56 protein-coding genes and 6 pseudogenes (2 of these 62 running past the window's edge) are annotated in these 54,722 nt (G+C 73.1%); 31 read left to right on the top strand and 31 right to left on the bottom strand.

Features of this window, described 5'->3' with window-relative positions; genetic code table 11:
- Nucleotides 1–714, top strand: partial view of a putative Ig domain-containing protein gene (locus tag ABEB13_RS07685; protein ID WP_345704845.1) — the 3' end only. 1,197 nt of this gene lie to the left of the window's left edge; only the last 714 of its 1,911 coding nucleotides appear in the window; its start codon lies off the left edge, out of view; it ends in the stop codon at nucleotides 712–714.
- A gap of 344 nt (nucleotides 715–1,058) precedes the next feature.
- Here the strand turns inward: ABEB13_RS07685 and ABEB13_RS07680 are convergent, their stop codons facing one another.
- From ABEB13_RS07680 to ABEB13_RS07630, 11 genes are all read right to left on the bottom strand, one after another.
- Nucleotides 1,059–1,445, bottom strand: coding sequence for an avidin/streptavidin family protein (locus ABEB13_RS07680; RefSeq protein WP_345704844.1), 387 nt, complete (start codon nucleotides 1,443–1,445; stop codon nucleotides 1,059–1,061).
- A 483-nt stretch (nucleotides 1,446–1,928) separates the two neighbouring features.
- Entirely contained in the window at nucleotides 1,929–2,462 is a 534-nt protein-coding gene (locus ABEB13_RS07675) for a flavodoxin family protein (RefSeq protein ID WP_345704843.1), read from the bottom strand.
- Nucleotides 2,463–3,284: 822 nt separating this feature from the next.
- Nucleotides 3,285–4,001 carry a hypothetical protein gene (locus tag ABEB13_RS07670; RefSeq protein ID WP_345704842.1) on the bottom strand — a complete coding sequence of 239 codons (717 nt, stop codon included), beginning with the start codon at nucleotides 3,999–4,001 and terminating at the stop codon, nucleotides 3,285–3,287.
- A 112-nt stretch (nucleotides 4,002–4,113) separates the two neighbouring features.
- Entirely contained in the window at nucleotides 4,114–4,341 is a 228-nt protein-coding gene (locus ABEB13_RS07665) for a ferredoxin (RefSeq protein WP_345704841.1), read from the bottom strand.
- Complete coding sequence (locus tag ABEB13_RS07660) at nucleotides 4,338–5,678, bottom strand: NADH-ubiquinone oxidoreductase-F iron-sulfur binding region domain-containing protein (protein ID WP_345704840.1); 1,341 nt, start codon at nucleotides 5,676–5,678, stop codon at nucleotides 4,338–4,340. Before ABEB13_RS07660 ends, ABEB13_RS07665 begins: the two co-directional genes overlap by 4 nt.
- Nucleotides 5,675–6,427 (bottom strand): ferric reductase-like transmembrane domain-containing protein, encoded by a 753-nt coding sequence (locus ABEB13_RS07655; RefSeq protein ID WP_345704839.1) that lies wholly within the window; start codon nucleotides 6,425–6,427, stop codon nucleotides 5,675–5,677. The genes ABEB13_RS07660 and ABEB13_RS07655 overlap by 4 nt, the downstream gene beginning before the upstream one ends.
- Nucleotides 6,424–7,386: an FAD:protein FMN transferase gene (locus ABEB13_RS07650; RefSeq protein WP_345704838.1), complete on the bottom strand. Its 963-nt coding sequence runs from the start codon at nucleotides 7,384–7,386 to the stop codon at nucleotides 6,424–6,426. Before ABEB13_RS07650 ends, ABEB13_RS07655 begins: the two co-directional genes overlap by 4 nt.
- Nucleotides 7,383–7,691, bottom strand: a complete 309-nt coding sequence (locus ABEB13_RS07645; RefSeq protein ID WP_345704837.1) for a hypothetical protein — start codon at nucleotides 7,689–7,691, stop codon at nucleotides 7,383–7,385. Before ABEB13_RS07645 ends, ABEB13_RS07650 begins: the two co-directional genes overlap by 4 nt.
- A 219-nt stretch (nucleotides 7,692–7,910) precedes the next feature.
- On the bottom strand, nucleotides 7,911–8,711 hold the full coding sequence (locus tag ABEB13_RS07640; RefSeq protein WP_345709586.1) for a sensor histidine kinase: 801 nt from the start codon (nucleotides 8,709–8,711) through the stop codon (nucleotides 7,911–7,913).
- Nucleotides 8,597–9,307, bottom strand: coding sequence for a hypothetical protein (locus ABEB13_RS07635; protein WP_345704836.1), 711 nt, complete (start codon nucleotides 9,305–9,307; stop codon nucleotides 8,597–8,599). Before ABEB13_RS07635 ends, ABEB13_RS07640 begins: the two co-directional genes overlap by 115 nt.
- 6 nt (nucleotides 9,308–9,313) lie before the next feature.
- Complete coding sequence (locus tag ABEB13_RS07630; RefSeq protein ID WP_345704835.1) at nucleotides 9,314–10,000, bottom strand: response regulator transcription factor; 687 nt, start codon at nucleotides 9,998–10,000, stop codon at nucleotides 9,314–9,316.
- Between the two features lie 241 nt (nucleotides 10,001–10,241).
- On the opposite strand from ABEB13_RS07630, the pseudogene ABEB13_RS07625 reads away from it, so the two are divergent.
- Nucleotides 10,242–10,466, top strand: a pseudogene (locus ABEB13_RS07625) (IS630 family transposase); the annotation flags it as partial.
- Here ABEB13_RS07625 and ABEB13_RS07620 read toward each other — a convergent pair.
- Nucleotides 10,464–10,541: pseudogene (locus tag ABEB13_RS07620) on the bottom strand (transposase); the annotation flags it as partial. The pseudogenes ABEB13_RS07625 and ABEB13_RS07620 sit on opposite strands and share 3 nt — an antisense overlap.
- A 383-nt stretch (nucleotides 10,542–10,924) precedes the next feature.
- On the opposite strand from ABEB13_RS07620, the gene ABEB13_RS07615 reads away from it, so the two are divergent.
- From ABEB13_RS07615 to ABEB13_RS07605, 3 genes are all read left to right on the top strand, one after another.
- Nucleotides 10,925–12,052, top strand: coding sequence for an ABC transporter permease (locus tag ABEB13_RS07615; RefSeq protein WP_345704834.1), 1,128 nt, complete (start codon nucleotides 10,925–10,927; stop codon nucleotides 12,050–12,052).
- Nucleotides 12,049–12,765 carry an ABC transporter ATP-binding protein gene (locus ABEB13_RS07610; RefSeq protein ID WP_345704833.1) on the top strand — a complete coding sequence of 239 codons (717 nt, stop codon included), beginning with the start codon at nucleotides 12,049–12,051 and terminating at the stop codon, nucleotides 12,763–12,765. Before ABEB13_RS07615 ends, ABEB13_RS07610 begins: the two co-directional genes overlap by 4 nt.
- Before the next feature lie 61 nt (nucleotides 12,766–12,826).
- Complete coding sequence (locus ABEB13_RS07605) at nucleotides 12,827–13,438, top strand: TetR/AcrR family transcriptional regulator (protein WP_345704832.1); 612 nt, start codon at nucleotides 12,827–12,829, stop codon at nucleotides 13,436–13,438.
- A gap of 532 nt (nucleotides 13,439–13,970) precedes the next feature.
- Here the strand turns inward: ABEB13_RS07605 and gad are convergent.
- Nucleotides 13,971–15,287, bottom strand: coding sequence for a glutamate decarboxylase (gene gad, locus ABEB13_RS07600; protein ID WP_425559956.1), 1,317 nt, complete (start codon nucleotides 15,285–15,287; stop codon nucleotides 13,971–13,973).
- A gap of 279 nt (nucleotides 15,288–15,566) precedes the next feature.
- On the bottom strand, nucleotides 15,567–15,740 hold the full coding sequence (locus tag ABEB13_RS07595; protein ID WP_345709502.1) for a CsbD family protein: 174 nt from the start codon (nucleotides 15,738–15,740) through the stop codon (nucleotides 15,567–15,569).
- Between the two features lie 127 nt (nucleotides 15,741–15,867).
- Here ABEB13_RS07595 and ABEB13_RS07590 point away from each other — a divergent pair, with 127 nt between their 5' ends.
- The 4 genes from ABEB13_RS07590 (at nucleotide 15,868) to ABEB13_RS07575 (ending at nucleotide 19,576) form a co-directional block, all read left to right on the top strand.
- On the top strand, nucleotides 15,868–16,038 hold the full coding sequence (locus tag ABEB13_RS07590) for a hydrophobic protein (RefSeq protein WP_345703941.1): 171 nt from the start codon (nucleotides 15,868–15,870) through the stop codon (nucleotides 16,036–16,038).
- A gap of 260 nt (nucleotides 16,039–16,298) precedes the next feature.
- Nucleotides 16,299–17,429: an AI-2E family transporter gene (locus ABEB13_RS07585; protein ID WP_345704831.1), complete on the top strand. Its 1,131-nt coding sequence runs from the start codon at nucleotides 16,299–16,301 to the stop codon at nucleotides 17,427–17,429.
- Between the two features lie 1,273 nt (nucleotides 17,430–18,702).
- Nucleotides 18,703–19,026: a MerR family transcriptional regulator gene (locus ABEB13_RS07580; protein WP_380233228.1), complete on the top strand. Its 324-nt coding sequence runs from the start codon at nucleotides 18,703–18,705 to the stop codon at nucleotides 19,024–19,026.
- 133 nt (nucleotides 19,027–19,159) lie between these two features.
- A complete protein-coding gene (locus ABEB13_RS07575; RefSeq protein WP_345704830.1) occupies nucleotides 19,160–19,576 on the top strand; it encodes an STAS domain-containing protein in 417 nt (138 codons plus the stop codon).
- Between the two features lie 76 nt (nucleotides 19,577–19,652).
- On the opposite strand, the gene ABEB13_RS07570 is transcribed toward ABEB13_RS07575, so the two are convergent.
- Both ABEB13_RS07570 and ABEB13_RS07565 read right to left on the bottom strand, forming a co-directional pair.
- Nucleotides 19,653–20,051, bottom strand: coding sequence for a hypothetical protein (locus tag ABEB13_RS07570; RefSeq protein WP_345704829.1), 399 nt, complete (start codon nucleotides 20,049–20,051; stop codon nucleotides 19,653–19,655).
- Nucleotides 20,026–20,711, bottom strand: a pseudogene (locus tag ABEB13_RS07565) (type III effector protein). The gene ABEB13_RS07570 and the pseudogene ABEB13_RS07565 overlap by 26 nt, the downstream one beginning before the upstream one ends.
- Before the next feature lie 109 nt (nucleotides 20,712–20,820).
- Between ABEB13_RS07565 and ABEB13_RS07560 the strand changes: the two are divergent.
- From ABEB13_RS07560 to ABEB13_RS07530, 7 genes and pseudogenes are all read left to right on the top strand, one after another.
- Nucleotides 20,821–21,255, top strand: a complete 435-nt coding sequence (locus ABEB13_RS07560; protein WP_345704828.1) for an Hsp20/alpha crystallin family protein — start codon at nucleotides 20,821–20,823, stop codon at nucleotides 21,253–21,255.
- Nucleotides 21,256–21,714: 459 nt separating this feature from the next.
- Nucleotides 21,715–22,119, top strand: coding sequence for a DUF2267 domain-containing protein (locus tag ABEB13_RS07555; protein ID WP_345704827.1), 405 nt, complete (start codon nucleotides 21,715–21,717; stop codon nucleotides 22,117–22,119).
- A gap of 55 nt (nucleotides 22,120–22,174) precedes the next feature.
- Entirely contained in the window at nucleotides 22,175–22,573 is a 399-nt protein-coding gene (locus tag ABEB13_RS07550) for a DUF2267 domain-containing protein (RefSeq protein WP_345704826.1), read from the top strand.
- Nucleotides 22,574–23,508: 935 nt separating this feature from the next.
- Entirely contained in the window at nucleotides 23,509–23,817 is a 309-nt protein-coding gene (locus tag ABEB13_RS07545) for a hypothetical protein (RefSeq protein WP_345704825.1), read from the top strand.
- Between the two features lie 38 nt (nucleotides 23,818–23,855).
- Entirely contained in the window at nucleotides 23,856–24,395 is a 540-nt protein-coding gene (locus ABEB13_RS07540) for a CPBP family intramembrane glutamic endopeptidase (RefSeq protein WP_345704824.1), read from the top strand.
- A gap of 28 nt (nucleotides 24,396–24,423) precedes the next feature.
- Entirely contained in the window at nucleotides 24,424–25,638 is a 1,215-nt protein-coding gene (locus tag ABEB13_RS07535; protein WP_380233173.1) for a sensor histidine kinase, read from the top strand.
- 4 nt (nucleotides 25,639–25,642) lie between these two features.
- A pseudogene (locus tag ABEB13_RS07530) lies at nucleotides 25,643–26,334 on the top strand (response regulator).
- A 289-nt stretch (nucleotides 26,335–26,623) separates the two neighbouring features.
- On the opposite strand, the gene ABEB13_RS07525 reads toward ABEB13_RS07530, so the two are convergent.
- The 6 genes and pseudogenes from ABEB13_RS07525 to ABEB13_RS07500 all read right to left on the bottom strand — a co-directional run bounded on the left by ABEB13_RS07525 (nucleotide 26,624) and on the right by ABEB13_RS07500 (nucleotide 33,537).
- Nucleotides 26,624–26,863 (bottom strand): hypothetical protein, encoded by a 240-nt coding sequence (locus tag ABEB13_RS07525; protein ID WP_345704822.1) that lies wholly within the window; start codon nucleotides 26,861–26,863, stop codon nucleotides 26,624–26,626.
- A 70-nt stretch (nucleotides 26,864–26,933) separates the two neighbouring features.
- Nucleotides 26,934–27,891 (bottom strand): annotated as a pseudogene (locus ABEB13_RS07520) (pirin family protein).
- On the bottom strand, nucleotides 27,884–28,426 hold the full coding sequence (locus ABEB13_RS07515) for an OsmC family protein (RefSeq protein WP_345704821.1): 543 nt from the start codon (nucleotides 28,424–28,426) through the stop codon (nucleotides 27,884–27,886). Before ABEB13_RS07515 ends, ABEB13_RS07520 begins: the two are co-directional and overlap by 8 nt.
- 20 nt (nucleotides 28,427–28,446) lie before the next feature.
- Nucleotides 28,447–28,752, bottom strand: coding sequence for a GNAT family N-acetyltransferase (locus tag ABEB13_RS07510; RefSeq protein ID WP_345704820.1), 306 nt, complete (start codon nucleotides 28,750–28,752; stop codon nucleotides 28,447–28,449).
- A 98-nt stretch (nucleotides 28,753–28,850) separates the two neighbouring features.
- Nucleotides 28,851–31,747: pseudogene (locus tag ABEB13_RS07505) on the bottom strand (poly(A) polymerase).
- A complete protein-coding gene (locus tag ABEB13_RS07500) occupies nucleotides 31,747–33,537 on the bottom strand; it encodes an RNA ligase family protein (protein WP_345704819.1) in 1,791 nt (596 codons plus the stop codon). The pseudogene ABEB13_RS07505 and the gene ABEB13_RS07500 overlap by 1 nt, the downstream one beginning before the upstream one ends.
- 343 nt (nucleotides 33,538–33,880) lie before the next feature.
- Here ABEB13_RS07500 and ABEB13_RS07495 point away from each other — a divergent pair, with 343 nt between their 5' ends.
- From ABEB13_RS07495 to ABEB13_RS07470, 6 genes are all read left to right on the top strand, one after another.
- Complete coding sequence (locus tag ABEB13_RS07495) at nucleotides 33,881–35,140, top strand: arginine deiminase (protein WP_345704818.1); 1,260 nt, start codon at nucleotides 33,881–33,883, stop codon at nucleotides 35,138–35,140.
- A gap of 29 nt (nucleotides 35,141–35,169) precedes the next feature.
- Nucleotides 35,170–36,618 carry a basic amino acid/polyamine antiporter gene (locus ABEB13_RS07490; RefSeq protein ID WP_345704817.1) on the top strand — a complete coding sequence of 483 codons (1,449 nt, stop codon included), beginning with the start codon at nucleotides 35,170–35,172 and terminating at the stop codon, nucleotides 36,616–36,618.
- 115 nt (nucleotides 36,619–36,733) lie between these two features.
- Nucleotides 36,734–37,021, top strand: coding sequence for a DUF4873 domain-containing protein (locus ABEB13_RS07485; protein WP_345704816.1), 288 nt, complete (start codon nucleotides 36,734–36,736; stop codon nucleotides 37,019–37,021).
- Nucleotides 37,022–37,186: 165 nt separating this feature from the next.
- Nucleotides 37,187–38,110, top strand: coding sequence for an NADP-dependent oxidoreductase (locus ABEB13_RS07480; protein ID WP_345709583.1), 924 nt, complete (start codon nucleotides 37,187–37,189; stop codon nucleotides 38,108–38,110).
- Nucleotides 38,111–38,430: 320 nt separating this feature from the next.
- Nucleotides 38,431–39,093 (top strand): fasciclin domain-containing protein, encoded by a 663-nt coding sequence (locus ABEB13_RS07475; RefSeq protein WP_345704815.1) that lies wholly within the window; start codon nucleotides 38,431–38,433, stop codon nucleotides 39,091–39,093.
- A gap of 267 nt (nucleotides 39,094–39,360) precedes the next feature.
- Nucleotides 39,361–40,008: an alpha/beta fold hydrolase gene (locus tag ABEB13_RS07470; RefSeq protein WP_345709582.1), complete on the top strand. Its 648-nt coding sequence runs from the start codon at nucleotides 39,361–39,363 to the stop codon at nucleotides 40,006–40,008.
- Between the two features lie 329 nt (nucleotides 40,009–40,337).
- On the opposite strand, the gene ABEB13_RS07465 is transcribed toward ABEB13_RS07470, so the two are convergent.
- Together ABEB13_RS07465 and ABEB13_RS07460 are read right to left on the bottom strand one after the other, a co-directional pair.
- A complete protein-coding gene (locus tag ABEB13_RS07465) occupies nucleotides 40,338–40,496 on the bottom strand; it encodes a hypothetical protein (protein ID WP_345704814.1) in 159 nt (52 codons plus the stop codon).
- A gap of 39 nt (nucleotides 40,497–40,535) precedes the next feature.
- Entirely contained in the window at nucleotides 40,536–41,354 is an 819-nt protein-coding gene (locus ABEB13_RS07460; RefSeq protein WP_345704813.1) for a Rossmann-fold NAD(P)-binding domain-containing protein, read from the bottom strand.
- An 86-nt stretch (nucleotides 41,355–41,440) separates the two neighbouring features.
- On the opposite strand from ABEB13_RS07460, the gene ABEB13_RS07455 reads away from it, so the two are divergent.
- The gene (locus ABEB13_RS07455; protein ID WP_345704812.1) at nucleotides 41,441–41,863 is read left to right on the top strand and encodes a winged helix-turn-helix transcriptional regulator; all 423 of its coding nucleotides are present in this window, start codon (nucleotides 41,441–41,443) and stop codon (nucleotides 41,861–41,863) included.
- Between the two features lie 460 nt (nucleotides 41,864–42,323).
- Here the strand turns inward: ABEB13_RS07455 and galE are convergent, their stop codons facing one another.
- Together galE and ABEB13_RS07445 are read right to left on the bottom strand one after the other, a co-directional pair.
- Complete coding sequence (gene galE, locus ABEB13_RS07450) at nucleotides 42,324–43,316, bottom strand: UDP-glucose 4-epimerase GalE (RefSeq protein ID WP_345704811.1); 993 nt, start codon at nucleotides 43,314–43,316, stop codon at nucleotides 42,324–42,326.
- A gap of 189 nt (nucleotides 43,317–43,505) precedes the next feature.
- A complete protein-coding gene (locus ABEB13_RS07445; RefSeq protein WP_345704810.1) occupies nucleotides 43,506–44,228 on the bottom strand; it encodes a GNAT family N-acetyltransferase in 723 nt (240 codons plus the stop codon).
- 112 nt (nucleotides 44,229–44,340) lie between these two features.
- On the opposite strand from ABEB13_RS07445, the gene ABEB13_RS07440 reads away from it, so the two are divergent.
- Nucleotides 44,341–45,179, top strand: a protein-coding gene (locus ABEB13_RS07440; RefSeq protein WP_345704809.1) for an IS5 family transposase whose coding sequence is annotated in 2 segments (ribosomal slippage) — nucleotides 44,341–44,719 and nucleotides 44,719–45,179 — 840 coding nt in all. Because the reading frame shifts where the segments join, the coding sequence is not laid out codon by codon here.
- Nucleotides 45,180–45,311: 132 nt separating this feature from the next.
- On the opposite strand, the gene ABEB13_RS07435 is transcribed toward ABEB13_RS07440, so the two are convergent.
- Together ABEB13_RS07435 and ABEB13_RS07430 are read right to left on the bottom strand one after the other, a co-directional pair.
- Nucleotides 45,312–45,827, bottom strand: coding sequence for a GNAT family N-acetyltransferase (locus ABEB13_RS07435; RefSeq protein WP_345704808.1), 516 nt, complete (start codon nucleotides 45,825–45,827; stop codon nucleotides 45,312–45,314).
- Nucleotides 45,828–45,944: 117 nt separating this feature from the next.
- Nucleotides 45,945–46,523, bottom strand: coding sequence for a chloramphenicol phosphotransferase CPT family protein (locus ABEB13_RS07430; RefSeq protein ID WP_345704807.1), 579 nt, complete (start codon nucleotides 46,521–46,523; stop codon nucleotides 45,945–45,947).
- 139 nt (nucleotides 46,524–46,662) lie between these two features.
- Between ABEB13_RS07430 and ABEB13_RS07425 the strand changes: the two genes are divergently transcribed.
- Nucleotides 46,663–47,106, top strand: coding sequence for a hypothetical protein (locus tag ABEB13_RS07425; RefSeq protein ID WP_345704806.1), 444 nt, complete (start codon nucleotides 46,663–46,665; stop codon nucleotides 47,104–47,106).
- 300 nt (nucleotides 47,107–47,406) lie between these two features.
- Here ABEB13_RS07425 and ABEB13_RS07420 read toward each other — a convergent pair whose 3' ends face one another.
- The gene (locus ABEB13_RS07420; protein WP_345704805.1) at nucleotides 47,407–47,850 is read right to left on the bottom strand and encodes an ATP-binding protein; all 444 of its coding nucleotides are present in this window, start codon (nucleotides 47,848–47,850) and stop codon (nucleotides 47,407–47,409) included.
- A 219-nt stretch (nucleotides 47,851–48,069) separates the two neighbouring features.
- Nucleotides 48,070–48,444, bottom strand: coding sequence for a hypothetical protein (locus ABEB13_RS07415; protein ID WP_345704804.1), 375 nt, complete (start codon nucleotides 48,442–48,444; stop codon nucleotides 48,070–48,072).
- A gap of 327 nt (nucleotides 48,445–48,771) precedes the next feature.
- Between ABEB13_RS07415 and sigK the strand changes: the two genes are divergently transcribed.
- The 5 genes from sigK (at nucleotide 48,772) to ABEB13_RS07390 (ending at nucleotide 53,573) form a co-directional block, all read left to right on the top strand.
- Nucleotides 48,772–49,356: an ECF RNA polymerase sigma factor SigK gene (sigK, locus tag ABEB13_RS07410; RefSeq protein ID WP_345709581.1), complete on the top strand. Its 585-nt coding sequence runs from the start codon at nucleotides 48,772–48,774 to the stop codon at nucleotides 49,354–49,356.
- The gene (locus tag ABEB13_RS07405) at nucleotides 49,353–50,114 is read left to right on the top strand and encodes an anti-sigma factor (protein WP_345704803.1); all 762 of its coding nucleotides are present in this window, start codon (nucleotides 49,353–49,355) and stop codon (nucleotides 50,112–50,114) included. Before sigK ends, ABEB13_RS07405 begins: the two co-directional genes overlap by 4 nt.
- A gap of 157 nt (nucleotides 50,115–50,271) precedes the next feature.
- Nucleotides 50,272–51,813, top strand: coding sequence for a Na+/H+ antiporter (locus tag ABEB13_RS07400; RefSeq protein ID WP_345704802.1), 1,542 nt, complete (start codon nucleotides 50,272–50,274; stop codon nucleotides 51,811–51,813).
- Between the two features lie 237 nt (nucleotides 51,814–52,050).
- Nucleotides 52,051–53,181, top strand: coding sequence for a lactonase family protein (locus ABEB13_RS07395; protein ID WP_345704801.1), 1,131 nt, complete (start codon nucleotides 52,051–52,053; stop codon nucleotides 53,179–53,181).
- A gap of 215 nt (nucleotides 53,182–53,396) precedes the next feature.
- Entirely contained in the window at nucleotides 53,397–53,573 is a 177-nt protein-coding gene (locus ABEB13_RS07390) for a hypothetical protein (RefSeq protein WP_345704800.1), read from the top strand.
- A 114-nt stretch (nucleotides 53,574–53,687) separates the two neighbouring features.
- Here ABEB13_RS07390 and ABEB13_RS07385 read toward each other — a convergent pair whose 3' ends face one another.
- Nucleotides 53,688–54,323 carry a TetR/AcrR family transcriptional regulator gene (locus tag ABEB13_RS07385; protein WP_345704799.1) on the bottom strand — a complete coding sequence of 212 codons (636 nt, stop codon included), beginning with the start codon at nucleotides 54,321–54,323 and terminating at the stop codon, nucleotides 53,688–53,690.
- Nucleotides 54,324–54,408: 85 nt separating this feature from the next.
- On the opposite strand from ABEB13_RS07385, the gene ABEB13_RS07380 reads away from it, so the two are divergent.
- Nucleotides 54,409–54,722 carry the start of a class I SAM-dependent methyltransferase gene (locus ABEB13_RS07380; protein ID WP_345704798.1) on the top strand. 352 nt of this gene lie beyond the right edge of the window, so 314 of the gene's 666 nt are visible here — the first part of the coding sequence; its start codon is at nucleotides 54,409–54,411; its stop codon lies beyond the right edge, outside the window.

Raw genomic sequence — 54,722 nt, 5'->3', positions numbered from 1 at the left:
ACCAACCCCGGCAGCCAGAGCGGCACCGTCGGCACCGCGGTGAGCCTGCAGATCAGCGCCTCCGACTCGGCGTCCGGCCAGACCCTCACCTACTCGGCCACCGGGCTGCCCGCCGGCCTGTCGATCAACTCCGCCACCGGCCTCGTCTCCGGCACCCCCACCACCGCGGGCACCTCCACGGTGACGGTGACCGCCAAGGACACCACCAACGCCACCGGCAGCACCTCCTTCTCCTGGACGGAGTCCACCGGCGGTGGCTGCACCGCCCGCCAGCTGCTCGGCAACCCCGGCTTCGAGACCGGCACCGCCGCACCGTGGAGCGCCTCCGCCGGTGTCGTCGACAACTCCTCGTCCGAGGCTGCGCACTCCGGATCCTGGAAGTCCTGGCTGAACGGCTACGGCAGCGCCCACACCGACACCCTGTCGCAGGCCGTCAGCGTCCCCGCCGGCTGCAAGGCGACCCTCACCCTCTGGCTGCACATCGACACCGCCGAGACCACGACCACCTCGGCCTACGACACGCTGAAGCTCCAGGCCAACACCACCACCCTCGCCACCTACTCCAACCTCAACAAGAACACCGGGTACGCCCAGAAGACCTTCGACCTCTCCGCCTACGCGGGCCAGTCCGTCACCCTGAAGTTCACCGGCACCGAGGACTCCTCGCTGCAGACCAGCTTCGTGATCGACGACACCGCCCTCAACGTCTCCTGACCCACGGCACCCGGCGACCGCCGGGGGCAGGCCCCCGGGCCCGCCCCCGGCGGTCATCCCTACGGTGCGGGTGGCTCGTTCCGCATCGGTTGTGGGGTCGGGCCGGTCAGGTCCACCCCAGGCCGGCTGCTCGTCGTCCGCGGCCGGAGGAAGCGGCGGAGTCCGTGCCCGACAGCGCAGCCCCTCCCGGCGGGCACGCACCAGCATCCGGATGGCCCTACCGATCAGCAGGAGGTCGCCGAGTATCTGATCGGTCGTCGGCAGGTCTTCGGTGTTGCCGAGGGCAGTGATGTCCCTGTGCGCCGTCCTCCTGCGTCCGCCCGGGCAGGGGGACGTGCCGTCCGTCACGCACCGGGCCGTCCGGCTGCCCCGGACGACGGTCGACGCAGGAAGGTGTCCCGGCCGATCACGGTGGCCTTCCACGCCTCATCCGGATCCGTCGCGGTCGTGAACAGCCAGCCCGCCACGATGCGTTGCTCTCCTGGCAGCCACTGGCCGCTCCAGCTCGTCACCGAGGCGGGTCCGCCGTACTCGTCGCGCCAGGCGACCGTCCACCCGAGCGCAATTCCCGCGGCTGTGGTACCCACGTCGAACTGCCCGACAAGGTCGCGCCGACCGCCCGGCCCGGCGCCGGGGGTGAATGTCCCGGTCAGCCGACCGGCCGGATCGGCCACCAGGCGCAGGTGCGAGCCGAATTCGTTGTACCAGTCTCCTGCAAGTTCCTCGCTCACAGCCACTCCTCGTGTTCAACCGGCGGCATGCCGTTCTGTCGTACCCGGTGCGGGCCGTCGACCCCGGCGATCGCGCTCCGCACACCACTGTCTGCCGTATCCGATGGGACGGCACGTCGCGGCGCTGCTCGCCACCGACCGGTGCCGGGGTCCGTCGGCCCGCTGGAGGACACCGTCCCCGTGGCGACCTCCACCCGGAGGTCCATGCGGACGCGGGCACGGTGCGCGGTCCTGCCACCCGCCATCACCGGACTCGCCCGGAACTTTCGGCCGAGCCCACGTGGGAAATTGGGGATTGTGCTCGTCGCCCATGGCGGCAGTCGAGACTGCCCGGGGGAGTTCGGCGACGGCCCGTTCATGCCCCGTCCTCGGGCCCTGCTGCTGGTGGCTGTGCCGCACGCGGAGAACCGGGCCGAGGACCTGCCCGAGCGCTCCGCCTGCCCTGCGCCGCGGACGGCCGGGTGCCGGTCCCGGGACCGGCGGTCAGACGAGGCCGGAGCCCCAGGCCTTCGCGCGTTCGATCTCGCCCGTGCGCAGCGGCCCGTCGGCGTCCTCGACGATGAAACCCTCGGGCTCGACCATGACGTCGTAGTGGTGGTGCGAGAGCCGCTGCGCGATGCCCTCGGCGGCTCCGCCGGCGAGCCGGCCGTCCAGACGGGTGTCGAAGGCGGCGGCGTACGTGCCGGGTTCGGTGTCGGAGAGGTCGTGGAACCAGCGGCGCAACCCCGGTCCCTCTGCTGTGTCGGCCGCCTCCTGCGCCTGCTCGTCGTGGCCTTCCTTCCTGGCTTCGGCCGACACGGCCATTCGGCGGCTCATGCCGCTGGACATGCCGCGCATGTGCGTCGGGCCGCCGACCACCAGCAGGTCGGCCGCACGGGTCTGGTCGGCGTCGGCCGCGACGGCGGTCAGGCACCGAACGGAGGCGTCCGGGTGGGCCTCCTGGATTCCCTCGGCGATCGCCTCGGCGATCTCGTGCGTGTTGCCGTACATGCTCTCGTAGACGATCAGGGCTTGCATCGCGTCTCACTTCCTTCGCTTCGCCGCCGCCGGTCGGCGGGGTTCAGGTGGAGGGCCACCGCGAGGGCCGGGAGGTGTCCCCGTGCGCTGCCCCGCCGGTCTCATGGATCTGTCGGCGTCCGGCACGGCCGGGTCCGTGGCAGCCGTGGAGAATGCGTCCCGCCCCGGCGTGGATCTCCCTGATCCAGCGCCGGACCCGTCATTACCAGTCTTCGCCCACCCGGGTCGTGGCTGCGGGGGCCGGTCGGCCCCAGGGGACCGGCGGAAGGCCCAACCGCCTGCGACCTGAGGCCGGGGCGGGCGAGCGGCCCGCCGTGCCGCCCTTGCAAACGTCCGCGGCACGCCGTGACCGCGGCGCGCGGAGCCGACCGACGGCCCACCTTGCTTCAGAGGGTGCCACGAGCGGTATGGGCCACCGGGCCGTGTCGCGGCCGGGCCGGTGCGCTCGGATTCGCCGGCGCGGGGCCCGGGTCCACGTCGTGGAGCGCGCCGCCGAGGCGGCGAATGCGAGCGCCGAGGAGTGCGGCGGGACGGCGGTGGTGGTGGACCTGTCCGACCCGGTCGCCGCGGACGGCCTGCCGGAGGACGCCGACATCGTGGTCGACAACGCCGGCATCCAGCATGTCGCGCCGGTCCACGACGTCCCGCCGGAGCGATTCCGGCTGATCCAGCGGGTGACGGTCGAGGCGCCGTGCACGATCGTCCACCGACTGCGCGGCCCCGCAGCCGGGGACTCCCCAGCGCGACGCCAGGACGCGCCGGTGCGATGCGTGACCGTCGACCGGAGGCCGGATCGCGGCCTCCCGTCGACCGTGCTTCGGGTCAGGACGGTCGGCCGGCCGCCGGTGCCGAGGCAGCGGAGTGCTTCACGTGGTGTCGTCCGGCGTGGTGAGCGGACGACTGCCACCGCGCGGCCAGCGGTGTGCCGACGAGGGCCAGGGCGAGCCCTGCTGCCAGCGCCGCACCCAGCAGCGACCAGCGGACGGCGGTGCCGCGGACGCGGGGCCCACCGTGGCGTGCGGCGCGCAGCCGCAGGTCGGCGCCGATCAGCCTGGGCAGACGCCACACGTGGGCCAGCACGTGGACGCCGGTCGCCGCCGCCCAGCAGACGAAGCTGGCCTTGTGGAGGAACAGGACGGGCACCGGCCCGGTGTCCCGCCCCATGAGTGCCAGCGCACCGCCGGTGGCCAGCACGGCGACCGTGGTGGCGACGACGAGCGGGGCGAGCAGCCGCAGCAGCGGATGCGGCGGTCCCTGTCGCCGATAGGCCGGGTTGCCGGCGTAGTAGCGGACGAAGCGGTAGCCCGTGCTGCCGAGTTTGAGCACGACAGGGCCGACGAGCAGCATTCCTATGAAGAAGTGCCAAGTGAGGAGCTGCCCGAGGAACAGAATGGTGACGCCCTGCGCCGCGAGGAGGACCAGCAGGAGCGCACCGGTGGCGGCGACCAGCCGCCGGTTCCCGTCGGGCCCTCCCAGGAGCCCCGTCGGAGTCGGTACGGTCCTGCCCGTCGGCGCCGTGGTGCTGCCTGTCGAGTGCATGTGCTGACTCCGCCTTCCGGTGATGCAGGACCGCGCCGTGGGCGGGACGGTGTCCCGTCCGGTGCGGGACCGTCAGCAGTGTGCCCGGGTGAGCACTAAGAAGTGGTTCAGGTCACGTGCGGACGGGACGATCGGGGCCCCGTTCCAGCCGCAGTGCCAGAACGGGACAGGCCGCGACCGCGCGCCGGGCGTCGGCCAGGAGTTCTCCGGGCACGGCGGACCCCGTGAGGACCGGGTAGCCCCACTCGTCGAGGGTGACCAGTTCGGGCAGCAACTCGGCGCAGAGTCCACGGCCGTCGCAGGCGACGCGGTCGACGGCGAGCCGGTGGTGCCGGGTCACCGCCACCCCTCGCTCTCCGGGTCCGCATGGTCGGGCACCGAGAGGACGGCCCGGCGCACGGCGGGGCCGCAAGGCCCCTGCAGCACGTGTCGGCGCACGTCGTCCTCGAACACCTCCAGGGCGGTCGCGGCCAGCCGGGAGGCGCCGTCAGGGTGGCGGCAGGCACCGCGGCCGGCGAGCAGACCGGTCCTGCGGTGCAGCCGTTCGAGCAGCTCCGGGTCGGCGTGCCCGTCGGCGAGCCGGGCGAAGTCGTCGGCGACGGCGGGCAGCCCGAACCGGCACGGCCCGCACTGGCGGGCGCTCTGGGCGGCGAGGTAGCCGAGCACCCGCGCCGTCTCGGCGAGGCCGCAGGCATCTTCGGGGAGCGCGGTGAGCACACCCGCGCCCGGCCCGGCACCGACCTGGGCGAGTCCGCTCCGGCTGAACGGCACGTCCGTCGCCGGGAGCGGCAGCCAGCTGCCGAAATACCCGCCGACAAGGACCGCCCGGAGCGGCTCGGAGGCGCCGCCGGCGGCGTCCAGGACGGCCCCGACCGGGGTGCCGAGCGGGATCTCGCGGACGCCGGGGACACGGACCGCACCCGAGACCGTGACCAGGCTCGTGCCGGGCGCGTCCGGGCTCCCGGCGGCGCGGAACCACTGTGGCCCGTAGCGGGCGATGAGGGCGAGGTGGGCGAGGGTCTCCACGTTGTCGACGAGGGTGGGGCGCCCGCCCACGCCCTTCTCGTACGGCCGTGGCGGGGCGGCCGAGGGGCGGGCGTCGCCGCCGTTCAGCCAGCGCACCAGCGAGGTCTCCTCGCTGGAGACGTAGTGGTGGGGAAGGGCGTGCACGTGGACGGGCACCCGGTCCAGGTCGGAGCGCCGCCGCTCGTCGACGGCGGCGGTCAGCCGCTCGAACTGCCACGACCGGGTGCGGGGCACGCAGAGATGGACGGCGGAGGCGCCGACGGCGGCTGCGGCCAGGGTGGCGCCGTCGAGCACCAGGTGGGGGGCGAGGTCGAGCAGGGCCGTGTCCTTCCCGCTGGCGGGCTCGCTCTCCATGCCGTTGGCCACGACCACGGCCCGGCCCCGCCGTTCGGCGACCGAGCGGAGCTTGCGCCCGGTCGGGAAGGCGGCGCCGCCCCGCCCGGTCAGCCCGGCCTCGTCGACCGCACGGATCAGCCCCGTCGCGGCCCGGCGGCCGGAAGCGGTGGGCGGCCGACCGTACCGCCGCAGGTGCTCGGCCAGGCCGGCGGGCCCGCCGGTGGCGTACCAGCCGTGCAGCAGCCTGGCGCCGGCCGGGCCTTCGGGGATGTACTGCGGCTGCGGGGCCTCGACTGTGCTGGTCTGCGGGATCACTGGTCGTCTCCTCGGTCCACGTCCGCGCCGTCGTCGCCGGCGGTCCGGTGGTCGGTGGCGACCGTGCCCGGTCGCTCGATGGTGCCGCCGTGGTGGGCCCAGCCGGTCCTTGCCGGGCCGGCCGCGAGCAGCGCCACCACGAGGGCGGGCACGGCGGCCGCGGACAGAGCAGCCCAGATCCGGCCGGCCCGGTGCCCTGGACCCGCCCGGACCAGGCGCCACCACACCGCGGCCACCACGGCGGTGAGACAGCCGGCGGTGAGACCCAGTTGCAGTGTCAGCCGGGTGTCCGTCCCGGTGCCCGCGCCGTGGAACAGCGCCAGCGGCCAGACCGCGTAGGCGAGCCAGTGCACCGCCTTCCACGCCCTGCGGCCGATCCGCAGCCGTACCGCGCTGGTCACCAGGACGGCCAGCAGCAGGTCCAGGGCGAGGGCCCCGAGTCCCAGCCACAGCGGGCGGTACGAGGAGGCGAAGGGCACCACCGCGTCCAGCCAGGTCAGGTGGACGAACGGGTCGGCGATCGCGGTCGCGATGTGGAGGCCGAGGAACGCGAGGGTGAGCAGTGAGAGGTTCCGGTGCAGGGCGCCGATCTCGAACCGGGCGATCCGCTTGGGCGCGTACCGGCCGCCGGCCGCGATCCCCAGGACGAGTGTGGCCGTGAGCAGGACGAGTGCGACGGTGCCGCCGGCCCGGGTCGCGTACCAGAGCGGGCTCGGGCCCGCGGAGGCGAACTGCATGGTGCCGGTCATCGGGATCCTCCCTGGGCGCGGGCGGGATCGGCGGCGGGGTCGGGCGGCCAGCCGCCGACCACCACCACGGATCCGTCGGTGCGCACGAGGCGGGCCGGCAGGCGGAGTGTGTTCAGCCAGCTGAGCGCCTGCGCACCGCGTACGACCGCCGCGGTGGCCGCGGTGTTGGCGTCGACGCAGGTCGCGGCGGCGACGCTGACGGTCCGCCAGAGGGGGACCGGGATGTCCCCGGTGGCCGGGTCGACGATGTGGTGGAGTGTCCGGCCGCCGCGCCGCCAGCTCCGCACGGTGGTGCCCGAGGTGGCCAGGCCACCGCTGCGGACGGACACCGCAGGGCCGGCTCCGTCGGCTGGGGCCGTGTGATCGTCGGCGATCGCCACCTGCCAGCCCCCGCCCGGTGCGGGGCCTGCGGTCGCCAGATCACCGCCGAGATTGACCAGCACCCCGCACCCGGTGAGACGCGTCGCACGCTCGGCCGCACGATCCGCGGCCAGCGCTTTGGCCGTTGCCCCCAGGTCGAGTGCGGTCCCCGGAGGCAGCCGCAGCCGCCTGGCCCGTGCGTGCCACTCGATGCAGCGCCAGCCGGACGGCCGGACCGGGGTCACCGGTGCGACGTCCTCGGGCCGCACCGAGGCGAAGGTCCGGTCGTAGCCGAGCGCCGAGACGGCAGGGCCGACGGTGGGATCGACCGCGCCGTCGGTGGCCTCCGCCGCCCGCAACGCGGCCTCGATCGCCTCGGCGAACAGCGGGCCGACCGTGACCGGGCCGTCGGCGCGGTTGGCCCGGGAGAGTTCGGAGTCGGGCCGGAACCTGCTGCACGCGAGGTCGATCGCCGAGAGTTCCTCCTCCAGCACCCGGAGGGCGGTTGCCGTGCCGCCGGGGTCGGCCACCAGCAGCACCGCCGTCGTCCCCAAGGCCGGGAAGGTCGTGGTGGAGTGTCGGACGGCCGCCGCGGTCACGACGCACCCGAGGTGGTGGCCGGTGCCTGCGTGTGCGGGGTGACCGGCGCCGGGGCCTGGGCGGGCGGCCGCGGCGCGGTCGACTGCGGGGTCGGCGTCCCGGGCGTGCCCGCTGCACCGGGTGAGGTCGTCGTTGCGGGGGCGACGGCGGCACCCGGCAGCTGGCTGCGGTACTGGGTGCCCAGGATCGCGGTGCCAGCGGCGGCGGCCGTCAGCGCGGCGGCGGTGACCGCGCCGACACGGCGCAGACCTCGGTCGCGCCGGCGGACGGCGCGCTGGTCCTGGAAAGGGTCGGAGTCCGGCATCGTGCACCTCCCGACGGCGGCGCCCCGGCACCCGTCGTCCGAGGATGCGTCTCGGCGGGGTCGCGTCCGTACCGCCAGGCCTCCAGCGTCCGACACAGGCGGTCGGGATCCCGTTCAGAAATCCTTCGGATCCTGTAAAGGCCGGAGAAGTACCTGGTCACGGCAGGTGGAGCGAGAGCGGAACGCCCATGGAACGGCTGGGAACGCGCGGAGGAGGGCTCAGCCGGTCGGCTGCGGTGGCCGGCCGGGCTCCTGCACCTGCCCGCGCGGCACCGCGGGCAGCTCCAGGACGACGGTCAGGCCGCCGCCGTCGGTGTCCTCCAGCCGCGCCGTGCCGCCGTTGGCGGTCGCCAGCCGGTGCACGATGGCCAGCCCGAGTCCCGTGCCGCGGGCCTCCGGGTTGCCGAACCGCCGGAACGCGGTCGCCCGCGCCTCGGGGCTCATCCCCGGTCCGTCGTCGATGACCCGCAACTCCGTGCCGGGTCCGAAGGCGGCGGCCGCGGGGGCGGCCTCCACCCGGATGCGGCCGCCCCCGGGTACGGCGTCCAGCGCGTTGGCCAGCAGGTTGTCGAGGAGCTGCTCCAGGTCGCCCGCACCGACGAACACGGTGGGCCGCCCCGGGCAGTGCGAGCTCAGTTCCACCCGTCGTTCGGCGGCCACCGGGTCCCAAGCCGCGATCCGCTCCGCGACCACGTCGTCCAGCCGCACGGGGACGGGCCTGGGCACCGCGTTCTCCGCCCGTGCGGCCGCCAGCAGGCCGTCCACCAGCCGGGACAGGCGTGCGATCTCCTCCTGAGCGCCGGCCAGTTCGACCGCGTCCTCGCCCTCGGCGTCGGCCGCCAGCAGGTCGAGGCGCAGCCGCAGCGCGGTCAGCGGGGTCCGGAGCTGGTGGGAGACGTCCGCGGTCACCGCCCGGTGGCCGTGCACCAGGGCCTCGGTCCGTGCGGCCATGGTGTTGAAGGTGGCCGCGAGCCGGCGTACCTCCTCCGGCCCGGAGTCGGCCGGGGCCCTGACGTCCAGCGCGCCCTCGCCCAGGCGCCTGGCTGCGGCGTCGACGGACTGGAGGGGCGGCCCACCCATCGGGCCAGTCGTACGGACACGACGGTGCCCAGGACGAGCCCCACGACACCGATGAGCGCGAGCCAGCCCCAGACCACCGCGATCCGGTCGTCCAGCGGGTCGGCCGACTTCACCAGGACGGCCACCCCGACCTTGTCGGCGCTGTCGCCGATCGGTGTCGCCACCGTCAGGGTGTCGCCGGACCGGTGTGCGGTGGTGTGCGGGTGGGCGAGGGCGGCGGCCACCAGGCTCCGGGTCCCGTCGTCCGTGGCGGTGGAGCAGGAGGTGCGCGCGACCACCTGTCCGGCCGCGTCGAAGACCGCCGCGCAGCCGCCCTCGTCCTGTGTCTCGTCGAGCAGCTCCCGCATGTCGGTGTCGGGCTTGTGGTCGGAGAGGTGCTCCTCGGCGGCGGAGGCGAGAGTCCCTGCGGAGGCCTCCGCCGTGCTGCGGAAGGAGGTCTCCTCCCGCTGGGTCAGCAGCACGCCCAGTGGAACGACGGCGAGCACCAGGAGAACGGTGACCAGGGCCAGGACGGTCAGTGCGATCCGACGGGTCATCGCCGGTCAGCCCGGCTCGCCGAGCCGGAAGCCCCGGCCGTATACCGTTTCCACCAGCCCGGGCACGCCGAGCTTGCGGCGCAGGGCGGCCATGTGGACATCGAGCACCTTGGTGGGGCCGTACCAGTGCTCGTCCCAGGCCCGTTCCAGGATCTCCTGCCGGGACACCACCCGGCCCGGGTCGACCGCCAGGCACTCCAGGATGTCGAACTCCTTCGGTGTGAGAGCGATTTCGTTCCCCTCGACGCTCACCTTGCGGGTCCGAGGATCCACGGTGAGCACGCCGTGCCGGAGCAGCTCCGGTTCGACGGGGCGCGTGCGACGGAGCACCGCCCGGATCCGGGCGAGCAGTTCGGCCAGCCCGAACGGCTTGACGAGATAGTCGTCCGCACCCTCGTCCAGGGCCGAAACCCGGTCGCCCTCCTCGCCGCGCGCGGTCACCACGATGATCGCCGCATCGCACCGCCTGCGCAGCCGGCGGCAGACCTCGACCCCGTCCAGGTCGGGCAGGCCCAGGTCGAGCAGGACCACGTCGGGCAGCGGGTCGACGCAGAGAGCGGCGTGCCCCGTTCCGACACTCCGCGCCGAGTAGCCGGCCCGGCCGAGGCCACGCACCAGGGAACGGGCGATCCCCGCATCGTCCTCGACCACCAGGACCCGTACTGCCGAGGTAATCGCGTCCGTCTCGTGCATGGTCCCAGCGTAGAGGCTGCCCGCACACGGCCATGGTTCGATTCCGCCGCGCCCCGCCGCCACGACGGGACGTCCGTCGGGGGCGTGGCCCGAGGGCTCGGCAGGCACAGGAGCGGCCCACCGGCTCTCAGAATCGGACAACCCAGTACGTCTCACGGGGCGACGATTCTATGACTGGCTCGAAGTAAGACCGCTGGTGCCGCATCACGCAACGTTCGCCCTGTTGATCCTGGCGTGCATCTGCGAAAACTACTCACCGCACCTGACCACGAGGCGGTGCCAGCGGGTCGGGACCTGGGCCGCGACGAACAACGTGGAGATCGCCTACACCCCGACCAACAGCTCATGGCTCAACCGGATCGAGGCTCAGTTCACGGCCCTGCGCTACTTCGCACTCGACGGCACCGACCACCCCAGCCACCAGGCGCAGGGCAGCATGATCCGCCGCTACATCATCTGGCGGTCGGGTGTATGTCGCACGGCGCCGCCGTCGGGGTTCGCGGTCGGGGTCCCTGTGCTTGCCGCCACGTTCGGCCCACCGGGCTGGGCCGAAGCATTGCTCAATATCCTCTGCGGCTACCACGAAGACTCTGTCAGTTCTCTCGTCCCCTGCTGGCCCGCACAGTACGGAGCATCGACGAAGCCCTCGGATCGGCGGTCCTGACCGCTGGAACGCGGTTTCACGCTCACTCCCTGAGGGGCGATTCCTGCTCGGGGCCGACCCGGATCGACCTGACCGGCCGTTCCGGCGTGCTGTGGGAGGTGAGCGCTTCTCGGGCGGCCGCGTTTCCGACTCGGGCCAACATGCCGACAGGCATGTCGATAACATCCGATAGGATGCCGACACATGAGTCGTCAACTTTGAGTAAAGAGCTGGCGTGCTCGGTCGTCGTGCCCTCGTACCTTCATCCCTCGGAGAATTCCGTGTTCCTCGCCCTACGCGATCTGCGCTTCGCCCGCGGTCGCTTCGCCCTGATGGGCGCGGTGGTCGCGCTCATCGCCGTGCTCGGCGTCCTGCTGTCCGGGCTTGCCTCCGGTCTGGCGGACGCCGGCATATCCGGTCTGCGCGCGCTGCCCGTGACCCATATGGCCTTCGACGAGAAGGCGACCAGCGAGCAGTTCTCCCGCTCGACCGTGGAGGAGGAGGACTGGCAGGCGTGGTCCAGGGCCCCGGGGGTGGAGCGGGCGGAGCCGTTCGGGAACACCCTGGCCAATGCCCAGGTGACCGAGGGCGCCAGGAAGGGCGAGCAGGTCAACCTCGCCGTCTTCGGCATGGCACCGGACTCCTCCCTGGCCCCGACCCCCACCGAGGGCGAGGGCCTGAAGGAGGGAGGTGCGGGCATCGTGATCACCCGGGAGGTCGCCGATCTGGGCGTGCGGGTCGGGGATGTCCTGACCGCGGACAGGAGCGAGGTGCGGCTGAAGGTCGTGGGCCTGGTCGACGGGACCGTCTCCTATGGCCACATCGGCGTCGTCTACGCCGACCTCGACACGTGGCGGCGCCTGAACTACGGCCTGCCGGGGGACCTGCCCGAGGCCGCGGCCCGGCAGGCCACAGCCGTCGCCCTGACCCTGAAGCCGGGCGCCGACGTCGCCGCTGTGGAGAAGGCGACCGCGACCCGCGCCGAGACCAAGGAGGCCACCTTCGACGCGTCCCCCGGCTATGAGGCCGAGTCGAGCACCATGGCGTTGATCAAGGGCTTCCTGTACGTCATCTCCGCGCTGGTCGTCGGCGCGTTCTTCACCGTCTGGACGGTGCAGCGCAGGGCCGAGATCGCTCTGCTGAAGGCGCTCGGCGCCCCCACCGGATACATCCTGCGCGACGCGCTCGCCCAGGTCGTCGCCGTGCTCGTGGGCGCCACGGTCGCCGGCACCGCCGTCGGCCTGGCCCTGGGCAGCGCAATGATCGGCAAGGCCCCCTTCTCCCTGTCCGCCCCGGCCATCGCCACCTCCTCCGGCCTCCTGGTCGCCCTCGGGACCGTGGGCGCCGTCGTCGCCGTCCGCCGCATCACCGCCGTCGACCCCCTGACCGCTCTGGGAGCCACCCGATGACCGCATCCGCCACCGACCATCAGGCCGCCCCGGACGCCGCGGGATCCGGCGGACTGCGACTGGACGACGTCACCCTCACCCTGGGGGACGGCGATGCCGCCGTCACCGCCCTCGACCACGTCGGCCTGTGTGTCGCCCCCGGCGAGTTCGTCGCTGTCGTCGGCCCCTCCGGATCCGGCAAGTCCAGCCTCCTCGCCGTCGCCGGCGGCCTCCAGCGCCCCACCGCCGGCACCGTCCGGATCGCCGGCGCCGAGCTGACCGCCCTGTCGGACAAGCAGCGCACCGCTGCCCGGCGCCGCCACATCGGCTTCGTCTTCCAGCAGTCGAACCTGCTGGCCTCCCTCACCGTCCTGGAGCAGCTCCTGCTGCCCCTGCACATCGACGGACGCCTCGACGCCACGGCCCGCGCCCGGGCCGACGAACTCATCCAGGCGGTCGGACTCACCCATCGCACCGCCTCCCGCCCGCACCAGCTGTCCGGAGGAGAGCGCCAGCGCGCCGGCCTGGCCCGGGCCCTGATGACCTCCCCCGCCGTCCTGCTCGTGGACGAACCCACCTCGGCGCTGGACCGGGTCCGCTCCGCCGAGGCGGTACGGCTGATCGCCGAGCAGACCCATGAACGCGGAACGGCCACGGTCATGGTCACGCACGACACGGCGATAATGGACGCTGCCGACCGGGTGCACGAGATGGTCGACGGCCGCCTGTCCTGACCGGCGCCGCAGACCCGAACGTCGCTCCCGGCCCCGTCCGCCACCCAGGAGCCCGCCCCACATGCCGAAGATCAACGCCTCCACTGTCGCCGAGCACCGCGCCCAGCAACGCGAGGCGCTGATCGAGGCGGCGATCGACATCCTGGTGAACGAGGGCGCCACCGCAGTCACACCGGCGGCGGTCGGCGCCCTCGCGGGCCTGGCCCGCTCCAGCGTCTACCAGTACTTCGACTCCTCGGCAGCCCTCCTGACCACCATCACGGAAGAGGCCTTCCGGCGCTCCAACGAGGCACTCACCCGCGCCATGGCCACCGCGGACGGCCCGCTGGAACGCGTCGAGGCGTTCTTCAGGGAGAGTCTCCGCCTCGGCGCCGAAGGCGCACACCGGCCCGCCGCCGCCCTCATGAACGCCGGCCTTCCCCCGGCCTGCCAGCAGCGGCTGATGGAACTCCATCTGGAACAGGTCGAACCGTTCCGCGCCGCCGTCCGGGAGCTCGGCGCTCCCGAGCCCGCGCTCACGGCCGACCTCATCGCCGGAATGCTGCACACCGCCCTCGCCGCCGTCGAGCACGGCACACCCCTCGACACAGTCACGGAACGCACTCTCGCACTCGTGCGCCGCTGCCTGACCCCGACCGGCAGCACCGTTCCCCCAGCGGGCGAAGGGCACTGAAGCCCCCGTGCCGCCGAAAGGCCTCTCGGCCACCGCAGCCCGGCCGTCCGTAGCGGCCCGGCACGGCTCCGCCGGCGCCTACGCCCCGCCGGTCAACTCGGCTGAGTCGCAGGGATCCGGCCAACAAGTCTTGACCCAGGAACTCACGCTTGACGACTTCCGGCGTACCCAGCGCGGCTGAGGGCCGGCCCCGGAGTGGTTCCGTGATGGTCTTCTGCCGGCCCCAAGCGGTGACGCGACGCCAGGCCGAGGCAATGAAAGTCGGTGGGCGCCACGTGAGGATGTACGGCTGCGCTCTGCTTGCCGGACTCCGGTGCGACCACTGGGCACTCCCGGGAGGGCGCGGGGCGAAGCGAAGGCGTCCATGGCGACGTCTCGTCCGGGCGGTCCCGGTGGGCCGGAAGCCGCTCGCCCACTCCGACCGGGTCTCGGCCGAGCGTCGGGAGGACGGGCCCCGATCTGGCGCAGATCGTTGGTGGCCACCTGGCGGCCCGAGCAGCGGGCGCCTCGCGGGCCTGGTTCCCGTCCTCGGTCAGCGGCGGCCGGGCTGCTGCGGGTTCTTGGTCTCGGCGCCGTGGGCGAATCCGCCGGCGTTGTCGGCGTCGCGGTGCGGTGTCTGCTGGGTCTGGAGGCGGGGAAGGACACGGCGCAGGTCGTCCAGGAGGAGGTCGGCCAGGTCGTGTCCGAAGCCGTTGCGTACGACGATGCGCAGGGCGGCGAGGTCGGTGCGGTTGGCGGGGAAGGTGTAGGCGGGGACGAGCCATCCGTGCTCGCGCAGGGCGGCGGAGACGTCGAACACCGAGAAGTTGTCGATGTCCTCGCGCAGGCGTACGGCGAAGACGGGGAGTTCGGAGCCGTCGGTGATGAGTTCGAAGGGGCCGAGCTTGGCGATTTCGCCGGCCAGGCGGGTGGCGACGTCGCGGCAGGTCTGCTGGACGCGGCGGTAGCCGTCGAAGCCCAGGCGCAGGAAGTTGTAGTACTGCGCGATGACTTGGGCGCCGGGGCGGGAGAAGTTGAGGGCGAAGGTGGGCATGTCGCCGCCGAGGTAGTCGACGTGGAAGATCAGGTCCTCGGGCAGCGCCGCGGCGTCGCGCCACAGGGCCCAGCCGACGCCGGGCATCACCAGGCCGTACTTGTGGCCGGAGGTGTTGATGGAAGCCACGCGTGGCAGGCGGAAGTCCCAGGGGAGGTCGGGGTCGAGGAAGGGGGCGATCATGCCGCCGGAGGCGGCATCGACGTGGAGGGGGATGTCCCAGCCCGAGGACTGCTGCAGGTCATCCAGAGCCTGCGCGATGTCAGCGACCGGTTCGTAGCTGCCGTCGAAGGTGGAGCCGAGGACGGCGATGACGCCGATCGTGTTCTCGTCGCACAGCTCTGCCGCGCCTTGGGCGGAGAGGTGGTAGCGGTCGCCGTCCATCGGAACGTAGCGGGCTTCGACCTCGAAGTACGCGGCGAACTTCTCCCAGCACACCTGCACGTTGACGCCCATGACCAGGTTCGGCCGCTCGGCGGACTTCCCCGCGGCCCGGCGGGCGTGCTGCCAGCGCCGCTTGAGGGCCAGGCCGGCGAGCATGGCGGCCTCGCTGGATCCGGTGGTCGAGCAGCCCACCGCCTGGTGGGCGTCGGGGGCGTGCCACAGCCGGGCCAGCATCGCGGTGCAGCGGACCTCCAGTTCTGCGGTCTGCGGGTACTCGTCCTTGTCGATCATGTTCTTGTCGGCGCACTCCGCCATGAGCCGCTCGGCCTGGGGTTCGGCCCAGGTGGACACGAACGTGGCCAGGTTGAGGCGCGCGTTGCCGTCGAGCATCAGCTCGTCGTGGACGATCTGGTAGGCCGTGTCCGGATCCATCTCGCGGCGCGGGAGCTCATGCCGGGCCACGGTGCGCTGCTCCCGGCCGAACAGGGGTTGGCGCTCCCCTCGGTCTGCGGGCGCCGGCGGTGTCGGGGGTGCGTGAGTCCCACGGTGCGATTCCTTCCACGGTGTTCTGGACGGGTGCGGCGCCGGACCAGACGGCTGTGCCGGTCAGCCGGGCGCCGCAGCGATGTCACCCGGGTCTGCCGGGCCGCTTCAGCCCTGTGGCGGTGAGCCACTCCGGAGTGGCTCACCGCCACAGGGCAGGCGGGTATGTCAGTCCTTGAAGGCGTCCTTGATGTGCTCGCCCGCCTGCTTGAGGTCGCCCTTGGCCTTGTCGGCCTTGCCCTCGGCCTCCAGGCGCTCGTTGCCGGTCGCCTTGCCGGCGCCTGCCTTGACCGTGCCCTTGGCCTTGTCCGCGGCGTTCTCGATCTTGTCACTGGCACTCATGTCGGCCTCCGGTTCGTCGAAGCTGTGCTGGCTCATCGCCTGCCCCTGCCCCGGCCCGAGATTCCCCGAATATGTGCCGCAGGCCGGGGCACGCGGATCGCCGACGACGCTGACGACGGAGGTCGAGATGGTTCCGCTTCTTCTTGTTCTGCTGCTGGCACTGGTCCTCTTCGGTGCCGGATTCGCACTGAAGGCCCTGTGGTGGGTGGCGATCGTGGTGCTGGTGGTGTGGCTGCTCGGGTTCGTGGCCCGCGGCACCGGCGCTTCCGGCAGCCGCGGCCGCTGGTACCGCTGGTAGCGGGGCCGCCAGCGACACCGGAAGGACTGCGGGGACGAGGGGCACGCACCACACGGTGCGTGCCCCTCGTCACGTCCGCTTCCGCCGCCGGGGCTGCCCATAGGGTCTGCCGCCTGCCTTGGCTCACGGTGCTCGTGGACAGAGCCAGCCGCCTCACGGCACCGGTCCGCTCCTCGACCGGGACTGCGGCACACCTCAGGGGGCAGACGGCAAGCGGCGAGGGGGCAACCGCCCACCACCCGAGGGCCCGAGGAGAAGCGATGGACGCAGACACGTCCGCGAGCAACCCCGCCCGCGACCTGACACCGGCACGCCGAGGCAGCGGACCGCGGACCCGGATCCAGACCACGGCACGCACCGCGCCGCGGGTCAGATCCTGGTTCCGGGTGGGCTTCGCGCTCAGCGTGGGCGCACTGCTGGCGTGGCACCTGGTGGACGCGGTCCTCCAGCTCACATCGCTGCTCACGCTGCTCCTCCTCGCGGTGTTCATCGCGGTCAGTCTGGAGCCTGTGGTCGCGTGGCTGGTACGCCGTGGTCTGCGCCGCACCTGGGCGGTGACGGTCGTGGTGACGGGGCTGGGCGTGGTGCTGGCCGGCCTCTTGGCGGTGGTCGTCCCGCCGGTGGACGACGAGGTGAATGCGCTGGTCGACGCCGTGCCGGGCTGGCTGCAGCAGTTGCACGACCATCAGTCGACCCTGGGCCGGATCGAGGACCACTACCACCTGATCGCGCGCGCCAAGGCGCAGCTGGGTTCGGGCGGTTCGGCCTCCGGGGTATTCGGCGGGGTGCTCGGCGCGGGCCGGCTGCTGCTCAGTACCGTGACGTCCGCGGTGATCGTCGTCAGCGTCACCCTGTACGTCATGGCGGCCCTGCCGGCCATCAAGGCGTTCTGCTACCGCTTCGTCCCGCGCAGCCGGCGCCCGGGGGTGGAGGAGATCACCGAGGAGATCCTCAGCCGCACGGGCCGCTACATGCTGGGCAACGTGCTGACCTCCGCCGTCGCCGGCCTGGCGACCTTCGTCTGGTGCGCGGCCACCGGCGTCCCCTACGCGGGGGCGCTGGGGGTCTTCGTCGCACTGATGGACCTGGTCCCGATGGTCGGCTCGACCATCGGAGGAATCGTCGTCAGTCTGGTCGCGCTGTCGATATCGCTGCCGGTCGCCCTTGCCACTGCCGGCTTCTACATCGCCTTCCGGCTCCTCGAGGACTACCTGATCATGCCCAGGGCGATGAAGTTCGCGGTGGACGTGCACCCGATCGTCACGGTGGTCGCGGTTCTGCTGGGCGGCGCGCTCTTGGGCCTTGTGGGGGCCTTGGTCGCGGTGCCGGCCGCGGTCGCCCTCGGCCTGGTCCTCGACGAGTACGTCTTCCCCCGCACCGACAACACCTGAAGGCGAGAATCCGAGGGGACTGTCGTCCCGCCCGACGAATCATCCCTGCCGAGGCGTCGGTTCCTTCGCCGAAGCGTTGAGCCCGGTCAGGGCGCTGATCAGAGCCTGAGGGCCCGCAGGCGGCACCCGACTGTGAAGGCTCGCAGAGTGTTCCGGCACTCCAGCTCACGTTTGCGGCCGGGGTGGTGAACCGGCCTTCGACAGGACGCCAATGGCGCACAGCACACCCTGCGGCATGAATGCTGGCCGGAGCTCGAACACCGCCGCTGCCCAACCCCCAGGACGTCGGTCCGACCGCCGATGCACCTCCTGCACCCGCCGCCGGTACGCCGCCGTAGCCGCAGCACACTCCCGGGGCCGCGCACGGTTCCTCACGCGTCGTATCCGAGCGCGGTTGCTCCTCAATACTCGTTGCCGATGCCGCCGCGAGGCGCCGCGTGCCGTTCTGGCTGCGGCGGCCTACACCTCACGCGGCCAGGGCCGGGCCCCTGCTTCCCGTCCTTGCGCGGGTGAAGAATACCGTCCCTCCGGGTGCGGGAAAATCTGTTACGGCCAGAGTAGACATTGCCTTCCGGCGTGGCTATGGTTTCTCTCGTAGCCAGCAGTCGAGAGGTGCCCGGCAGACACGAACTGCCGGGAGTTGTGCGAGAGGTTCGCAGGTCGGCACGGTTGCGGGGTTCTGAAGCCAGAGATGGTGCAGTACGGCGACGGGATCGGCGGCCGGGCCCGGTGGCCCGCAGGTATCAGGGGCTGCCACCGAGTGGGACCCGCAGTTGCAGTTCGGCGGGCGAAGGTGCTGTACCAGCAGTGGCAGGTTGCGGTATCCCAGTGAAGGCGCCGGGCTGCGGGCGCGCGTGCTGGGAGGTTCGCCGGTGGGTTCCGGAGCCCGGGCAGGTGACGGGGGAGGGGCCGGCTGTCGGACCGGGTGGCCTTGCGGGCCGCCGGGGCAGTGCAAGCAGTTGGCAGTACCAGGTCGGAGAGTGCCGACAGAGGGACGGAGGGACAGAGCGCCATCAGGATCGCCCGGCCCGTGAGGAGTGCTTTCCGGGCGGACACCGCAGACCCCCAGAGTGCGAAGGACGGTGGTTTCCGGTCACGCATACGCGATCCCCGCACGCCCCATCCCTTGGGGCCGTGCGCACACAAGGAAGCCGGCCCAGGGCCGGCAGATGGTGATGTATCCCTTCGGGGCCCCGGAGCCGTAATGGCGCCGGGGCCCCTCCGCGCGTTACCAACCAGCACGAACATCCGAACCGCATGTGAAAGAGGTGCAGTGACCGCGACCACCGTCCGACCCCGCACCCCAGAATCCGGCTCCGATTCCTCTGACGACCACGACTACCCCGCCTGCACGATGGGCCGTGCCGCCGAGATGACCGGCAGCACCGCCGGCTTCCTGCGCGCCCTCGGCGACCAGGGCCTCATCACCCCGCTGCGCTCGGACGGCGGTCACCGCCGCTTCTCCCGCTACCAGCTGCGGATCGCGATGCGCGCTCGGGACCTCGTCGACCAGGGCACGCCCATCGAGGCCGCCTGGGGCCGCAATGAGGAACCGCGCGACTCCGCCGACCGGTCGGTGCCCCCGACCGAGACCTGACCCCCGCCCGGACCGGTGTCGCGGAGCGGGCCACGCCGGGCGCCCGGACCGCTACGGTATGGATCCGCCCCGCACGCCGACCGCCGGGTGCACCCGAAGCGCGGGTGTATCGGAGGCCACGGACACCGTGGCGGTGGGGGACGTACCGATGACCGTGGCCGGGCAGGTCGATCCGCCGTCGTTCCGTGTCCTGCCGCGGCCGGGACAGGGCGCTCCGGTGCTGGAAGCGGCGGGTGAACTGGATCAGGTCACGGGCCCGCTGCTGGACGTGGCGGTAACCGACGTGCTGGATGGGGTCGCTGCGGCGGGCGCGCTGGTGCTCGACATCTCCGGGGTGGAGTTCTGCGACTCCGGCGGCCTCAACGCCGTCATCCGCGCCCACCTGCGCTCCCGCGAGGCGGCCGCCGTGCTCCAGCTGGTGTCCCCGACCGGACAGGTGGCGGCACTGTTGCGCCGCACCGGAGTGGGGCGGGTGCTGCAGGTGAGTTCCGGCGGCTGCCCGCCGAGCCTCGCAGTTCGACCGGGGGCCGACGCCGAGCGACCGGCCTGACCGACACCGCGTCCGCTGCGCCGGGGTGGACTCGGTGCCTGGCCGTGTCTTCTGTCTCGGCCGGTGGGCCTGCCCTTCACGCCGCTGCGCGGCCGGCACGAGCCGCTTGTTTCGGGCTGCCCGCAGGGGTGGCCGGGACGGCCCGGGACTGCTGTGGGTCGGCGGCGCCGGGGCGGAAGGAGCGGTGGTCGGCGGGGTGTGCGGGGCGTCTGCCATGGGCTGCGGTGGCCTGCGCGGGTTGTCGTGCTGGGACGGCCGGGGGTTTGCCGGGAGTGGCCGGTGGGGGCCAGGGGTCCTGGGCGAGGCTTTGACGGATGGCGTCGAGGCGGGCCAGGCGGGTGTCGAGGGCGGCGATGGCGGTGGCGCTGGTCGTGCGGATCCGCTGTTCGAGGTCCGCGATCCGGTGCTGAATGTGCTGCCAGCGGTCCTCCGCGTTTTCGCCGTGGTGGTCAGGCGCGTCGTTGGTTGCTGTCATGGCGGAGCCGGTCGGTGTGGTGGGTGAGGTCGTCGAGGCGGGAGGCGAGGTGGGCATGGTCGGCTGCGAGGTGGGCTCGCATGGCGGCCAGAGGTGCCACGAGGCCGGCGGCGTCGTCGGCGCCCAAGGCGGTGGTGAGGGCGGCCCTGGCGGCGTCGGCCGCGGGCGCGAGGTCGGCGAGGCCGGCGAGCTGGGCGGCGAGGACGCGCAGTTCGGCGGCGTTGTCGCGGGCCCAGGTGGTGACGGTGCGCTGCGCTGCGCGGCGGTCGCGGACGGCCTTGACACGTCCGGCGCCGGTGGCGGCCGGGCGGGGGTGCCGCGGGCGGGTTTGAGACGTAGGTAGCGGTTCTCGGCGGCCTGGCGGCTGGCGACGCCCATCGGGTGGGCGAGGTCGGCCCAGGTGGCGCCGGCGTCGCGGGCGTTCTCCACGAGGCCCGCTTCCCAGCCGGCGAGTTCGGTGCGCAGTTCGCGCAGGAGCAGGACGGCGGCCAGGGCGGGCGCTGGGCCTTCCTGTTCTTCGGGGGCCGGCTGGGGCGCGCGGGTCCGGGCGGTGCGGACGGCGTCGTCTATGGCGGCCAGAGCCGCGGCGGCGGCGGCGAAGGAAGCGGGCTCGACGGGCGCGGGAGGGTCCACGGAGGGTGTGCGGTGCTTCTGGCTCATGAAGTCACTCTATAGGCGACGTCCGGACTTGTCATCGGATGGATGACGCGATAGAAAGGTTTCAGGTGAAGCGCACTGGCCCCCTGAGTTCCCCTGGAGGTGTTTCGCGATGCTGATGCGCACCGACCCGTTCCGCGAGCTGGACCGCCTGACGCAGCAGTTCCTCAACACGACCGGCACCTGGTCGCGTCCGACCCCGATGCCGTTGGACGCCTACCGTGCCGGTGACGAGTACGTGATCTGCTTCGATCTGCCGGGTGTGGATCCGGAGGCGATCGACATCGACGTCGAGCGGAACATGCTGACCGTCAAGGCCGAGCGCCGGCCCCGCCGCGAGGGCGAGGACGTGAAGTGGGAGCTCTCAGAGAGGCCGCTCGGTGTGTTCTCCCGCCAGGTCATGCTCTCCGACACCCTCGACCCGGCCGGGATCAGCGCCGACTACGACGCCGGCGTGCTCACCCTGAAGATCCCGGTCGCGGAGAAGGCCAAGCCCCGCAAGATCGCGATCAGCCACAGCGGCGACCGCAAGCAGATCCGAGGCTGACCCGTCCCGATGCCGTTCCGCACCGCTCCTCATCCCCCGAGGAGCGGTGCGGAACACCCCGGCCGCCGACCGTCCTCCCTGGGCCGTCCTCGCTGCGGGCCGGCCGGAAGCCCATCCCCACCAAGTACGCACGCCAGAACGCGAACCCTTCGCGGTGCGGGCGGTCGACTGCGCCATCGCCCCCTCGCTGCGCCGGCCTGACCGTCGCGCTCGACGTGCATCCCGAGGTGGTGCTCGCGCTGTCGGAGGTGACGTTCCTGGACTGCCCGGGCGTGGGCGCCCTCGTCCGCGCGCAACCCGGCCGACCGGCGCGGCGCTCACCCGGCCCTTCACCGGGTCGGCCGCCGCGTAGCCGCTCCTCAAGCTCACCCGCCTCTTCAACGGCGCCTCGCCGCGCCGGCCCCGAACGCCCCGTCCGGCGGGTGACCACACCTTCGAAAGACGGGAGGGAGACACGCCATGACTCTTCGATGGGAGGCATTCCTGAAGGAGGTTCAAGAACGCGGCGAGTACGACACACCCGAGGAGGCCGAGCGGGCCGCACGCGTGGTGCTGGCCCTGCTCGGTGCCCACTTGGTCGGCAACGTCCGCTCTGCCCTCGCCGCGCGTCTGCCCGAGACCCTCGCCCTGGTCCTGCTCAATCCCCTGCAGGCCGCCGAACCGCTCAGCCCGGAACGGTTCGTGCGGGCTGCCGCGGCCTGGATCGAAGGCGCCACCGAGCAGACGGCCCTGTGGGACACCGGCGCCGTGCTGAGCACCGCCGCGGACGCCGCCGGCGACGACCTCCTGGACCGCGTCCTGTTCCAGCTGCCCCCCGGATACGACCTCCTCTTCGGCCGCCCCGCTCCCGGCCACCGGCCCTGACGTCCCGTGCCGCCGCGCACTGCGCGGCCGGCCCCACTCCTGGAAGGCCACCGTCATGACCCGGCACCGCCGTCTTCTTCAGCAGGTCCGCACCCTCGGCCGCTACACCACCGACGATGAGGCCGAACGCGTCCTCGACGCGGTCCTGGCCGTCCTCGGATCCCAGCTCACCGGCGACGAGCGCTGCGACCTCGCCGTCATGCTGCCCGAACGGGCCCGCACCGTGTTCGCCACCCAGATCCCCCTCCCCGAGCCGGTCCCCGCCCCCGCCTTCGTCGAGGCCGTCGCCCGCAACCTGGGCACCAGCCTCCCCGCGGCCCGCTGGGACACCTCCTCCGTCCTGGCCGCCCTCACCGACCTCGCCGGCGCCCCTCTCACTGACCGCCTCCTCGCCCACCTGCCCCGCGGCTACGCGCTCCTGTTCGGCCGTGCCGATCTGACGGTCGCCGCCTGAGCATCCGCCGCCTGCTGCGCCCACCCGAGCGACGTCCGGCCCGGATCGCCCGCAGCACCGCCGACGCCGCTCTCGGCATCCCACTGCCCAGGCAGAACGAGCTGCCGACCCCCGACCGGGGCCTGACTGGCGCAGAGCCGGCGGCCGCGATCCCAGCCGAACTGGCGATGCAGGGCCGGCCCGCGACCTACCTCGCCGCGGGCCTGGACACGAGCACCACAACCATCACCGCGGTCCGCGACGGCTCCCGCCGCCGGATCTCGATCGCCCTCGACGCGCGTATACACCGTCTGCAGCTGCGCCTGGCGGGTACGACCCCGGCCGCGCAAGGGGTCCGGGCCGCCGACGCGGCCCGCACACGCGCCTGGGCACTGCGCGACCAGGCGCCCCGGGCCGCCGCCTGACGGTCCGCCGCCCGCAGCAGGTCCGCCGCCCGCAGACCCTGCGGTGCTGACGGGGTGCCGGACATGCAGGTGGCTCGGGGGCTGGTGATGACGGAACTCCGGGAGCATTGCTGATCTCCATCCTCGCGCCTGCGGCATGCCTGGCGACTGGACCGAAACCCGTCGCGTCCTGGGTGGACCGTTGCCCAAGTTGCGCCCCGGACTTCGTCGGTACGTTCCGGGGCTGCGACGCCGGCCTCACCGAGCCGGGCTTCGTCGCGCTGACCTGGAGTGGCCAGTTGCCCCTGTCCCACCTGACCCTGTCACGACTTGCGAACGGCCACGGCCCGGGTCCGGTGGCGGCCGTTGCGGACCACCGGACGGCGGCCCGTCGCCGGACGCCAATTCCCGCCTCGATGTCGCCGCGGCGGGTTGCGCATCCCCCGTGCGAGCTACCGGAGCCGTCCCTGCACGGGTGATTCGCGGACGCCGACGAATTCCTAGCGTGGTCGTCAGGTCGGCGCAGGTACGACCACGACAGGGGAGGCCACCATGGGTACGACGTCCGCCACACCGCACGACACCGGCTCCGATGTGGGCGAGGACGGTGACGGGCGCGGCGGCCGGTTCGGCCGGTTCGGCCGGATCGTCCGCTCTCCGATCGGCTGGATGCTGACGGGGACAGTGGGTGTCGGCCTGGTTTCTGGCCTGACAGCGACCGGGCCCGGCCCGGTGCCGGTGCTGGGCGCGGCCGCCGCGGTGGCCGTGTACCGGTTGGTCATGCACCGTGCGGCAGGACGCTCCACGCCGGAGACCGCCCGGCGGGGGCCGGCCGGGCGGCGCTGCTCGGCGGCGGAATAGGCCTGGTCTTCGTCCTCGTCTCCACTCTCCTGATCACGGTGTGCGGAGGCTACTCGTTCTCCTGGGCGGGCAGCGATGTCCTGCCGGTCGTCCGGACCGCGGTCATGGTGCAGATCGGCGCTGCGGTCACCGAGGAACTGCTGTTCCGTGCCCTTGCCCTGCAGGCCCTGGAGCAGTTGTGGGGCAGCCGGGCCGCCCTCGCGATCACCTCGCTGTTCTTCGGCGCCGCCCACTTGGGCGCCCCGGGAGCGAACGCGTGGAGCGGACTGGCGATCGCCCTGGAGGCGGGTGCCCTGCTCGGTGCGGCGTTCTTGTGGCGGCGTAGCATCTGGTTCGTCGCGGGTCTGCACTTCGCCTGGAACACCGCAGAGCAACTGCTCGGCATCCCGGTCTCCGGACACGCCCCCGAGGGCCTGTTCACCGTCGGCATGCACGGTTCAGCCCTCCTGACCGGTGGCGGTTTCGGCCTGGAGGCGTCGGTGGTGCCCGTCCTCACCGCCCTGGCTCTCGCCATCCGGATGCTCGTCCTCGCCCACCGCAACGGCGGGCTGAAGAGCCGGCGGCGTGCGGGCTGCTGAGACGGATCCACGGGAGGAAACGGAAGTGATGTCCAGTCAGTCACCGTGGAGCATTCCGCTGCTCCCGGGGTTGCTCGATCGGTGGCGGGAGCGGGACGTCCTCCTCAGGGACAGCGTCCTCGCCCTGGTGATCGCCCTGGGGGCCTTCGTGCCGACGTTGTCCGGCATCGGCGCGCAGATCGGCGATCTGCCCGAGCGGCCGGCGAACGTGGTGGGCTTGGGGCTGGTTCTGGCCCAAGCCCTGCCGTTGGCAGTTCGCCGCAGGTGGCCCGCGGCCTGTCTGGCCGTCATTGCGGGCGCGTTCGCGGTGCATCAGGCGCTGGGCTACGCGACGACGTTCGCGAGCGTGGGGTTGTATCTGGCCCTGTACTCCGCCGGGGCCCATCAGGTCCGCTTCCGCCACGGCCTGGCCGCCGTGGCGGGTGCGGGCTACGTCGTGCTGGCCGTCGCCCTGGACCGCCTCGGTTCACCGCAGTCCGGACCGGACTATCTCGCGTTCTTCCTGGTCCTGGTCGCAGTCCGGATGCTGGGGAGTACGGTGCGCACGCGGCGCGCGGGAGAGGCGGAGCGGCGGCGGCTGACTGCTGAGGCGGCCACCGCCGCCGAGAGGGCGCGGATCGCCCGCGAGCTGCACGACGTGGTCACCCACCACGTGACGGCCATGGTGGTCCAGGCCGACGCGGCGCAGTTCCTGCTCACGTCCGCACCGGAACGCGCCAGGGAAGGGCTGACGGCCGTCAGCGACACCGGCCGCCGGGCGCTGACCGAACTGCGCTACCTGCTCGGTGTCCTGGAGGCCACAGGAGAGTCGGCGCCCGCGGACCCGGCGCGCGCGGACCGGGCACCCACCCTGGGACGGGTGGGGGACCTGGTGGAGCGGGCCCGCAAGTCGGGTCAGCCGGTCGAGTTCAGTGAGCAGGGCGAGCGGCGGCCGCAGGGCGTGGACGTGGAGCTGGCCGCGTACCGGGTGGTGCAGGAGACGCTCACCAACGCCCTGAAGCACGCGCCCGGGAAACCGACCCGCGTCCTGCTGCGGTACGGCGACGAGCAGCTCGGGATCGAGGTGGCCACGGACGGACCCGTCGGTGTACCGGTCACGCGGGAACCGGTCGCCGGCGGACGGGGGCTGGCCGGGCTGCGTGTCCGGGTGCGGATGCTCGATGGTGAACTGGAGGCAGGTCCCCGGCCCGAGGGCGGCTTCGAGGTCCGCGCCACGATTCCTGCCAAGACCCTTCAGGAGTGACCCCGTGAGTGATGCACCGTCACCGATCCGCGTACTCGTCTGCGACGACCAGACGCTGGTGCGGACCGGCTACGTCACCATTTTCTCCGCACAGCCCGACATGGAGGTCGTCGGAGAGGCCGAGAACGGCCACGAGGCGGTTCAGGCCGCGCGCAGACTGGGCCCCGACGTGGTCGTGATGGACGTCAGGATGCCCCTGCTCGACGGCATCCAAGCGACGCGGCAACTGGCAGGCCCCGATGCCGAAGGCACGCTGAGGGTCTTGGTCGTCACCACGTTCAACGTCGACGCCTACGTCTACGACGCGTTGCGTGCCGGAGCGAGCGGATTCCTCCTCAAGGACGCGCCTCCGGCGGAGCTGGTCAATGGCATCCGGACCGTCGCCCGGGGCGAAGCCCTGCTGGCACCGGCCGTTACTCGCCACCTCATCGGCCACTTCGCCCAGCACCTGCGACCGGCCGACACCTCCCGGGCTGCCAGGCAGGACGTCGTACGCGTGCTGACCCCCGCGAGCTGGAGGTGCTCCAGTTGATCGCCGAAGGGCTATCGAACGCCGAGATCGCCGCGGCGATGTTCATCACGCCCGAGACCGTCAAGACCTACGTGTCGCGAATCCTGGCGAAACTCGGCTTGCGTGATCGCGTCCAAGCGGTCGTCCTCGCCCACCGGGTCGGACTGGTTCCCGACCTGTCATGACCAGCCCGTCCGGGTGGCCGCCCCGGCCCCGGCCGAGGCGCCGCCGTCCGCACCCGTGTATCCGTCCGTGCAACTCGGCCTCCGGTCGCAGCTGGCCGAACGGGGCCGTGCGCCTGACCCGTCGGCGTCAGCATCGGCGGTGAAATCACCCGCCACCTACGCCGCGCCCGCTCCCTGCACCGCCTCGCCGCCGAACGCACCCGCGACGACTGACGGGCAGGCGCGGCAGGCCGGCAGCTCTGGCGCTCCCGGCCGATGACGCACCCCACCGCGTGAGGCGGAGCCGTGCTCAAGGCGGGCGAGTCAGCGGCCTCGTGCACGCCGCGAGGGGCTGTCGAATGCTGAGCCGGTCCTCGAAGGACATGAGGGACATCGCTCGCCGGGCGGGGCAGGGTGTGCTGGCGCCGTCGGCGAGCAGGAGGGCGCCGATCACGGCGAGGACGAGGGAGGTCACGGCGGCGTTGTGCGTCTCCAGCCAGGTGCGGGCGCTGCCGAGCGGCGCGAGGATCCGCGTCGTCGGCGCGACCATCGTCCGGCGCTTCCTTGCCGGTCGTTCCTGCGACCCTTCACGCGGACCTCGGTACGGGCTTACCCGCAGGTCAGCGCACCCGTCCGCGCGGCTTGAGGGGGAGCGGAGGCAGTTCCGGTGCGTGCAGCCGGGCGCCGTCGTAGCCGTGCACCTCGCCGAACCGGGAGCTCTGTTCCCAGTCGGTCCTGGCCTGGGTGATCTCCTCGCCGGATCGGCCGATGAAGTTCCACCACATCACGAGCTTCTCCTCGAAGGGCTCGCCGCCGAGGAGGAGCAGGGAGGCGTCGGTGTGGGCGTGCAGGGGAGTTCGCGTCGTCCGCAGCCGAGGTAGAGCATCGAGCCGGGCTCCAGGCGGACGCCGTCGACCTCGGTGAGACCCGACATGGTGAGGACGGCGTACTCGAACTCCGGCTCCAGGGGCAGGCGGTGGCGGCTGCCCTCGGTGAGGGCGAGGTCGGCGCCGACGATCGGGGTGTGGACGGTGCCGGGTGAGGTGGCGCCGTCGAGGGTGCCGAGGATGAGGTGGGCGTCGAGGCCGGCGGCGGTGACCCGGGGAGTTCGGCGTGGTGCTCGAAGGCGGGCTCCCGGTGCCGGTGGGCGTCCGGGAGGGCGACCCAGAGCTGGGCGCCGTGCAGGAACCGGGCGTGCTCCCGCGGCGATTCCTCGGAGTGCGAGATGGCGCGGCCGGAGGTCATCAGGCCGAGCTCGTACGGGCGCACGGTCTGCAGGCTGCCGAGGCTGTCGCGGTGCAGCACCTCGCCCTGGTGCAGCCAGCTGACGGTCTGCAGCCCCATGTGGGGGTGCGGTGGCACCTGCATGCCGGGCTCTCCGGCGATGTCGTCGGGCCCGTAGTGGTCGACGAAGCACCAGGCTCCGACCATCCGGCGGCCCATGGACGGCAGCAGCCGCCGGACGACGGTGGAGCCGCCGAGTGCCGTCTCGCGCGCGGGCAGGAGGTCGCGGACGGGCCCGTGGGCGGCCTCGCCGCCGCAGCGTTCGGCGGAGGGGTGGCGGTCGAGGTCACTCATGGTGGTTGCGCTCCCGGACGGGCTGCGGGCCGTGGGGTTCGGCCGGGACGATCGGCGTGCCGCCGCGGACGGCGCGGGTGACGGGGGTGCGTTCGGCGATGTCGAGGAGCCGGGCGCGCTGGGCGTCGTCCAGGTCGCCGATCAGGTCGATGCGCCGGGTGATGCGGGCGGTGGCGTCGGGGCCCTTCTCGTAGCCGAGGTGGACGCGGACGATGTCGAGCGGCCACTGCTTGCGCTGTGCGTACATCCGCAGGGTGATGGCGGTGCAGGAACCGACGGCGGAGAGCAGCAGGCCGACGGGGGTGGTGGCGGTGTCGGCTCCGCCGGCGGACTCCGGTTCGTCCGCGGCCAGCAGGTGGTGGCCGGAGCGGATGTCGACGCGGTAGTCGTCGCCGGTGCTGGTGGCGACGGCAGCCGCCGAGCGGACGAACTGCGGCGCACCGGCGGCGTTTTCACCGGCCGGCGAGGAGACGGTGACGGTGGTGTCCGTGGCGCCGGCGTCCGTGGTACTGGTGTCCGTGACGGTGGTGTCCATGGTGCGGTCCTCCCGGCCGGTCACAGGCCGAAGCGGGCGTGCTGGTCGGCGGGGACGAGGTCGGCGTAGTCGGGGTGCTTGGCGATCCAGCCGCGGATGAAGGGGCAGTGCGGCAGGGCGGCCAGGCCCGCCGCCCGGACGGTGTCGAGGGCGGCGCGGGCGAGCTGCCCGCCGAGCCCGAGGCCGCCGAAGCGGGGGTCGATCTCGGTGTGGACGAAGTCGATCGCGTCGTCGCGGCGCTGGTACTCGGCGAAGCCGGCGAGCTCGTCGTCCTGGAAGATCTCGAAGCGCGAGCTCTCCTGGTTGTCCGTCACGTGCGTGCTCATGGTCTCCCCTGGTTCTCGTCGTGGCCGGTCGGTGCCCCGGTCCGGCGCCTGTGTTTTAGTTTAGTCTTCAATTACTTGTGGATCAAGCCCGCAGGCCGTCAGCGCAGGGTCGGCACCCCGCCGCCGTCCGTCCATGTCACCTCGACGCCGGGCAGGCCGCGCACCCACCGTTCGGTGACGCCCGCCAGACGGTCGGCGTCGATCGGCTCCGGGCCGAGGCCGACGGCGAAGCGTGCGACCACCGGTCCGGTGCCGGACGTGTCGTACGGGCGGGGCCAGGCCTGCACGCCGGTGGCGCCGGCCTCCTGCAGCGCGGCGAGCAGCGCCCGCATCCGGCCCCGGACGGCGCCGAGGGTCTCGTCCCTGTCCCCGGCCCGGGGCGGCGCGACGGTGACCACGGCCCAGGCGGCGTGCCGGCGGTGCAGCGCCGGAGGTTCCAGCAGTTCGGGCCTCGGGTCCGTGCCGCTCTCCGCGGCCGCCTCGGTGATCTCCCAGGCGCGGTAGAGCTCCTGGGCCAGCAGGTCGCGTCCGTCGGCCGTCACCTGGGCGGTGCAGGAGCGGACGGGGGCGGTCGGGGTGGTGATCACGACGGCGCCCGCCGGGACGGGGACGGCCGCGCGCGGGCCGACCGGGGCCCGCCAGTCCCAGGCGGCCCAGCTGCCGAAGAAGTGCCGCAGCAGTCCGTCCGGGTCGAGCTGCGGGGCCTCGGCCGTGGTCCGGGCCGCGAGCGCCGTCCAGGCCAGGCCGGGCAGGCCGCCGAACGGTGCGCTGTCCAGGCCGCGGGCCGCCGCCCACGCCTTGACGTCCCGGGCGAGGCGGCGGAAGGCCTCCGGGGCCCCGCCCACGTCGGCGACGACGGCGTCGGCGTCGGAGACCGCGCTCAGGGCGACGGCGGCGGCCTCGCCGAGCTCCGCGCGGCGGGCCACGGCCTCGGCCGGGTCGAGCGGGCCGGTCGGCACGAGGACGAGGTCGACCGCCAGCGCGCCGCCCTGGAGATCGCTGCCCTGGAGATCAGGACCGTCCGGGCCGCCGACGGTGAATCGCAGGCCCGGCACCCGGGCGCCGGTCACCTGACGGATCCGGCGGGCGCCGGGCAGTGCCGCGGCCACCCGGGTGCTCAGCTCGGCGGGCGCCGGATCGCCGGGCACCGCGGCCACCAGGTCCAGATCGGCGCCGGGCAGGGCGCAGCCCGTCCGGCGGGAGCCGGCGACGTGCACGGCGGCCTCGGGCAGCGCGGCCGCGATCCGGCGGGCGGTGTCGGCCGCCAGGTCGTCCAGGCGGGCGGCTTCGGCGGCGGGCATCGGGGCGGCGGCGGCCTCTGGCAGCAGGCGGACGGCGCCCGTGCCCAGCGAGACCACCGCCCGTGACCGCATCGGCTCGTCGCCGCGGCGGGAGAGCAGCGTGAGCTCGCCGATCTCCGCCGTCAGGCCGGTGAGCCGGGCGGCGAGGTCGGCGGCAGCCTGCTGCGGGTGGTGGGTGCGGCCGAGGCTGAGGTGCGGGGTGAAGCCCTCGGCGCGGCCCCGGCAGCGCGGGAAGCGGTCGAGCAGCGCCCGGTGCAGATCGGCCCAGGGGCGTGCCCCGGCGGCCGCCGGGTCCAGCCAGACGGTGGCGTCCTGCCGGTGCCGGAACGTCCGCACCCCGTCCAGGCGGGCGGTGAACGGCCCGGCCTCGGCGGCGGCCGCCGCGAGCAGCGGGGCGGCGCGCTCGAAGTCCGCCTCGGGGACGAAGCCGAAGAGCACGTTGACGTGCGGCGGCCAGCGGTGGATCTGCGGGTCGTGGGCCTGCCGGATCTCCTGGATCGGGGGCCACAGCGCCGCGGGCGGGATCCAGGCCACCGCGGTGCGCGCCGTCGGCGCGACGTCGAACGCCCCGCCGGCTTCGGCGCCGTCCGCCGTCAGGTCGACCTCCACACCGTAATGGTCGGACACGTACAGGCCGTCCGCCGTCGGACGGTCGCCGCGCAGCACCGCCCGGCGGGCCCGGAGCGTGCCGCCGGGGCGCAGCAGGACCCGGTCGAGCCGGGAGGCGCGGCCGCTGAGCGAGGAGACCGCGGCCAGCGGGTTGGCGGAGGGGTCGAAGGTCGGGGTGCGGTCCGCGGGGCCGTGCACCTGGGACCACGTGTCGGCGAGGCCGAGGACGGCGGCGGGCCCGTCGGGGCCGTCCCGGCCGTCGTTGAGGTCGCCGACGAGCAGGGCCTCGCCGTCGAGGCCCGCCAGCCCTTCGGCGACGCGGGCGAGTTCGGCGCGCCGCAGGGCCGGGCCGTCGTCCGAGTGGTCGCTGCTGAGGTGGGTGGCGCAGACGGTCAGCGGGCCGTCGGCGGAGCGGACGGTGACGGCGGCGACGGCCTTGTGCGGGGCGAGGCGGTGCAGTCCGGCCTCCAGTACGGGCAGCCGGCTGAGCAGCAGCAGCCCGAAGTCGTCGACGTCCCGGCCGTGCGGGTCGGTGCTGAGGGCGTAGCCGTGCCGGACCCAGGGGGCGTCCAGCAGCAGGGCGAGCAGCCCTGCCTCGACCTCCTGGAGGGCGATGATGTCGGCGTCGGCGGCCGCGAGGGCTTCGAGCAGCAGCGGGCGGCGCCGGGCGGTGTCGATCCGGTCGTGGTCGTAGCGGTCCCAGAGGGTGTTCCAGGTGAGCACGCGCAGGCCGCCGGTGGGCACCGGGCGGGTCGTCGCGTCGGCGACGGGCTGCCAGCCGCCGCTCTGCCAGACGTGCGGCGTCCGCGCGGTGAAGAACGGCGCGGGCAGGCGCCGCTGCTCGGTGGCGCGCCCGCGGTGCAGGAGTCGAGGCGGTCGATGCCCGCGGCACGGTCCCACACGGTCTCCCCGTCGGCCTCCACGAACAGCACCCGGTGCCAGGGGATCTCGCCGCCGGGCGTGAAGGCGTCCAGTGGGACGCGCTTGGGCTGGGCGCCGCGCTGCTGCACGCCCAGGACGAACCGTGCCGGGTCGAACCGGGCGTCCCACCGCACCCGGTGGTAGATCTCCTCGCTGGTGCGCATCACGGGTCCTCCGCGTCGAGTGTGCCTGCGGTGTCGTCGACGGTGCCGGACGCCCCGACGTACCAGGTGCGGTGCGACTCGCCCGGGTAGGGCGGCGCGAAGCGGCGCAGCTGGTCCGTGAGGACGGCGGCGGGCACCGGGTGCGGCCGTAGGGCGTTGCGCCGCAGCAGCTCGTCCGGGTCGACGAGCGGCACGGTCTGGGTGACCAGGGCGTCCCGGCGGCGCGCCACGGCCAGCACCAGGGAGCGCTGGTGGCGGTTGAGCGAGGTCGCGTCCCAGACGACGACCGCGCCGGCGGTCAGGGCCCGGTCGAGGCGGTCGAGCCCTTCGCGCAGGACGTCGCCGTTGGCGCGCTGGTCGGCGCGGTCGCCGCGGGCCGCGCGCAGCTCGTCGAGACCGATCCGGGTGTGCATGCCGGGCAGCCGGGCGGCGAGCCGGCTCTTGCCGCTGCCGGCCGGGCCGGTCAGCTGCACCAGCTGCGGGAACGCGCCGGAGCGCCAGCGCCAGGTGGCCGCCACCGCCTCCTCGGTCCCGCTGATCCGGCCGAGGGCGTACGCCTCACGGGCCTCCGCCCAGCAGCGCTCGGCGGCGGCCGGCGGCAGGTCGGCGAGTGCCTCGCGCAGGCCGCTGCGGAGCCGGGCGAGCGGGTGCGCGGTGCCGGTGCCGGTGGTGAGCAGGCCGGCGTCCTCGGCGTGCAGGGCGGACCAGTCGACCTGGCCGCGGGCCTCGTCGGCATCGGCGCCGGTCCGGCCGGTGAGGACGGCCGCCGCCACGGCGTGCAGCACGCCGAGATCGGCCGCGGCGGACAGCCGGACGAGCCCGGTGCGCCGGTCGTCGTCCGGGTAGGGCAGGTGCAGCCGGGGGTGGAGGCCGACGAGGTCCGCGACCCGGCGGGCCACCGGTGTCCCGAGCGGGGCGGCGAGCCGCGGGGCGAGCGTTTCGCGCCGGGTGGCGTGCAGGGCGGCGGCGAGGACTCCGGCGAGCCGTGCGTCGCCGGTCCGTCCCAGCGTGTCGAGTCGGGCCGACACGTCGGCGACGGCCGCGACGGCCGCTGCGGTCGCGGGGGCCGAAGTCTCCGGTGTGTCGCCGGCGCCGCGCGGGTACCCCGCGATGGCGAGCAGGGCGGGGAGGTCGGCCGTCCCGCCGGATCGGACGGTCCACAGCGCGGCGGCCGGTCCGAGCCCGTTCTCCACCACGGCCGTGTGCATCCAGTGCGTGCCGGTGGTGACGTGCCGGGGGCGGACCCACTTGGCGACGCGCCCGGCGAACTCCGCGCGGCGGAAGGCGCCGGCGGGCCGGACGACGTAGCCCTCCTGCCGCTCGGTGTCGACGGTGAGGGCCCGCAGCGCCCGTTCGTCCAGGACTCCGCGCCACAGCACGGGCGGCACCGGAACGCCGAGGCGCCGCAGGAAGCGCTCGGTCTCGTCCCAGCCGAGGCAGGTGTCCCGTTCGTCCCAGACGGAGAAGCCGTAGAACCAGGAGTCGAGGTCGCGGTAGGCGAGCGAGTGGCGGGCGAACATGTTCTCCCCGCAGATCCGCCAGCCGGCCGGGATCCCGTTGCCGATCCGCCCCTGGAGGGCCTTCACCCACGTCCGGGACGGGTGGTGGCCGGAGTCCAGGGAGCGCGCGTGCAGGCCGTCGCGGTAGAGGGTGGTGTTCTCGCCGTCGAGCTTCTCGGTGACGACCACCTCGCACCCGCGCAGGCCTGACACCCCGTCGGCCCGGACGTCGTCGGCGCTCGCCCCGGGCGACCACGGCAGGTGCGGGGTCCGCGGGTAGGGCACGCGCATGATCGGCTCCGGTCGGCGGGGGCGGGGACCCCGCCACTGTAGGAGGCCGGGGCGGACCGATCGATCCATTTACGCGCCCGCCCGGCCACGGCCCGGTCGGTGGCGCCCGACGGGACGCGATCCTCGTCCGGCCGGGGGAGCGTCCGGGCACGCGTCCGACCTGCCGGCTGCCGCCCGGTGGCCCACCACCGTCCGGCCCGACCGGAAGCGACATCTCGCGCGTTCCGCACTTTTCCTGACATCCCGGTGGAAGATGGGGGCGCTGCCGGCCCCGGCCCCGGCCCCGGCCGTGCTGAGGCCCGGAGCGGGTGGCAGCAGGCCCCGCCGACGACACAGGACGGTCATGACCGATACCACCGCTGCGCCGTCGGATCACGGCGTGCACTCCGAGGTCGGCCGGCTGCGCAAGGTCCTGGTGTGCGCGCCGGGCCTGGCCCATCGCCGGCTCACCCCGACCAACTCCGACGACCTGCTGTTCGACGACGTGATGTGGGTGGAGAACGCCCAGCGCGACCACGCCGACTTCGTCAACAAGCTCCGCACCCGCGGCGTCGAGGTGGTCGAACTGCACGACCTCCTCGCGCAGACCGTCGCCCTCCCCGAGGCCCGCGGCTGGCTGCTCGACCGGAAGATCACCGCCAACGAGGTCGGCCTCGGCCTGATCGACGGCACCCGGGCGTACCTGGAGACGCTGGCCCCGCGCGAACTCGCGGAGTACCTGATCGGCGGCCTGGCCACCACGGACCTGCCCGAGGACTTCCGCACCGGCCACCTGGCCCTCGCCAGGGAGGCGACCGGCACCCGCGAGTACCTGATGCCGCCGCTGCCGAACACCCTCTACACCCGCGACACCACCTGCTGGCTCTACGGCGGACTCACCCTCAACCCGCTCTACTGGCCGGCCCGCCACGACGAGACCCTGCTGATGAAGGCGGTCTACTCCTTCCACCCCGACTACCGCACCTCCACCGTCTGGTGGGGTGACCCCGAGCGGGAGTGGGGCCAGGCCACCTTCGAGGGCGGCGACATCATGCCGGTCGGCAACGGCGTCGTCCTGATGGGCATGAGCGAGCGCACCTCCCGGCAGGCGATCACCCAGGTCGCCGCCGCCCTGTTCGCGCAGGGCGCGGCGGAGCGCGTCGTCGTCGCCGGCATGCCCCGGCTGCGCGCCGCCATGCACCTCGACACGGTGTTCACCTTCGCCGACCGCGACATCGTCACCCTGCACCCCCCGATCATGGACGGCGTCCACACCTTCTCCCTCCGCCCGTCCGACCGGGCCCCGGGGGTGGAGATCACCGACGAGGGCGACCGGGCGTTCACCGACGTCGTCGCCGAGGCCCTCGGCCTGCCCGGGCTGCGGATCATCGCCACGGCGGGCGACGTCTACGCCTCCGAGCGCCAGCAGTGGGACAGCGGCAACAACGCCGTCGCCGCCGAACCCGGCGTCGTCTTCACCTACGACCGCAACACCCAGACCAACACCCTGCTGCGCAAGGCCGGCGTCGAGGTGATCACCATCGTCGGCGCCGAGCTCGGCCGCGGCCGCGGCGGCGGACACTGCATGACCTGCCCCCTCACCCGCGACCCCGTCGACTATTGACCGGCCGCCACCACCGCAGGAGGAGAGACGTGACGGCGACGGACGAGGCGGCCACCGGCAGCGCGAAGGCGATCCGGCTGTCGCTGCCGACCCTGACCGCGATGGTCGTCGGGTCCATGGTGGGCGCGGGCGTGTTCTCCCTCCCGCGCCGCTTCGCCGAGGAGACCGGCATCGCCGGCGCGCTGATCGCCTGGGGGATCGCCGGGACGGGCATGCTGATGCTCGCCCTGGTCTTCCAGCTCCTCGCCGTCCGCCGTCCCCGCCTGGACGCGGGCGTCTACGCCTACGCCAAGGCCGGCTTCGGGGAGTACCTCGGCTTCTTCTCCGCCTTCGGCTACTGGGCGAGCACCTGTCTGGGGAACGTCACCTACTGGGTGCTGATCATGTCCACCATCGGCGCGATCGCCCCCGCCCTCGGCGACGGCAACACCCTCCTCGCGGTGGCGCTCTCCAGCGTCGGCCTCTGGGCGTTCTACTTCCTGATCCGCCGCGGCGTCCGGTCCGCGACCGCCATCAACCGCGTCGTCACGGTCGCCAAGCTCGTGCCGATCCTGGTCTTCATCGTCCTGGCGCTGGCCTACCTCGACCCCCAGGTGTTCGCCGACAACGTCACCGGGGGCCCCGGCTACGGCAGCCTGTTCGAGCAGGCCCGCGGGACCATGCTGGTGACGGTCTTCGTCTTCCTCGGCGTCGAGGGCGCCAGCGTCTACTCCCGGCACGCCCGCCGCCGCGAGGACGTCGGCCGCGCCACCGTCCTGGGCTTCCTCAGCGTCTTCGCCGTCTTCGCCTCGGTCACCATCGTGTCCTACGGCATCCTGCCCCAGGCGCAGATCGCCGAGCTGCGCCAGCCGTCCATGGCGGGCGTCCTGGAGGCCGCCGTCGGGACGTGGGGCGAGGTGTTCGTCAGCGTCGGCCTGATCATCTCGGTGCTCGGCGCCTACCTGGCCTGGACCCTGATGGCGGCCGAAGTCCTGCTGGTCGCGGCGAAGGACCGGGACATGCCCCGGTTCCTCGCCCGGTCCAACCGGGCCGACGTCCCCGTCCCGGCCCTGCTGATGACCACGGTGCTGTCCCAGGTCGTCCTGGTGATCACGCTGTTCTCCGACGACGCGTTCAACTTCGTGCTCGACATGACCAGCGCGCTCAGCCTCGTCCCGTACCTTCTGGCCGCGGCCTACGCCGCCAAGATCATGCTCCGGCCCGAGCCCTCCGACGCGCCCGCCCGCGCGATCTCCGCCGACCTGGTCGTCAGCCTGCTCGCCACCGCCTACACGGCCTTCCTGCTCTACGCGGCCGGTCTGAAGTTCCTGCTGCTCTCCTTCGTCGTCTACGCGCCGGCGACCGTCCTGTTCGTGATGGCCCGCCGCGAGCAGCACCGGAGGCTCTTCTCCGGCCGTGAGAAGGTCATCCTCGCGCTGTCGGTGGCCGGAGCCGCCGCCGGCGTGGCCGCCCTCGCCTCCGGCGGCATCCACATCTGACGGCCGAATCCGACTGCCGAATCCGACTATTGAATTTGACCGCCGAGCGTCAGGCCCCCGCGGCCGCGACGGTTCCGGGGTGCAGAGCACGGCGCACTGGCGCAGGGTCGGAGGCATGACGTCACCCGAGTACCGCGGCCCGGCGACACTCCTCGCCGAGGGGCAGGAGATCGCCGTGCGGGTGGAGCTGTCCGGCGACGTGCCCGACTACGGGCTGGCGAGCTGGACGGGCACCGTGGAACCCGACGACCCGCGGGCCGCGGTCGGGGCCGTCCGCCGCGGCCGCCTCCGCCTGCCGGGCGGCTGGGAGGGCGGCTTCGCCGTGATGCGGACGGTCCTGGGCTCGTCGACCATCTGGGTGAGAGGCAACGACCCCGAGGCCTCCCCGGCCGGCTGGCCCTGAACCCTGCTCGCTGCGCCCGCTGCGCCTGTCGTGCCCGCCGCGTCCGCCGTGCTGTGGCGGGCGGGTCGGGAGCCGTGTTGGGATGGACGGGGAGGGCCCGGGAGCAGGCGTGCGCCGGGCACATCGGAGGAGGCCACCGTGACCGCACCGTCCGACACCCCGACCATGCGGGCCGTCGCCTACGACACGTACGGCGGCAACGAGGTCCTCGCGCCGACCACCCGCCCCCGCCCGAAGGTCGGGCCGGGCGAGATCCTGATCCGTGTGCGCAGCGCCGCCGTCAACCCGGTCGACTGGAAGGTGATGGCCGGCGGGCTCGACGGCCTGATGGACGTGGTCTTCCCGGTCGTGCCCGGGTGGGACGTCGCCGGAGTCGTCGAACAGGTCGGTTTCGACACGCCCGAGTTCGCCCCCGGTGACGAGGTGTACTCCTACGCCCGCCGGGACTACGTCCACGGCGGCACGTTCGCCGAACTGGTGACCGTCGCCGCGCGCGACGCCGCCCCCAAGCCGGCCGGGCTGAGCTGGGACGAGGCCGCCGGCCTGCCGCTCGCCGGCCTCACCGCCTACCAGACGCTCGTTCGGCTGGGGACGGGGCCCGAGGACACCGTCCTGGTGCACGGCGCCGCCGGCGGCGTGGGGACCTTCGCCGTGCAGATCGCCGTGGCACTCGGAGCGCGCGTCATCGGCACCGCGTCGCCCGCCAATCACGACCGGCTCCGGGCGCTGGGCGCCGAGCCGGTGGCCTACGGCGACGGGCTCGAAGGCAGGGTCCGCGATCTGGCGCCCGCCGGGGTGACGGTGGCGGCCGACTACGTCGGCGGGGTGCTGGACACCACGCTCGCGGTGCTGCGGGAGGGCGGCCGGCACGCGTCGATCGCCGACGACCGGGTGGTCGGCGCGGGCGGACGGTGGATGTGGGCCCGCCCGGACGGGGCCGGCCTGCGCGCCCTGGCGGCCCTGGTGGACGAGGGGCGGCTGACCGTCCCGGTCGCGGCGGTCTTCCCGCTGGAGCAGGTCGCCGACGCGTTCGAGCTGAGCCGGGCCGGTCACACCCACGGCAAGATCGTGATCCGCGTCTCGGAGTGAGCCCGGTCAAATGCCCGACGTTTCCGCAGGTCACAGCCATCGCTGTCACTCGATCGAGAAAACTTCTGCCCGGCACCCATCCGGCCCCGGCCCTGCGCCGAACGGCTGATGTGACACAGGAACAGATACCCGACGCGGCAGGGCCCCACGGGGCCGCACGCCCGAGCCGACCGATCCGGCCATCGGTGTTCTGAGGGCCCGTCGGGTGATCGGCCCGACCGTCCGCCTCCGACCTCACCCCTGTTGACCGCACCGCCCCCGACCCGCAGCCGCCCGGGCTGCCGGGTGGTTCACCCTGTCCTTTTGCCGAGGAGCATTCGATGTCCGCCACCCTGTCCCGCAGCAAGTCCTTCGTCGTCCTCGTCGCCGCCGGCGCCCTCACCCTCGGTCTGAGTGCCTGCAGCAGCGGCGGCGGATCCAGCAGCAACGCCGCTCCGGCCGGCAGCGCCACCGCCGCCGCGCCGACCTCGGCCATGCCCACCGCCGGCTCGGACGCCACGATGGCGGCCGACCAGCCGTTCGGTGCGGCCTGTGCGGCGGTGCCGAAGGACGGCGCGGGCTCGTTCAGCGGAATGGCCCAGGACCCGGTGGCGACGGCGGCCTCCCACAACCCGCTGCTGTCCACCCTGGTCGCCGCCGTGCAGCAGGCCGGCCTGGTCGACACCCTCAACTCCGCGCAGAACATCACCGTGTTCGCGCCCACCAACGACGCCTTCGCCAAGATCCCGAAGAAGGATCTCGACGCCCTGCTCGCCGACAAGGCCAAGCTCACCAAGGTCCTCACCTACCACGTCGCCCCCAACCGGCTCGCCCCGACCGCGCTGTCCGGCAGCCACACGACCCTGGAGGGCGGCGAGGTGAAGGTCATGGGCTCCGGCGCGGACTTCACCGCCAACGGCAACGCGAAGGTGCTCTGCGGCAACGTGCAGACCTCCAACGCCACGGTGTACATCGTCGACACCGTCCTGATGCCGGCCTCCTGACCTGGCCGGCCCCTCGACCGCAGCCCCGGCCCCTGGTGCTCCTCGGCCGGGGCTGCGCCCCGCCCGTCGTACGGCGGCGCCACGCGACTGCGCCGTCGACGTCGCCCTCGCCGTCGACGAAAGGACGCCCGTGGAGACCCGCCACCGGCCCGGCACCGCCGGTACTTCCGGAACTCCCGGTACTTCCGGAACTCCCCCAGGGCGCGGGCCCCGCTCCAGGCCTTCCGCCTCGACCACGAGCCCCGGCACCCCCGGGCCGCCGTCCTCCTGCTGCACGGCGGGCGGGCCGACGGCCTCACCGCGCCGTCCCGGCTCAACCTCCCGGACCGCCGGATGAGGCCGTTCGGACGGGCGGTGCGACGCCAACTGCCGGGGGACGTCGTACTGATCGGATCGGTGCGCTACCGCTTCCGGGGATGGAACGGGCGGGCCGCCCACCCGGTCGAGGACGCCCGCCGGGCACTCGACACCCTGGCCGGGCTCGTGCCGGACGCTCCGGTCGTGCTCGTCGGTCACTCCATGGGCGGTCGCGCCGCACTCGCCGCCGCCGCCCATCCGGCGGTGGCGGGGGTCGTCGCCCTGGCCCCCTGGTGCCCGCCGGGCGAGCCGGTCGCCCACCTCTCCGGCCGCAGCCTCGTCCTGCTGCACGACGAGCGGGACACCGTCACCTCCGCCGCCCTGACCTGGGAGTTCGCTCGCCGGGCCGCCGCCGCAGGGGCCCGCGTCGGCACGGTCGCAATGCCGTACGGGGGTCACACCATGCTGCGCGGCGCCCGCGCCTGGCACCGCCTCGCCGTCGACGCCACCGCCGCCGTCCTGACCGGAGCGCCGCTGTGCCTCGCGGGTGCCGCCGCCGGTGACGACGGCGACCCGGCGGGCCGCGGATTCCGGCAGGACCCGCACCGGCTGCCGTGACGGCACGTCAGGCCGGTGGGTGCGCTCACGCTCCACCGCGACGTGAGGCTCCGCGTTTCGATCCCGGGCATCGTGCCGAGACTCCCGTAGGGCACACCGCGCGGGCCGTCGCCCGCGGTCGGGAGGCGGCAGCTGTGGACTGGGCACCGGTGGTCGGCACGGTGGTCGGCGCGCTCGTCGGCGTCGGGGCGACGACGGTCGCGGACCGGAGCCGGTGGGGACGCGAGGAGCGGCGCCATGCGCGCGCCGTCCGCCGGGAGTTGTGCAGCCAGTACCTGCCGGCCCTGCACGATGCCGGTGCGAACCGGCAGAGGCGGTCACGGAAAGGGCTACGGAAGGTCCGGATACCGGGTGTCGGGGCGCGGCCGCTCGGTGACGATCTCGTACAGGCCGGGGCCGGCCTTGCGGAATCGGCCGCTCATCGCCTTCGTCGGCCGGGCCCGCTGCACGTCGAGGCGGTCCGTCGCGACTCCCGGCGGGATCTCCACGCGCGAGTGCGATGACGCTCCGACGGTGTGCGACAGCCACTACCGGACCGCCTCCGGTGCCGTGGCGGCCGCGGTGGCGACCGCCACTGCCAGGGGATCACGAAGGGGGCGGCCCAGGATGTCGGCGAGGTCGGGGCCGGTACCGTCCAGGAAGCCGTGCCGGATGCAGGTCGCGATCGAGGCAAGCATGGGCGGCTGGAAAGGCAGCAGTCCCGGCATCTCGTGGAGCCGGCGCCGGTACTCGCCCAGGCCGATGGTCCGGTGCGGTACCGCGAAACGGTCGGCCACGTCCGCTGCCGTGATCGGCGTGCCGACCAGATCGTAGGTGCGTCCGCTGTGTCGGGCCGGATCCGCCGCGATGACCGCTGCGGCCTCGGCGAGATCCTCGCGGGCGACCGCGGCCAGGGCGCCGTCGCCGAACGCGGACTCCACACCGTCCTGTGCCCACATCAGCAGACCACCGAAGAGTTCGGCGTAAAGACCGTTCCGCAGGATCGTCCACGGCACATCGCCAGCCCGCAGGAGTCGTTCGGTCGCACGGTGCGCCAGCGCGAAACCGAGATGGTCGCCGGCACCGGTCAGGCTCGTGTAGACGACATGCCCCACCTTGTCCCGGGCCGCGGCGTCCAAGACGGCCGCGTGCCGCTCGATGACCCGGTCATCCTCGGCGTAGCCGGCGGAGATCAGCACCAGGGTCGACACACCAGCGAGGTCGATGCCGGGCGGCTCGTCGAAATCCAGACGCAGCATCCCCGCGCTCGGGGTGCGGCTTCCGCCTGTCGCGATCACACCCCTGGCACGCAGCGCCGCCAGAGTGGCTTGGCCGAGGTTCCCGTTCGCTCCGGTCACCAAGATCATGTCTGTCACGTCTCCCGATGTGGTTCTCTTCAGTAACTACGCTTGATCCTCATCCGCCCACCAAGCAGCCACAAGGAGGCAGTTCGATGTCACCCACGCACACGCAGGTAACCACCCCACCCGCCGACCTCGACCCCTGCGGGCGCGAAGACCACCCGGACTGTGGGATCCGCGACGTGCTGGACCGTATCGGGGACAAGTGGTCGGTCCTCGTGATCGTCGAACTGGCCAGCGGCCCGCGCCGCTTCCGGGAACTGCAACGCGCGATCGACGGCATCTCCCAGCGGATGCTCACCCTCACTGTGCGCAGGCTGGAACGCGACGGGCTCATCCTCCGCACCGTGTACCCGACGGTTCCGGCCCAGGTTGACTACCGCCTCACCGACACCGGGGCCGACCTGACCCACCTGGTCAAGGCGCTCGCCGACTGGTCCCTCGCTCACCGCACCGTCATCGCCAAGGCACGGCACCAATATGACCGGATCCACCCCGACCACGACATCCGGTGACCGGCACCGTCGGATGCCGCGGCACTGGCAGTTCGTGGGCCTATCGCTCCCCACCCTCCCAACTCAGCTGAAGTGAGAACGATCCGAGAAGCGAGGAGAGTAACCTCGAACAAAATCCGGATTCGCCATCAACCACACAGCTCAGGCCGGCGATACGGCGGCCGCCAAGCAGACGGGCGAACGTGAAGGGCCCCGGCAGGTGGTGGTTTCCGGCTCGCAGCCCGCCCGGCGAGGCCGGCTGTCCCGGACGGGACGTCAGGCCCCGCACGATCGCCTCCAGCGCCTCCTCCTGGTGCCCCCGCAGCGAGATCCCGGCGGCAGACCGAGCGACCGCTGGACCCGGCTCTACAACGTTCACGAAGACGTGCTCCTCTTCGACGTCCTGGCAGCCGCCCCGCAGGCACCTCCGGGCCGAGGCCCGGCTTCCCGGCCGATCGGCCGGGACCCGACCCGGGCGGATTTACTGGGGGAGTCGCCGGTCGCGGATCTCGGCCCAGTTCAGGGAGTCGCGGATGCCGTCGGCGATGCTGAATCGCGGTTCCCAGGCGAGCAGCCGCTTGGCCCGGTCGCTGCGGGTGAAGGCGCCGGCGACGGCGCCGGGGCGCGGGTCTGTCTCGACCGTCACGACCGGTGGGGTGACCACGGTGTTGAAGGCCGTGACCAGCTCGGTGACGGTGGTGCCCGTGCCGGTGCCGAGGTTGATCACCGAGGAGCGTTTGCCGTCCAGGGCGGCATCGAACCGCTGGAGCACAGCTATGTGTGCGGCGGCCAGGTCCCAGACGTGTACGTAGTCGCGGATGCCCGAGCCGTCGCGGGTGGGCCAGTCGGTGCCGGTGATCCGGAACGGCAGGCCGTCGTCGTGTGCCTCGATCAGCTTGCCGAGCGCGTGGCTGGGCCGGCGCAGCTGGAGGCCCGTGCGGAGTTCGGGGTCGGCGCCGATCGGGTTGAAGTAGCGCAGGGAGAGGATTCGGATGGGCTGGGTGGCGGCGATGTCGGTGAACATGGCCTCGCAGACCGCCTTGGTGCGCGCGTACGGGCTCTGCGGGGCGATCCCCGACTCCTCGTCCACGCTGAAGTCCTCGCCCGGCAGGTAGATCGAGCCGGAAGAGCTGAAGATCATCTTCTGGCAGCCGTTGCGGATCAGGTGGCCGACGAAGTCCAGGCTCTTGGCCACGTTCGCCCGGTAGTAGCCGAGCGGGTCACCGACCGAGTCGGGCACGACGATCAGTGCCGCGCAGTGCACGACCGCCTCGATCTCCGGATGCTCGGCGAAGACCCGGTCCACCAGAGCGCCGTCCGCGATGTCGCCCTCGTAGAAGGCGCGACCCTCGGTGAACTCCCGACGTCCAGTCACCAGACTGTCCAGGATCACCGGCGTGATGCCCACGTCCAGGCAGGCGGAGGCGACGGTGCTGCCGATGTACCCGGCGCCGCCCGAGATCAGTACCTTCATGTTCGACTTCGACCCTTTCCATTCCCCTGCTGACCAGGCGGTTCGTGCCGTGAGCCTAGCCCGGCCGGAGCGACGGCATGGCGCGGCAGGCGCCCCTGGCACCACTGGGACCGGTGTCGGCCGAGGGCACCGGCACTCGACGGGCCTGGGGTGGAGTCCGGCGTTGCCGCTCGGGGCCCGGGCTCCCGGCTATGCGAGCTCGATGCTCAGTTGCGCGCCCAGTTCTCTGAATCCCAGGGCGATGGCGACCCGCCGGGACCCAGGAACCCGTGCCCGCCATTGCGGCCGTAGCCCGGCCGCGAGGGCGTGCGTGGTCGTTGCCGAACCCGTCACCCGGGCCAGCCCCCGGCCCCGCCACCCGGGCGCGGTGAGCACACTGATGTGGGCGGTCCGACTCGGCCAGGCCCGGTAGCCGGCGGCGGCGACCACCTGGCCGGCCTCGCGGACCACGAACGCGGGTGAGGTGATCTCATCCAGACCGGCTTCCCCGGCGTCACCGTCGCCCGCCAGCTGCTCCAACTGCCTCAGGTCCGGATGTCCGCCCGGCAGTTGTTCCACCGTCAGTGCACCGGGCGCCACGGGACGGAATCCGTCCGGGGCCACGTAAGCCATCGCCGCAGGACCGAGAATTCGGGCCACCGGCAGTATGCCGCGGATCGCCTCGGCATCGACGACGGCCTCCACGGGCAGCGTCGCGAACGCATCGCGAACGATCGCAGCCGCATCCTCGCTGGGCGCGGTCACGATCGCCGATCCACCCAGAGCCACCACGCCGACCCACCCGGCAGGGCACATCCCCGATCCCGGCGAGACGACCACGCGCACGCCCCCTGCCGTCGGGAACGAAACCGGCGCCGAGGCCAGGCACTCCCACAGCCCAAGGGCTCCGACCAGCAGAGGATCTATCGACATGCCCCGATCCTGCCAGCCCGGACGCCCTGCCGACCTGCGAAATTTAACCGGCGAGATCCTCACTAAGAGGAGCTAACACAAAGCCGTCGTTCGGCCATGTCTCATCGTCCGTATGCTCGTTGGTCCATCCGTGGGGAATCTGAAGGGTCCGCCGTGGGTGGTGTCGGACGATCTCTGGGCGCGGATCGAGCCGCTGCTGCCGGTTCGGCAGCGGCGGTCTCGCAATCCGGGTCGGTTACCTCTCGATGATCGCGGCTGTCTGCAGGGGATCCTGTTCGTGCTGCACACCGGGATCCAGTGGGAGTGGCTGCCACAGGAGCTGGGCTTCGGCTCCGGGATGACGTGCTGGCGCCGGCTGCGGGACTGGCACGAGGCCGGTGTCTGGGACCGGCTGCACCAGGTGCTGCTGACCGAGCTGCACCGCGCGGGGAAGCTGGACTGGTCCCGGGCGGTGATCGACGGCTCCCACCATCAGGCGCGTCGGGGCGGCCCAAAACGGGCCCGAGCCCGGTCGACCGCGCCCGGCCGGGCTCCAAGCACCACGTCATCACCGACGCTCACGGCACCCCGCTCGCCATCACTCTGACCGGCGGCAATCGCCACGACGTCACCCAGTTGCTTCCCCTGCTGGACGCGATCCCGCGCATTCGCGGAGCCACCGGTCGCCCGCGCCACCGACCCAGGGAGCTGTTCGCCGACCGCGGTTACGACTTCGACAAGTACCGCCGACTGCTGTGGAAGCGCGGCATCAAGCCGGTCATCGCCCGCCGCGGAGTCCCACACGGCTCCGGCCTGGGCACTGTCCGCTGGGTGGTCGAGAGCACGAACGCCTGGATCCACGGCTTCCGTCGCCTCCGCATCCGATGGGACATACGCGACGACATCCACGAGGCATTCCTCAAGCTGGCCTGCTGCGTGATCACCTACCGACGCGTCCGCGCTTTGTGTTAGCTCCTCTAAGGACAACAAGACCCCGTAAAGTACGGAAATCCGCCCAAACTCATCCCTGCCGGAGACTCGAGGGCGGCGGGCCGACCTCCAGCGAACTCGGGCCCCGGCCGGACCCACGTGCAGACCATGAGACTAGATCTTGATCCAGTAACGTCGCACTGCACCGGACCCGGCGTCCCGGGAGCCTTCCAAAACGCCACCGTTGAGCTCGATCGTCCTCGCCGAGGCAATGTTGTCGGCCTCGCAGACGATGAGCACCTGGTCCAGGTCGAGTGTCCGTGCCTCGTCGAGCATCCGCCCCAGCGCCCAGGTGGCCAGTCCACGCCGGCGCGAGGACGGTCGGATGCCGTAGCCGATGTGGCCGAACTCTGGCACCGATTCGTTGAGCCTGAGCCGCAGCGCGATCCCGCCGTGTACCCGATCGCCATCAACGATCCACCGGTACACACAACCTCGGCCGCTCTCCACCTCCTCCGGACCGGACGCGTCAGCCAACCGCGCTGCCCAGGCAGCAAACCCGTCCGGCAGGTCCACCTCGTCCGACGGCCCGATCCCGAACCCGTCCTCGTGCAGCCCGGGGCCCCACTCGTCACGCGCCTCGAGCCACGCGCGGTGCAGACGGGCGGTCGGCGCAATCAGTTCAGGCACACAGCGACGATACCGACCCACACAATCAAGATCCACAACTGGAGCCCCATCCCCCGGGCCAGGCCAGTCCCAACACTGCGCCAGCCACGAGTATACGAACGGCCGAGTAGGCACGCCTCACGCCGTCAGCGGTTCCTGTCCGTTTGTCAGGTAGCGCCGGCCTAGGCGGGTGAAGGCGGTGGGGCTCGGGCGGTGCGGGAGGAACTCCTTGATCCGCTGCGCGCATTCACGTGGGCTCGCCGTGCTGGTGTCGCACTCCAGGTCATAGTCACCGTGGCCGTGGACCAGCCCGTACTGGTGCGCCGCGAGGCCCGGCGGGCGGTCACCCCGGGCCAGCTCGCGGCGGGCCAGTTCGTCCAACGGGCAGTGGACACCGACGAACAGCACATCCTCGGGCCGCAGCACCGTCAAGCAGTCGACCAGCCGCCACGGCTCGCTCAGCACATGGTCGACCACGATGTCGTTACCCGCCTCGGCCATGGCCGCGATCGACCGGTGGAAACCCATCCTGGTCCGCCGCAGCGCGGCATCGAGATCCTCCGCCCCCAGCTCCCGCTTGCTGCGCATCGCGTTGAAGCCGTCGACCGCCATGTGGAAGAAGACGCCGTCGTCCAGGATGTCCAGAAGCTCCCTGGCGATGCTCGACTTCCCCGAGCTGGAGGTGCCGTTGAGAAAAATGATCCGACCAGATGCCATATTGACATGATCACATGTTGCCGGTGCCGCGCTCAGGAGATGTCCAGCGGATGTGGCGCCCGGCCTGGAAGACGGTGGCGGTCTTCTCGTACCGGGTGGCCAGGCCGCGCAAGTTCTTCAGCCGCCGCGGCCGGGAGACGTGCTGATCGGCCTGCTGGACAGCGAGAACGCCACCGTTCGGCAATGGGCGGCCGAAGCCCTGGCGGACCTGGAGATCCAACGTGCCGTGCCCGATCTTCAACGAGCCTATGAAGCCTTCCGGCAGCGAGGGGAGGCCCCCGATGACAGCGAGGGCGAGGCGCTTCGCTGGGCGCTGACTGATCTCGGCGCCCGCGAGCTCGTGATCCCGCCCCGGGCTGCTGCGCTGCGGGCCTCGTTCGGGAACCTGGCCCCGGCGTGGTCGACAGCTCACCTTACTGAGGTCATCGAGGATCTTGCCGCTCACGGTCAGGCCGTGCTCTATTTCCAGGTGTGGCAGATCAGGCCGAACAACGGGGCCTTCTGGCGTCGGGGTCCGGGCATCGACTGGGACATCGACCGCCATTTGCCCTGGGCTCGGATCGTGGGCGAATGCCGGGACTGAGCCCTTCTCGCAGCCGAAGCAACTGACAAGGATGCCGACCTGGTGGCGACGATTTCTTGGATTGACGTCTCGGACCTGTGAGGGCTCTGGATCTGATCGATATTGGCGGCCAGGTCGCAGTGCTGTCCGAGGGCCACGGCGAGCTCGTTGCAGAGCCGCTCGTTCTCCATGCCTGGACCTGCAGCGCGCCCTCGACACCGCGCGGCTTTGCCCAGCGCCCGCCGGCTGTCCCGCCCAGGGAAGGTGATCGCGGTCGGGCCGTCAGAGCCCGGTCCGCAACGCCTGGTCCGCAAGGCCCGGTCACCAGTGGTGGGTCCGGCCGTCGGCGGATGCCGGGGTGGGTGCCGGCGGGGGCGGTGACGTGAGGTGGGCGTGGACGGTCTTGCCGCTGCCGGCTTCGAGCGTCACGGCCACGGCGTCGCACAGGGCGACCACGAGGGCCAGACCTCGGCCGCCGAGTGCGGTGTCCGCGGTGACGACCCGCGGCAGCGGCATCAGGCGGCTGGTGTCGTGGACGGACACCTCCACGCCGTCCGGCCCGCCGAGCAGGTGGAGGCTGCCGGGGCCGTGGGTGTGGCGGATGGAGTTGGTGACGAGCTCACTGACCACCAGCACGGCGTCCTCGCGCACGGCGCGCGGCAGCTGGGCCCGGGTCAGGTAGGCGCGGGCGTGGGCCCGGATGTCCGCCACGCACTGCAGGCGGGCGGTGAACGGCTCGCTCCACCCCCGTCCGCTGGAGGGCACGGTGGCTCGGGCGCCTGCCGCGGCGGCCGGCGGCGGGTCGGGGGAACTGGACGACGGCGGTCATGGCCTGACGCTCTTTCCTGGCGCTGGTCGGCCCGGTGGTCGGTTCGGGCGGTCGGCCCGGGTGGTCGGCGCGGCGGGCGGTGGTGCCCGCCGGCCGGGGAGGCCCGGCGTCCGTGGGCGCCGGGCCGTTCGGTGCGGCCGGCCGTGCCGGCCCGGTCAGCGGCAGTACCAGCCCGCCGGAACCCAGACCCGATCCCAGTGGGCCGGGATCCACTTGTTGTCCCAGCCGGCCTTGTGCCAGGTCTTGTGCCAGTAGCCGTGGTGCCAGTGGTGGTGGGAGTCCCACCAGCCCGGGTGCCAGTCGTTGTGCCAGTAACCGGCGTGCCAGACCTTCTGCCAGTGCCCGCCGACCCACGTGTTCTCCCAGTGCGCCGGGTACCAGCGGCAGTCCTTGTCGTGCGAGACCGAGGACACGCTCGCGGTGGTGGTGGCCGAGGCCGTTGCGGCCGAGGTGGCCACGGCCGCGCCGCCCCCGAGCATCACGCAGGTCGCAGCGACTGCCAGCGACCGCTTGGTTCGCGTGGTGCGCATCGCCCTGCACCTCCTTCCTGATGGTCCGTCGGCTCGACCGGGCCTTCCACGGAAGGGAGTTCCGCTGCGGCCCGTCCGGCCGGGTGGTTTTCCATGACCTTGATTCGTCCACGAAGGCACGAGGGACTGGAGGAAATATCGGTCAAATATTCGACAATCGGACGCCCGAACACCGACCGGCCACGTGCCGACGGCGGAGCGGGCGCCGAGTCGGAACGATCCCGCACCCGTCCGGACCGGGCCCGGCGCCGAACACCAGGTAGGGACGTCGTGCCGACGTCACGCCACGACGCGGGTGAGTCGGCGGGTACGGAGGAGTCTCCCTTGGTGAATCAGGTCTGTCGGACGTCCGGCACCCCGTTCGACCGCGAAGAGCTGGCCGAGCTGGTGGCCAAGGTGGCCGTCGGCGACCACGACGCCTACCAGCAGGTGTACCGGGCCCTGGCCGGGCCCGTGTTCGGGCTGGTACGGCGGGTCCTGCGCGACCCCGCCCAGTCGGAGGAGGTGGCCCAGGATGTGATGCTCGACGTCTGGCGCCGGGCCGCCCAGTACCGGCCGGAGCGCGGCGGCGTCGTCCCGTGGGTGATGACCATGGCCCACCACCGCGCGGTGGACCGGGTGCGACTGGTGCAGAACACCGTGCAGCGCGAGGAACGCGCCGCGGCCCAGGCCCACACCACGGCCTTCGACCAGGTCGCCGAGCAGGTCGAGGACCGCCTCGACCGCGAACGGGTGCGGCACTGCCTGCAGGCGCTCAGCGACCTGCAGCGCCAGTCCCTCACACTCGCCTACTACCGCGGGCTCACCTACCAGGAGGTCGCCGACATGCTGGACGCGCCCCTGAGCACCGTCAAGACCCGGATGCGCGACGGCCTGATCCGGCTGCGCGACTGCCTGGGGGTGGAGCCATGACCGACCCGGCCGACGTGCACGCCCTGTCCGGCGCCTATGCCGCACACGCACTGACGGAGCCGGAGCGGGCCGCCTTCGAACGGCACCTGGCGCTCTGCGCGACCTGCCGCCTCGAGGTCGCCGGGTTCCGGGCCGCGCTGGCCCGGCTGGGCTGCGCCGAGGCGGCCGACCCGCCGGCGGGTGCGGAGGAGCGGGCCATGGCCGCCGTCACCCGGATCCGCCCGTTCCCGCCGGCCCGCCCGGCCGGCCCCGGGCCGGAGCCCCGGCCCGGCCGGTTCGCCCGCGCCCTCCGGCGCCCCGGACGGCTGGTGCTCGCGGCCTGCCTGGCCCTCGCCGTCGTCTCCGGCGCTGTCGCCGTCCGCCAGTACGACCGGGCCCAGCACGCCCGCACCGAGTCCGTGCGGCTGCACACCGAACTGTCCGAGTTCGCGGCCCTGCTCACCGCCCCCGACGTACGGACGGCCACCACCCGGGCGGCGGGCGGTACCGGCACCGGCACCGCGGTCTGGTCCGCGAGCCGGGACCGCGCCGCCTTCCTGGCCACCGACCTGCCGGCCCTGCCCGCCGGCAAGGCCTACGAGCTGTGGCTCGACGACGGCGGGGCCGCCCGCCCCGCCGGGCTGCTCCACGGCCCCGACGGCTCGCTGATCCTGGACGCGCCCGTCCACGGCGCCCGTGGCATCGGCCTCACCCTCGAACCGGCCGCCGGGTCGCCCATCCCCACCACCGACCCGATCCTGCTGCTCCCCCTCGCCTGACGCGCACGGCTGTCCCCCTTCGTCCGACGCACGGCGCGGCCGGACACCCATGGCGCCGCAGGCTAGGGTTGACCCCGGTGTGCCGGGAAGTCTGGTCGGCCCGGGGACGGAACGCGGCGAACCGCCGCGGCAGCCCGGTCAGTGCCGGAGGTCTCTGATGCGCGCGGTGGGTACCGTCCTCTTCCTGGTCGTCCTCGCGACGGCGGTGGCGACCTTCGCCCGCAGGCTGCGGATCCCGGCGCCGTCGGTGCTCGTCCTGGCCGGTGTCCTGGTCGCCCTCGTCCCCGGCGCCCCCACGCCGGACATCCCCCCGCAGGCCATCTCGCTCGTCGTGCTGCCGCCGCTGCTGTACGCCTCCGCCGAGGAGCTGTCCCTGCGCGACCTGCGCACGGTCTGGCGGCCCGTCACCGTCCTCGCGCTCGGGCTCGTGCTGGCTTCGGCCGCGGCGATCGGCGCGCTTGCGGTCGCGATCACCCCGCTGTCCGCCCCGATGGCCTTCGTCCTCGGCGCGGTGCTCGCCAGTACCGACCCGGTCGCGGTGACAGCGCTGGGCCGGCGGCTCGCCCTGCCGGGCAAGGTGCAGGTCCTCGTCCAGGCCGAGAGCCTGTTCAACGACGCCACCTCGCTGGTGCTGTTCAAGGTCGCGGTCGCCGTCGCGGTGGCCTCGGGCGCCGTCTCCTGGCAGTTCGCCGTGGGAGACTTCGTCCTCCTGGCGGGCGGAGGCGCCGTCGTCGGCGCCGTGCTCGCGGCCGCCGTCCGGCTGATCCGCAGGCACACCGCGGACCCGGTGCTGGAGACGGTGATCGCCCTGGTCACCCCGTATGCCGCCTACGTCCTCGCGGAGTCCGTGCACGCCTCCGGCGTCACCGCGGTGGTCGTCGCCGGGGTCGTCCTCGGCCGGTCCGGCCACCGCCTCTCCGACGCGGCGATCCGGCTCCAGCTGTCCGCCGTGTACGCGGTGGTCGTCTTCCTGCTGGAGAGCGTCGTCTTCGGCATCATCGGCCTCGAACTGCCCACCCTGGTGCGCGACCTCCCCGCCGGCAGCGGGCGGTGGCCGCTCCAGGCACTGGCCGTGGCGGTGGTGCTGATCGCCCTGCGCGTCCTCTGGGTGCTGCCGATGTCCGCCGCCGTCCGGCCCGAGCGCGGCCTCTCCTCCTGGCGGATCGCCACGGTGGTCACCTGGGCCGGTACCCGCGGGGTGATGCCGCTCGCCGCGGCCCTGTCCATCCCGCTGGTGACCGAGGACGGCGCCGGGCTGCCGGGGCGCCCGCTGGTGCTGGTGCTCACCACCGCGGTGGTCGTCCTCACCCTGGTCGTCCAGGGGTTCAGCCTCTCCGCCGTCGTGGACCGCTCCGGTCTCGCCCTCGAACCGGAGCACACCGCCCGGGAGGAGAACGACGCCCGCGCCGCCCTCGACCGGGCCGGCCTGGCCCACCTCGACCGGCTCGCCGGGCTGGAGACCTTCCCCGAGGCGGCCCTCGCGCTCGCCCGCCAGGGTCTCACCACCCGCCTCGCCGACACCGCCGAATCGGGCACCGGCACCCTGGCCGGCGCCTACCGGCAGCTGCGCCAGGACGTCATCGCCGTCCAGAACACCGAGCTGCTGCGCCTCTACGACGAGCACCGGATCAGCGACACCACCCGCCGCACCCTCCAGTACGACCTCGACCGCGAGGAGACCGCGCTGCGCGACGGCTGACGGCCCGGACCTCCGCAGGACGGCACCGAGCCTCCCGCAATTCAGACATAACGTCACATATGCTGCGCCCTGCGGGTGCTGGCCTGCTCCCTCTGCCGGGAGCGGGCGCTGCGGCGCCCGCACGTCAGGCCATGTCATCGACCGCCCGGATGTGACGCCGAGCCGCTCCCGTGGCACCGATCCAGGGCCCGGCCATCCGGACCGGACGCAGCCCCGGTTCCCAGGAGGAAACCCATCGTGCAGAGGATCACCCGCCTCGGCATCGCCGTCGCGACCGCTCTCGCCGCATCAGCCGTCTCCGCCCCGGCCGTCTCCGCCACCACCGGCGATGCCGGCGGCCACCACGCCGTGTTCGTCCAGACCGACAATCCCGCGGGCAACCAGGTGGTCGCCTACCATCGCGGCGAGGACGGGCGGCTCGCGCCGGCCCGCAGCTACGACACCGGCGGCCTCGGGGGCGTGCTGGACGGTTCCGTCGCCGACCACCTCGCCTCGCAGGGATCGCTGACGTACGACGCACACCACGCCCTGCTGTACGCGGTGAACGCCGGCAGTGACACCGTCACCGTCTTCGCGGTGGACGGCGACCGGCTGGTGCGGCGGCAGGTCGTCCGGTCGGGCGGACGGTTCCCGGTCAGCGTCGCGGTGCACGGCGACGTGGTCTACGTGCTCAACGCGCTGGAGGGCGGCTCGATCCAGGGCTTCACCGTCGCCGGCGGGCGCCTGCGGGCCGAGGCGGCCTGGCACCGGAGCCTGGGGCTGGATCCGAACGCCACCCCGCAGTTCGTCAACACGCCCGGTCAGGTGGGCTTCACCGGTGACGGCTCGCAGCTGGTGGTGACCACCAAGGCCAACGGCAGCAGTATCCTCGTCTTCGACCTGCACCGCACCGGCGCACCCGCCGACGCCCCGGTGGTCACCGCGCAGCCCGGCGCGGTGCCGTTCGGGTTCGTCACCAGTGGCGACCGCGGTCTCTTCCTCACCCAGGCCGGCCCGAACGCGGTGGCGACCGTCCGGATCCACCGCAATGGCACGGCCACCCAGTCCGCGGCCGTGGCCACCGGCCAGTCCGCCACCTGCTGGGTCACCGCCGCCGGCGGATTCCTGTACGCCTCGAACGCGGGCAGCTCCACGCTCAGCGCCTTCCGGGTCGGCGAGCGCGGCGACCTCACGCTGCTGGGCACCACCCCCACGGACCCCGGCACGGTGGACTCCGCGGCCTCCTCGGACGGCCGGTTCCTGTACGTGCAGACGGGGGTCAAGGGCATCGTCGACGAGTTCCGGGTCGGCCGGGACGGCTCACTCACCGCACTGGGGTCGCAGACCGTCCCCGGTGCGGTCGGCGGCGAGGGCATCGTCGCGTTCTGACCGGTCTCCTGCCGTGCGCCGCGCCCGGTCCGCCGGGGGCGGCGTACGCTGCCGTCCGGAGCCGTGGCCGGCATGGGCTGCACGAGCCCACGAGTCGATCCCACGACACGATCCCACGAGATACGACGAGTGCGCCGTCCGCCACGAGGCGGACCGTACGGGGCGCCGCCGTAAACGAGTGGCTGGGGAAGGCCATCCGCTGTGATCATGCAGCAGTGGACACAGGCCTTCCCGACGGGTGGACGATCGAGCGGGTGCGCTCCGCTTCGGGGGACTCCGAGGCGGCCCTGCTCTCCCTCGAACGACTCGTCGTCGTCGAGGAGAGCGGCCTTGCCGACTACACCCCCTCCGGCCTGACGTCGTCCTCTCCTTCCACGGCCTCTGCCTCGTGAGGGCCGACGGCGACTGGTTCATGGGGCAGCTCGACATCGACGGTTCGATCATCTGCTGGGCCTCCTGCGGACCTGACCTGGGCGAGGCCATTCGAGGTCTGTGAGCCGTTGCGTTCAGCCGCCGTCCGGCGGGGGCCCGGTGAGCAGGCGCAGGGTGAGGGCGCCGAGGGCGGCCTCCTGTACGGCCGGGTCGGGGGCGACCGAGAAGCGGAAGCCCTGCGAGGCGAGCAGCGACATCAGCCACCAGGCGCCGGCCTCGGGTTCGACGTCCGCCCGGATGCTGCCGTCGCGCAGGCCCTGGTCCAGGAGGCCGGCGAGGGTGCGCGCGACGGACCGGTTGGCGCGGCGGGCCGCCTCCAGGACGGCCGGTTCGGCGGTGAGCGTCATGGCGTCGGCGAACAGCACGCCGAGGGTGCCGCGGGCGTGCACCCGGGTCAGGTGCTCGGGCGCCAGCAGGTCGGCCAGCCAGGCGCCGATCGTCGGGCAGGCCTGCGCCCACCGGGTCAGTTCCTCGGTCATCTGCCCGGCCGCGTGGTCGAGCACGGCCGCGAAGACGGCGGACTTGGACCCGAAGTTCTGGAACACCACCGGCTCGCTGACACCCACCCGCCGGGCGACGTCGGACATCTTGCCGCGCTGGTAGCCCGATTCGGCGAACACCTCGGTCGCCGCGGCCAGGATCGACGCCTGGCGGTCGGCCGCGCTGAGGCGGGTCCTGCGGGGCTTCGCGGCGGGGGCGGGTTCGGCCATCCCTCCATCCTAGACGGGCCTTGCGCGCGTTCTTAGTGGCGACTAAGTTGAAGGTACTTAGTCGCCACTAAGAAAGGTGTGCGCCATGGAACTCGCACGTTTTCTGCACGGCAGGCCCGACGACCGCACCGCCGGGATCACCCTCACCCACGGACGCGCCTACGAGGCGTTCGGCACCGCCTTCTTCGCCGGGCGCCGCCGCCGCGTCTTCGCCCGCCTCGCCGAACTCAGCGGCGCCCGGCCCGGCGACCACGCCCTCGACGTCGGCTGCGGCACCGGCTACCTGACCCGCTTCATGGCCGCCGCCGTCACCCCCGCCGGCACGGTCCGCGGCATCGACCCGTCACCCGACGTCCTCGCCCACGCCCGCCGGCTGTCCGGCCGCCACCCGCACTGCAC

It is taken from the genome of Kitasatospora paranensis (assembly GCF_039544005.1).
Lineage (GTDB): Bacteria > Actinomycetota > Actinomycetes > Streptomycetales > Streptomycetaceae > Kitasatospora > Kitasatospora paranensis.
Note: the sequence above shows the minus strand (reverse complement) of the source record. Positions and strands in the feature narration are given on the sequence as shown.

Bases quoted from the DNA above. Each gene is read 5' to 3' on its own strand.
- ABEB13_RS07675 (WP_345704843.1), bottom strand. From the start codon at position 2,462: ATGCAAGCCCTGATCGTCTACGAGAGCATGTACGGCAACACGCACGAG.
- ABEB13_RS07670 (WP_345704842.1), bottom strand. From the start codon at position 4,001: ATGCACTCGACAGGCAGCACCACGGCGCCGACGGGCAGGACCGTACCG.
- ABEB13_RS07655 (WP_345704839.1), bottom strand. From the start codon at position 6,427: ATGACCGGCACCATGCAGTTCGCCTCCGCGGGCCCGAGCCCGCTCTGG.
- ABEB13_RS07645 (WP_345704837.1), bottom strand. From the start codon at position 7,691: ATGCCGGACTCCGACCCTTTCCAGGACCAGCGCGCCGTCCGCCGGCGC.
- ABEB13_RS07635 (WP_345704836.1), bottom strand. From the start codon at position 9,307: ATGACCCGTCGGATCGCACTGACCGTCCTGGCCCTGGTCACCGTTCTC.
- ABEB13_RS07630 (WP_345704835.1), bottom strand. From the start codon at position 10,000: ATGCACGAGACGGACGCGATTACCTCGGCAGTACGGGTCCTGGTGGTC.
- ABEB13_RS07610 (WP_345704833.1), top strand. From the start codon at position 12,049: ATGACCGCATCCGCCACCGACCATCAGGCCGCCCCGGACGCCGCGGGA.
- ABEB13_RS07605 (WP_345704832.1), top strand. From the start codon at position 12,827: ATGCCGAAGATCAACGCCTCCACTGTCGCCGAGCACCGCGCCCAGCAA.
- gad (WP_425559956.1), bottom strand. From the start codon at position 15,287: ATGGATCCGGACACGGCCTACCAGATCGTCCACGACGAGCTGATGCTC.
- ABEB13_RS07595 (WP_345709502.1), bottom strand. From the start codon at position 15,740: ATGAGTGCCAGTGACAAGATCGAGAACGCCGCGGACAAGGCCAAGGGC.
- ABEB13_RS07590 (WP_345703941.1), top strand. From the start codon at position 15,868: ATGGTTCCGCTTCTTCTTGTTCTGCTGCTGGCACTGGTCCTCTTCGGT.
- ABEB13_RS07585 (WP_345704831.1), top strand. From the start codon at position 16,299: ATGGACGCAGACACGTCCGCGAGCAACCCCGCCCGCGACCTGACACCG.
- ABEB13_RS07570 (WP_345704829.1), bottom strand. From the start codon at position 20,051: ATGACAGCAACCAACGACGCGCCTGACCACCACGGCGAAAACGCGGAG.
- ABEB13_RS07560 (WP_345704828.1), top strand. From the start codon at position 20,821: ATGCTGATGCGCACCGACCCGTTCCGCGAGCTGGACCGCCTGACGCAG.
- ABEB13_RS07555 (WP_345704827.1), top strand. From the start codon at position 21,715: ATGACTCTTCGATGGGAGGCATTCCTGAAGGAGGTTCAAGAACGCGGC.
- ABEB13_RS07550 (WP_345704826.1), top strand. From the start codon at position 22,175: ATGACCCGGCACCGCCGTCTTCTTCAGCAGGTCCGCACCCTCGGCCGC.
- ABEB13_RS07545 (WP_345704825.1), top strand. From the start codon at position 23,509: ATGGGTACGACGTCCGCCACACCGCACGACACCGGCTCCGATGTGGGC.
- ABEB13_RS07535 (WP_380233173.1), top strand. From the start codon at position 24,424: ATGTCCAGTCAGTCACCGTGGAGCATTCCGCTGCTCCCGGGGTTGCTC.
- ABEB13_RS07525 (WP_345704822.1), bottom strand. From the start codon at position 26,863: ATGGTCGCGCCGACGACGCGGATCCTCGCGCCGCTCGGCAGCGCCCGC.
- ABEB13_RS07515 (WP_345704821.1), bottom strand. From the start codon at position 28,426: ATGGACACCACCGTCACGGACACCAGTACCACGGACGCCGGCGCCACG.
- ABEB13_RS07510 (WP_345704820.1), bottom strand. From the start codon at position 28,752: ATGAGCACGCACGTGACGGACAACCAGGAGAGCTCGCGCTTCGAGATC.
- ABEB13_RS07500 (WP_345704819.1), bottom strand. From the start codon at position 33,537: ATGCGCGTGCCCTACCCGCGGACCCCGCACCTGCCGTGGTCGCCCGGG.
- ABEB13_RS07495 (WP_345704818.1), top strand. From the start codon at position 33,881: ATGACCGATACCACCGCTGCGCCGTCGGATCACGGCGTGCACTCCGAG.
- ABEB13_RS07485 (WP_345704816.1), top strand. From the start codon at position 36,734: ATGACGTCACCCGAGTACCGCGGCCCGGCGACACTCCTCGCCGAGGGG.
- ABEB13_RS07480 (WP_345709583.1), top strand. From the start codon at position 37,187: ATGCGGGCCGTCGCCTACGACACGTACGGCGGCAACGAGGTCCTCGCG.
- ABEB13_RS07475 (WP_345704815.1), top strand. From the start codon at position 38,431: ATGTCCGCCACCCTGTCCCGCAGCAAGTCCTTCGTCGTCCTCGTCGCC.
- ABEB13_RS07460 (WP_345704813.1), bottom strand. From the start codon at position 41,354: ATGATCTTGGTGACCGGAGCGAACGGGAACCTCGGCCAAGCCACTCTG.
- ABEB13_RS07455 (WP_345704812.1), top strand. From the start codon at position 41,441: ATGTCACCCACGCACACGCAGGTAACCACCCCACCCGCCGACCTCGAC.
- galE (WP_345704811.1), bottom strand. From the start codon at position 43,316: ATGAAGGTACTGATCTCGGGCGGCGCCGGGTACATCGGCAGCACCGTC.
- ABEB13_RS07445 (WP_345704810.1), bottom strand. From the start codon at position 44,228: ATGTCGATAGATCCTCTGCTGGTCGGAGCCCTTGGGCTGTGGGAGTGC.
- ABEB13_RS07430 (WP_345704807.1), bottom strand. From the start codon at position 46,523: ATGGCATCTGGTCGGATCATTTTTCTCAACGGCACCTCCAGCTCGGGG.
- ABEB13_RS07415 (WP_345704804.1), bottom strand. From the start codon at position 48,444: ATGCGCACCACGCGAACCAAGCGGTCGCTGGCAGTCGCTGCGACCTGC.
- ABEB13_RS07405 (WP_345704803.1), top strand. From the start codon at position 49,353: ATGACCGACCCGGCCGACGTGCACGCCCTGTCCGGCGCCTATGCCGCA.
- ABEB13_RS07400 (WP_345704802.1), top strand. From the start codon at position 50,272: ATGCGCGCGGTGGGTACCGTCCTCTTCCTGGTCGTCCTCGCGACGGCG.
- ABEB13_RS07385 (WP_345704799.1), bottom strand. From the start codon at position 54,323: ATGGCCGAACCCGCCCCCGCCGCGAAGCCCCGCAGGACCCGCCTCAGC.